General features: G+C 64.9%; 56 protein-coding genes, 1 tRNA gene and 1 pseudogene (1 of these 58 only partly in view). 25 read left to right on the top strand and 33 right to left on the bottom strand.

Annotated features, from left to right (window positions below):
• Positions 1–84: 84 nt before the first annotated feature.
• A complete protein-coding gene (locus tag DX905_RS15640; protein WP_116092165.1) occupies positions 85–588 on the bottom strand; it encodes a DUF4402 domain-containing protein in 504 nt (167 codons plus the stop codon).
• Between the two features lie 513 nt (positions 589–1,101).
• Between DX905_RS15640 and hemB the strand changes: the two genes are divergently transcribed.
• The gene (hemB, locus tag DX905_RS15635) at positions 1,102–2,100 is read left to right on the top strand and encodes a porphobilinogen synthase (protein WP_116092164.1); all 999 of its coding nucleotides are present in this window, start codon (positions 1,102–1,104) and stop codon (positions 2,098–2,100) included.
• A 91-nt stretch (positions 2,101–2,191) separates the two neighbouring features.
• Here hemB and DX905_RS15630 read toward each other — a convergent pair whose 3' ends face one another.
• Positions 2,192–2,683 (bottom strand): hypothetical protein, encoded by a 492-nt coding sequence (locus DX905_RS15630; RefSeq protein ID WP_162875672.1) that lies wholly within the window; start codon positions 2,681–2,683, stop codon positions 2,192–2,194.
• Positions 2,684–2,769: 86 nt separating this feature from the next.
• Here DX905_RS15630 and DX905_RS15625 point away from each other — a divergent pair.
• Together DX905_RS15625 and DX905_RS15620 are read left to right on the top strand one after the other, a co-directional pair.
• Positions 2,770–2,846: transfer RNA gene (locus DX905_RS15625), tRNA-Arg, on the top strand.
• Between the two features lie 165 nt (positions 2,847–3,011).
• Positions 3,012–5,303: an ATP-binding protein gene (locus DX905_RS15620; protein ID WP_116092162.1), complete on the top strand. Its 2,292-nt coding sequence runs from the start codon at positions 3,012–3,014 to the stop codon at positions 5,301–5,303.
• 3 nt (positions 5,304–5,306) lie between these two features.
• On the opposite strand, the gene DX905_RS15615 is transcribed toward DX905_RS15620, so the two are convergent.
• Positions 5,307–5,897, bottom strand: a complete 591-nt coding sequence (locus DX905_RS15615; protein WP_240320900.1) for a YqgE/AlgH family protein — start codon at positions 5,895–5,897, stop codon at positions 5,307–5,309.
• Between the two features lie 74 nt (positions 5,898–5,971).
• Here DX905_RS15615 and DX905_RS15610 point away from each other — a divergent pair, with 74 nt between their 5' ends.
• Positions 5,972–6,454 (top strand): peroxiredoxin, encoded by a 483-nt coding sequence (locus DX905_RS15610; RefSeq protein WP_116092161.1) that lies wholly within the window; start codon positions 5,972–5,974, stop codon positions 6,452–6,454.
• Entirely contained in the window at positions 6,454–7,893 is a 1,440-nt protein-coding gene (locus tag DX905_RS15605) for an AMP nucleosidase (RefSeq protein WP_116092160.1), read from the top strand. Before DX905_RS15610 ends, DX905_RS15605 begins: the two co-directional genes overlap by 1 nt.
• Here DX905_RS15605 and DX905_RS15600 read toward each other — a convergent pair.
• Both DX905_RS15600 and DX905_RS15595 read right to left on the bottom strand, forming a co-directional pair.
• Entirely contained in the window at positions 7,890–8,669 is a 780-nt protein-coding gene (locus tag DX905_RS15600; protein WP_240320899.1) for an alpha/beta fold hydrolase, read from the bottom strand. The genes DX905_RS15605 and DX905_RS15600 overlap by 4 nt on opposite strands.
• Positions 8,650–9,096 carry a GFA family protein gene (locus DX905_RS15595; protein ID WP_116092158.1) on the bottom strand — a complete coding sequence of 149 codons (447 nt, stop codon included), beginning with the start codon at positions 9,094–9,096 and terminating at the stop codon, positions 8,650–8,652. Before DX905_RS15595 ends, DX905_RS15600 begins: the two co-directional genes overlap by 20 nt.
• 64 nt (positions 9,097–9,160) lie before the next feature.
• Here DX905_RS15595 and DX905_RS15590 point away from each other — a divergent pair, with 64 nt between their 5' ends.
• Positions 9,161–10,339 carry a BaiN/RdsA family NAD(P)/FAD-dependent oxidoreductase gene (locus tag DX905_RS15590; protein ID WP_116092631.1) on the top strand — a complete coding sequence of 393 codons (1,179 nt, stop codon included), beginning with the start codon at positions 9,161–9,163 and terminating at the stop codon, positions 10,337–10,339.
• A gap of 96 nt (positions 10,340–10,435) precedes the next feature.
• Here the strand turns inward: DX905_RS15590 and DX905_RS15585 are convergent, their stop codons facing one another.
• Positions 10,436–11,464 (bottom strand): aspartate-semialdehyde dehydrogenase, encoded by a 1,029-nt coding sequence (locus DX905_RS15585; RefSeq protein WP_116092157.1) that lies wholly within the window; start codon positions 11,462–11,464, stop codon positions 10,436–10,438.
• Between the two features lie 83 nt (positions 11,465–11,547).
• Here DX905_RS15585 and DX905_RS15580 point away from each other — a divergent pair, with 83 nt between their 5' ends.
• The 6 genes from DX905_RS15580 (at position 11,548) to DX905_RS15555 (ending at position 17,450) form a co-directional block, all read left to right on the top strand.
• On the top strand, positions 11,548–12,981 hold the full coding sequence (locus DX905_RS15580) for an MFS transporter (protein ID WP_116092156.1): 1,434 nt from the start codon (positions 11,548–11,550) through the stop codon (positions 12,979–12,981).
• An 81-nt stretch (positions 12,982–13,062) separates the two neighbouring features.
• On the top strand, positions 13,063–13,914 hold the full coding sequence (locus DX905_RS15575) for an alpha/beta fold hydrolase (RefSeq protein ID WP_116092155.1): 852 nt from the start codon (positions 13,063–13,065) through the stop codon (positions 13,912–13,914).
• 78 nt (positions 13,915–13,992) lie between these two features.
• A complete protein-coding gene (locus tag DX905_RS15570) occupies positions 13,993–15,270 on the top strand; it encodes an MFS transporter (RefSeq protein WP_116092630.1) in 1,278 nt (425 codons plus the stop codon).
• Positions 15,267–16,181, top strand: a complete 915-nt coding sequence (gene cysK, locus DX905_RS15565) for a cysteine synthase A (RefSeq protein ID WP_116092154.1) — start codon at positions 15,267–15,269, stop codon at positions 16,179–16,181. Before DX905_RS15570 ends, cysK begins: the two co-directional genes overlap by 4 nt.
• Positions 16,182–16,236: 55 nt before the next feature.
• Positions 16,237–17,010, top strand: a complete 774-nt coding sequence (locus tag DX905_RS15560) for an alpha/beta fold hydrolase (RefSeq protein WP_116092153.1) — start codon at positions 16,237–16,239, stop codon at positions 17,008–17,010.
• A gap of 38 nt (positions 17,011–17,048) precedes the next feature.
• Entirely contained in the window at positions 17,049–17,450 is a 402-nt protein-coding gene (locus tag DX905_RS15555) for a cupin domain-containing protein (RefSeq protein WP_116092152.1), read from the top strand.
• Between the two features lie 26 nt (positions 17,451–17,476).
• On the opposite strand, the gene DX905_RS15550 is transcribed toward DX905_RS15555, so the two are convergent.
• The 9 genes from DX905_RS15550 to DX905_RS15510 all read right to left on the bottom strand — a co-directional run bounded on the left by DX905_RS15550 (position 17,477) and on the right by DX905_RS15510 (position 25,587).
• Positions 17,477–18,403, bottom strand: a complete 927-nt coding sequence (locus tag DX905_RS15550; protein WP_116092151.1) for a tyrosine recombinase XerC — start codon at positions 18,401–18,403, stop codon at positions 17,477–17,479.
• Between the two features lie 57 nt (positions 18,404–18,460).
• A complete protein-coding gene (locus DX905_RS15545) occupies positions 18,461–19,435 on the bottom strand; it encodes an SRPBCC domain-containing protein (protein ID WP_162875671.1) in 975 nt (324 codons plus the stop codon).
• 2 nt (positions 19,436–19,437) lie between these two features.
• Entirely contained in the window at positions 19,438–19,743 is a 306-nt protein-coding gene (locus tag DX905_RS15540) for an ArsR/SmtB family transcription factor (protein WP_116092149.1), read from the bottom strand.
• A 146-nt stretch (positions 19,744–19,889) separates the two neighbouring features.
• Entirely contained in the window at positions 19,890–21,233 is a 1,344-nt protein-coding gene (gene gorA, locus DX905_RS15535; protein ID WP_116092629.1) for a glutathione-disulfide reductase, read from the bottom strand.
• Positions 21,234–21,349: 116 nt separating this feature from the next.
• Positions 21,350–21,997: a cysteine hydrolase family protein gene (locus DX905_RS15530; RefSeq protein ID WP_240320898.1), complete on the bottom strand. Its 648-nt coding sequence runs from the start codon at positions 21,995–21,997 to the stop codon at positions 21,350–21,352.
• 36 nt (positions 21,998–22,033) lie between these two features.
• Positions 22,034–22,906: an NAD(P)-dependent oxidoreductase gene (locus tag DX905_RS15525; RefSeq protein ID WP_116092148.1), complete on the bottom strand. Its 873-nt coding sequence runs from the start codon at positions 22,904–22,906 to the stop codon at positions 22,034–22,036.
• Positions 22,907–22,973: 67 nt separating this feature from the next.
• Positions 22,974–23,774 carry an SDR family NAD(P)-dependent oxidoreductase gene (locus DX905_RS15520; RefSeq protein ID WP_116092627.1) on the bottom strand — a complete coding sequence of 267 codons (801 nt, stop codon included), beginning with the start codon at positions 23,772–23,774 and terminating at the stop codon, positions 22,974–22,976.
• Between the two features lie 2 nt (positions 23,775–23,776).
• Positions 23,777–24,988, bottom strand: coding sequence for a zinc-dependent alcohol dehydrogenase (locus tag DX905_RS15515; RefSeq protein WP_116092147.1), 1,212 nt, complete (start codon positions 24,986–24,988; stop codon positions 23,777–23,779).
• A gap of 26 nt (positions 24,989–25,014) precedes the next feature.
• Entirely contained in the window at positions 25,015–25,587 is a 573-nt protein-coding gene (locus DX905_RS15510) for an SRPBCC family protein (protein WP_116092146.1), read from the bottom strand.
• Positions 25,588–25,762: 175 nt separating this feature from the next.
• Here DX905_RS15510 and DX905_RS15505 point away from each other — a divergent pair, with 175 nt between their 5' ends.
• Positions 25,763–27,082 carry a M20/M25/M40 family metallo-hydrolase gene (locus DX905_RS15505; RefSeq protein ID WP_116092145.1) on the top strand — a complete coding sequence of 440 codons (1,320 nt, stop codon included), beginning with the start codon at positions 25,763–25,765 and terminating at the stop codon, positions 27,080–27,082.
• Here DX905_RS15505 and DX905_RS15500 read toward each other — a convergent pair.
• Positions 27,079–28,329, bottom strand: coding sequence for a cysteine desulfurase-like protein (locus tag DX905_RS15500; protein ID WP_116092144.1), 1,251 nt, complete (start codon positions 28,327–28,329; stop codon positions 27,079–27,081). The genes DX905_RS15505 and DX905_RS15500 overlap by 4 nt on opposite strands.
• A gap of 147 nt (positions 28,330–28,476) precedes the next feature.
• On the opposite strand from DX905_RS15500, the gene DX905_RS15495 reads away from it, so the two are divergent.
• The 4 genes from DX905_RS15495 (at position 28,477) to DX905_RS15480 (ending at position 31,793) form a co-directional block, all read left to right on the top strand.
• Complete coding sequence (locus DX905_RS15495) at positions 28,477–29,046, top strand: DNA-3-methyladenine glycosylase (RefSeq protein ID WP_116092143.1); 570 nt, start codon at positions 28,477–28,479, stop codon at positions 29,044–29,046.
• Positions 29,039–29,467: a DUF1810 domain-containing protein gene (locus DX905_RS15490; protein WP_116092142.1), complete on the top strand. Its 429-nt coding sequence runs from the start codon at positions 29,039–29,041 to the stop codon at positions 29,465–29,467. The genes DX905_RS15495 and DX905_RS15490 overlap by 8 nt, the downstream gene beginning before the upstream one ends.
• 17 nt (positions 29,468–29,484) lie before the next feature.
• Positions 29,485–30,108, top strand: a complete 624-nt coding sequence (locus DX905_RS15485; RefSeq protein ID WP_116092141.1) for a peptidylprolyl isomerase — start codon at positions 29,485–29,487, stop codon at positions 30,106–30,108.
• A gap of 68 nt (positions 30,109–30,176) precedes the next feature.
• A complete protein-coding gene (locus DX905_RS15480) occupies positions 30,177–31,793 on the top strand; it encodes an FAD-dependent oxidoreductase (RefSeq protein ID WP_116092626.1) in 1,617 nt (538 codons plus the stop codon).
• Here DX905_RS15480 and DX905_RS15475 read toward each other — a convergent pair.
• Positions 31,744–33,923, bottom strand: a pseudogene (locus DX905_RS15475) (ComEC/Rec2 family competence protein). The gene DX905_RS15480 and the pseudogene DX905_RS15475 overlap by 50 nt on opposite strands.
• Before the next feature lie 12 nt (positions 33,924–33,935).
• Here DX905_RS15475 and gltX point away from each other — a divergent pair.
• On the top strand, positions 33,936–35,396 hold the full coding sequence (gene gltX, locus DX905_RS15470) for a glutamate--tRNA ligase (protein ID WP_116092140.1): 1,461 nt from the start codon (positions 33,936–33,938) through the stop codon (positions 35,394–35,396).
• A gap of 14 nt (positions 35,397–35,410) precedes the next feature.
• Positions 35,411–36,691, top strand: a complete 1,281-nt coding sequence (locus tag DX905_RS15465) for a citrate synthase (protein WP_116092625.1) — start codon at positions 35,411–35,413, stop codon at positions 36,689–36,691.
• An 80-nt stretch (positions 36,692–36,771) separates the two neighbouring features.
• On the opposite strand, the gene tgt is transcribed toward DX905_RS15465, so the two are convergent.
• A complete protein-coding gene (tgt, locus tag DX905_RS15460) occupies positions 36,772–37,917 on the bottom strand; it encodes a tRNA guanosine(34) transglycosylase Tgt (protein WP_116092139.1) in 1,146 nt (381 codons plus the stop codon).
• A gap of 101 nt (positions 37,918–38,018) precedes the next feature.
• Here tgt and DX905_RS15455 point away from each other — a divergent pair, with 101 nt between their 5' ends.
• Positions 38,019–38,636 (top strand): trimeric intracellular cation channel family protein, encoded by a 618-nt coding sequence (locus tag DX905_RS15455; RefSeq protein WP_116092138.1) that lies wholly within the window; start codon positions 38,019–38,021, stop codon positions 38,634–38,636.
• Between the two features lie 63 nt (positions 38,637–38,699).
• Here the strand turns inward: DX905_RS15455 and DX905_RS15450 are convergent, their stop codons facing one another.
• From DX905_RS15450 to DX905_RS15405, 10 genes are all read right to left on the bottom strand, one after another.
• Positions 38,700–39,239: an adenine phosphoribosyltransferase gene (locus DX905_RS15450; RefSeq protein ID WP_116092137.1), complete on the bottom strand. Its 540-nt coding sequence runs from the start codon at positions 39,237–39,239 to the stop codon at positions 38,700–38,702.
• Positions 39,240–39,308: 69 nt separating this feature from the next.
• Complete coding sequence (gene queA / locus DX905_RS15445) at positions 39,309–40,346, bottom strand: tRNA preQ1(34) S-adenosylmethionine ribosyltransferase-isomerase QueA (protein WP_116092136.1); 1,038 nt, start codon at positions 40,344–40,346, stop codon at positions 39,309–39,311.
• Positions 40,347–40,429: 83 nt separating this feature from the next.
• Complete coding sequence (locus DX905_RS15440; protein ID WP_420822145.1) at positions 40,430–41,278, bottom strand: peptidylprolyl isomerase; 849 nt, start codon at positions 41,276–41,278, stop codon at positions 40,430–40,432.
• A gap of 20 nt (positions 41,279–41,298) precedes the next feature.
• Positions 41,299–41,781 (bottom strand): pantetheine-phosphate adenylyltransferase, encoded by a 483-nt coding sequence (gene coaD / locus DX905_RS15435; protein ID WP_116092135.1) that lies wholly within the window; start codon positions 41,779–41,781, stop codon positions 41,299–41,301.
• Complete coding sequence (locus DX905_RS15430; protein WP_420822154.1) at positions 41,778–42,677, bottom strand: polyprenyl synthetase family protein; 900 nt, start codon at positions 42,675–42,677, stop codon at positions 41,778–41,780. Before DX905_RS15430 ends, coaD begins: the two co-directional genes overlap by 4 nt.
• A 7-nt stretch (positions 42,678–42,684) precedes the next feature.
• Complete coding sequence (locus DX905_RS15425; protein WP_116092133.1) at positions 42,685–42,930, bottom strand: exodeoxyribonuclease VII small subunit; 246 nt, start codon at positions 42,928–42,930, stop codon at positions 42,685–42,687.
• A gap of 105 nt (positions 42,931–43,035) precedes the next feature.
• Positions 43,036–44,271 carry a threonine synthase gene (locus DX905_RS15420; RefSeq protein WP_275896083.1) on the bottom strand — a complete coding sequence of 412 codons (1,236 nt, stop codon included), beginning with the start codon at positions 44,269–44,271 and terminating at the stop codon, positions 43,036–43,038.
• A 21-nt stretch (positions 44,272–44,292) separates the two neighbouring features.
• The gene (locus DX905_RS15415; protein ID WP_116092132.1) at positions 44,293–44,952 is read right to left on the bottom strand and encodes a DUF1013 domain-containing protein; all 660 of its coding nucleotides are present in this window, start codon (positions 44,950–44,952) and stop codon (positions 44,293–44,295) included.
• Positions 44,953–45,100: 148 nt separating this feature from the next.
• Positions 45,101–45,718 (bottom strand): glutathione S-transferase family protein, encoded by a 618-nt coding sequence (locus DX905_RS15410; RefSeq protein WP_116092131.1) that lies wholly within the window; start codon positions 45,716–45,718, stop codon positions 45,101–45,103.
• Between the two features lie 2 nt (positions 45,719–45,720).
• A complete protein-coding gene (locus tag DX905_RS15405) occupies positions 45,721–47,193 on the bottom strand; it encodes an MATE family efflux transporter (protein ID WP_240320974.1) in 1,473 nt (490 codons plus the stop codon).
• A 99-nt stretch (positions 47,194–47,292) separates the two neighbouring features.
• Between DX905_RS15405 and DX905_RS15400 the strand changes: the two genes are divergently transcribed.
• The 3 genes from DX905_RS15400 (at position 47,293) to msrA (ending at position 50,143) form a co-directional block, all read left to right on the top strand.
• Positions 47,293–48,402: a Gfo/Idh/MocA family protein gene (locus DX905_RS15400; protein WP_116092130.1), complete on the top strand. Its 1,110-nt coding sequence runs from the start codon at positions 47,293–47,295 to the stop codon at positions 48,400–48,402.
• Positions 48,403–48,510: 108 nt separating this feature from the next.
• The gene (locus DX905_RS15395; RefSeq protein ID WP_338053772.1) at positions 48,511–49,524 is read left to right on the top strand and encodes an SMP-30/gluconolactonase/LRE family protein; all 1,014 of its coding nucleotides are present in this window, start codon (positions 48,511–48,513) and stop codon (positions 49,522–49,524) included.
• Between the two features lie 109 nt (positions 49,525–49,633).
• Positions 49,634–50,143, top strand: a complete 510-nt coding sequence (msrA, locus tag DX905_RS15390; RefSeq protein ID WP_116092129.1) for a peptide-methionine (S)-S-oxide reductase MsrA — start codon at positions 49,634–49,636, stop codon at positions 50,141–50,143.
• 61 nt (positions 50,144–50,204) lie between these two features.
• Here msrA and DX905_RS15385 read toward each other — a convergent pair whose 3' ends face one another.
• A complete protein-coding gene (locus DX905_RS15385) occupies positions 50,205–51,074 on the bottom strand; it encodes a pirin family protein (protein WP_240320895.1) in 870 nt (289 codons plus the stop codon).
• Positions 51,071–52,078, bottom strand: coding sequence for a zinc-dependent alcohol dehydrogenase family protein (locus DX905_RS15380; RefSeq protein WP_116092127.1), 1,008 nt, complete (start codon positions 52,076–52,078; stop codon positions 51,071–51,073). The genes DX905_RS15385 and DX905_RS15380 overlap by 4 nt, the downstream gene beginning before the upstream one ends.
• A gap of 183 nt (positions 52,079–52,261) precedes the next feature.
• On the opposite strand from DX905_RS15380, the gene DX905_RS15375 reads away from it, so the two are divergent.
• Positions 52,262–53,149 (top strand): DMT family transporter, encoded by an 888-nt coding sequence (locus tag DX905_RS15375; protein ID WP_116092126.1) that lies wholly within the window; start codon positions 52,262–52,264, stop codon positions 53,147–53,149.
• A gap of 31 nt (positions 53,150–53,180) precedes the next feature.
• Here the strand turns inward: DX905_RS15375 and DX905_RS15370 are convergent, their stop codons facing one another.
• A complete protein-coding gene (locus DX905_RS15370) occupies positions 53,181–53,711 on the bottom strand; it encodes a hypothetical protein (protein WP_116092125.1) in 531 nt (176 codons plus the stop codon).
• A gap of 89 nt (positions 53,712–53,800) precedes the next feature.
• Between DX905_RS15370 and DX905_RS15365 the strand changes: the two genes are divergently transcribed.
• Positions 53,801–55,687, top strand: coding sequence for a M1 family metallopeptidase (locus tag DX905_RS15365; RefSeq protein ID WP_116092124.1), 1,887 nt, complete (start codon positions 53,801–53,803; stop codon positions 55,685–55,687).
• Between the two features lie 75 nt (positions 55,688–55,762).
• Here DX905_RS15365 and DX905_RS15360 read toward each other — a convergent pair whose 3' ends face one another.
• Positions 55,763–56,233, bottom strand: coding sequence for a hypothetical protein (locus DX905_RS15360; RefSeq protein ID WP_116092123.1), 471 nt, complete (start codon positions 56,231–56,233; stop codon positions 55,763–55,765).
• 101 nt (positions 56,234–56,334) lie between these two features.
• On the bottom strand, positions 56,335–56,703 hold the 3' portion of the coding sequence (locus DX905_RS15355) for an alginate export family protein (RefSeq protein WP_116092620.1). The gene runs 837 nt beyond the window's last position; the window shows 369 of its 1,206 coding nt (coding positions 838–1,206); the start codon falls outside the window, past its right edge; its stop codon occupies positions 56,335–56,337.

The following is a 56,703-nucleotide window of genomic DNA, read 5'->3' as shown; positions in this document are numbered from 1 at the left end:
CTACTTACGCTAATAGCCTGTCGCAATCCGGGCGCCGGCTCGAACGATCACCCGCCCGAGCCGGTCGTCCGGAGCGATTTGCTATCAGTTGTAGGCGGCGGTGACGGTCAGCGTGCCGGTATAGCTGCCGGTCGCGGTCGCGCTGGTCATCGGGAACGAGCCACCGACGTTGATCGTGGCAGTGCCAGGCGAACCAGCGGTGCCGCCGATTGCGGTCGGATAGGTGCCCGCCGTGGTGACCGTGAGCGGGCCCATTGCGAACGTCCCCGGAACGGTGACGCTGATGCTGGCAGCGCCTTCGCCTGCGACGGTGAACTGTGCCTGCTGGCCGGCGGTGCCGACGAGCACGCCGTTGCCGGTGCCGCTGATGGTACGGGCGCCAGCTGCCGACACGGTAACCGTGTTGGGGTTGGCGTCGCCCGGACGAACGACCTTGCCGAACTGCATGTCCAGAACCTTGGTCAGGCTGATCGGCGACAGGATCGTCGTGGTCGACGAAGCATTGGCCGTGGCAGTGGACTGCGCCAGCGCAGGGGCCGACGTGGCAACCAGAAGCGAGGCAATCGCGATCTTCGCATACATGTTCATTACAGCAATCCTCCAAAAACCTTCTTCAGCCACACCGCCCCCCCCCAGGGAGATACAATTAGCGCCGCGGAATGCGCGGCGCAGGAACTCTCGGTGTCGCTAAGTTCAACCCGTATAGCGGGGTTTCGATCCATTGTGAACCATTATTATCGAGCGTTTTGGTTCAACCACGTTGGTGTGAGCGAAGGGCAACCCAGCATTTCGCCCGAAAGGTGATACCGCTACCATCCGGAATGGGGTGCATCGGTCGCTCAGCCAGAAATTATCGTTCACAATCAAATGGTTGGATCACCGCCGGGCGCAGCGACGGCAAGCGCTACAGCGCTGCTCAATGCCAAGCAAAACGGGACCCCGGCGTGCCGCGTGAATATCTCTGATCGGACTTTTGTGTTGAAGCCGGGAAGAATCGTCGCTCCGATTTGCAGGGTTTTTATTGCGCTGCAGCAAAGTTCCGAATCAGTGGTAAAGGTCGCGGGCGTTCACCCACACGGCAATAACGTCTAGGGGGAGGCGATGAGCCAAGCCCCCTTCCCCGCCCTCCGCCTTCGCCGCACACGCTCCGCGCCCTGGAGCCGTGCGATGGTCGCTGAGACGACTTTGTCGCCGGCCAATCTGATCTGGCCATTATTTGTGACCGAAGGATCGCAGGTCGAGGAGCCGATCGCGACGCTTCCCGGTGTGTCGCGCTGGTCGGTCGATCTCATCGCCGCGCGCGCGCGGGAAGCGCTCGCGCTTGGTATCCCATGTATCGCCTTGTTTCCCAATACTCCGCGCGCGTTGCGCACCGAACGTGGCGAGGAAGCGCTCAATGCCGACAATCTGATGTGCCGCGCCACCAGCGCGATCCGCGACGCCGTGCCCGACATCGGCATTCTCACCGATGTCGCGCTCGACCCCTATACCGCGCATGGCCATGACGGCATCGTCGATGACCAAGGGCGCGTGCTCAACGACGAGACGATGCACGTTCTGGTCGAGCAGGCGCTGGTGCTGGCGCGCGCCGGGGCGAACATCATCGCGCCGTCGGATATGATGGACGGACGCGTCGGCGCGATCCGCGCGGCGCTGGAGGCGGAAAACTTCCCCGACGTCCAGATCATGGCCTATGCGGCGAAATATGCCTCGGCTTTCTACGGTCCATTTCGGGACGCGGTCGGCTCGAGTGGCCTGCTAAAGGGGGATAAGCGCGGCTATCAAATGGACCCCGCCAATGCCGAGGAGGCGCTGCGCGAGGTGGCGCTCGATCTGGCCGAGGGCGCCGATACGATAATGGTGAAGCCCGGCCTGCCTTATCTCGACATCATCCGCCGCGTGAAGGAGCGGTTTGAAGTGCCGGTGTTCGCCTATCAGGTATCCGGCGAATATGCGATGATCGAGGCAGCGGCGGCTGCCGGCGCGGGCGACCGGGACGCGCTCGTGCTCGAAACCTTGCTGGCCTTTCGCCGGGCCGGCTGTGCGGGCGTGCTGACCTATCATGCAGCACATGCCGCGCGCTTGCTCAATGCACGATAGAAATGCCTGCCGCCGCACAACTCATATCGCCGGGACGCATCAAGGTGCGAAAGCCGAATAGCCAGCCTCGGGCGGCCGGCGGCGGCGCGGCTTAGCCGAGCTTCGCCGCCAGCGTTGCGAACACATTGCTCTCCGCACGGTCGAGCTGCGTGACCTGCGCGGCGGCCTCGTCGATCGCTGCCCGATTGCCGGGTGCGGCATTGGCCGGGCTCTGGCGCAGGGCGTCGATTGCGGCAGCGGCATCCCGCACCGGCGCGCGCGCCGCGTCCAGCGACGTCAGTGCCTCCTGCGCTACGATCCATGCTTCGCTTCCCTGTGCAGCTCCTGCTGCGCGCCGAACCGCCGCATCCGCGCGCGCGCGCTGATCGGCGAAGGCCCTGTCTCCGGCCTCGGCCGCGGCGACCAGCGACGCGATCTGGTTCATGAGCGCTGTATCGGCGACGCTTTCCACCTCGCTGGCATGCGCCACCGGCATATCGATCGGCTGCTTTTCAACCGCTCGGGGCGCGAGCGATGGCGCCGCGATTTCGGTGCCGCAGCCTGCCAGAACCAATGTGAGGGCAAAGATGAAGGGTGTGCGCACCGACACGCCCCTAATCGCGCATCTCAGCGGAAGCAACGCGCGGGGTTGCGCCGCCCATTCCCCTCGACTAGGGGGAGCGTCCTCACGCGCCCGTAGCTCAGCTGGATAGAGCATCAGACTACGAATCTGAGGGTCGGACGTTCGAATCGTTCCGGGCGCGCCATTTCTTCCCTATCGACACTATGATCGGCCGGTACCGCACTTCTTTGCGGCGCCGGCATCGCCATGTCCGGGCCATCAACGCCTGTGGCGTGCGCGGAAATGCTGGCGTAAGGGCCCGGTCGACGCCCTCTAGGGCGAATAACGGGCGAGGTAAGCGGCTTCCGGAATGCGAGCGACCCTGCCCCATTCGATCCGCGGCCGGTTGATCGCACTCAGCCTGGCGCTGCTGCTGCCCGCCATCATCGTCACATCGGTGCTGCTGTGGCGAGCTTATACGCACGAGCATGATGCAGCCGAACGACGATTGTCCGACACGGCACGCGCACTCTCGCTCGTGGTCGATCGCCAGATCGGGCAGAACGGCATTCTGCTCGACGCGCTGACGACCTCCGTGCCTCTCAAGCAGGGCAAATTCGTCGAATTCACCCGTCAGGCGCGCCAAGCGAACACCGATCCGTCGCGCTGGGTAGTGGTGCTGGACGAGAATGGGCAGCAACTCGCCAATACGGCCGCACCCGATGGGTTGCGGCTGCCGCGGGGCGCGCGCAGCAGCAGTCGACGTGTGACTTATACCAGGCTGGGCCACGGCCTCCGACTATGGAACCTCACCAACGGGGTTTTGACACACCAGCCTGTAATCGTGCTCACCCGCGTTCTTCGGCTCGAAACCGGTCGGGTGGTCGAACTTGCGGTGGCGACGCGGGCCGCCAGTTTTTTGCGCCTGTTTGCTGACCAGCATCTACCCAATCGGTGGACGGGGGTCGTGCTCGACGCGAGCAAGCGCATCGTCGCTCGCAACCGCGGCAATGATCGCTACGTCGGCCGCGAGGCCACGCTCGACATGCAACATAAGATGGCCGCGAAACCCGCCGGCGTGACGCCCACAACTACCCTGGACGGCATTCCTGCGCTGACGGCGTGGAACCGGTCACCCGTCACGGGTTGGACCCTGCTGATCGCCGTGCCGCGGACGGAACTCGCTGCGGGCGCGCGCTCCTCGCTGATCGCTGGCGCCGCGTTCGGCGTCGCAATGCTGGGCATCGGCTTGCTCGTATCCTACCGTGTCGGGCGCAGCGTGGCGCTGCCCGTCACACGGCTTGCGTCGATGGCGGCCGCGCTTGGCCGAGGCGAGGATGGCGTAACCGAAAAATCCCCGCTGATCGAAATCGAAGCCGTTCAACAGGCATTGCGTGAAGCCGGGGAAGCATTGCGCAGCCGCGAACACGATCTTCAGGCGCTCAACAATAGCCTCGAGCTCCGTGTCATGGAGCGAACGCGGGAACTGGCCGAGGCCACGGAAAGCCTGATACAGGCGCAAAAGCTGGAGGCAGTCGGCCGGCTGACGGGTGGTATCGCCCACGATTTCAACAATCTGCTTACTGCCGTGATCGGCAATATCGATCTGCTACAAAGGACCGGCGGCGATGCGCGTTCGGTGCGGCTGCTTGCAGGCGCGCGCCAGGCGGCTGATCGCGGCGCGAAGCTCACCGCGCAGTTGCTCGCATTTTCGCGACGGCAGCAATTGCGCGCCGAAGTAATGGACATCGAGGAAGCTGTCGCAAATACCGTCGAGTTGCTGCGCAGCACGCTTGGCGGCGCGATCGACATCGTGCGGGCGCCAACGTCTGGCCTGTGGCCGGCCAGCGCCGACCCGACCCAATTCGATCTGATCCTGCTCAACCTCGCCATCAATGCGCGCGACGCCATGCCAAGCGGCGGCACGATCGTGATCGAAATGATGAACGCGACGATTGCCGAGCCGGCACGCAGCAGCGAGGAGCCCGGGCCGGGCGACTATGTAGCGATCACGATTTCCGACTGCGGTATCGGCATGAGCGCGGAAGTCATGGCGCGCGCCTTCGACCCGTTCTTCACCACCAAACCGGTCGGCCAGGGAACAGGCCTGGGGCTGCCCCAGGTGTTGGGCGTGCTCAAGCAGCTCGGAGGCGGGATTCGTATCGTCAGTCGCCTCGGTGAAGGCACGAAGGTGACGATTTTTCTGCCACGCTCGCATGCCGAGCGGTCGGCACCGGCCGAAAGCATGGCGCAGGAAGCCGGCGATCTGCGGGGCCGGACCGTCCTGCTGATCGACGATGACCCTGACGTGCGCGGCGTCGCCGTGTCGATCCTGCGCGAGCTTGGCTGCGCCGTCTTCGACGCCGAAAACGGTCGTATCGGGCTCGCCAAACTGAGCGAAACGTCAGACCTGGATATCGCCCTCGTCGATTTCGCCATGCCGGGACAAAACGGCGCCGAGGTGGCAGTGGCGATCCGCGCGGTGCGGCCGGATCTGCCGGTGCTGCTCATGAGTGGTTTTGCCGATATCGAGGCGCTGTCGGCGATCTGGCAAGGCCCGCTCCTTTCCAAGCCTTTTACCGCTGCCTCGCTTCAGGCGCGGATTGCCGAAGTCATTGCCACCCCTCGAACCAGTCACGCGCGCGGAGCAGCGGAGGCCTGAACTTCAGGCATGGCCGCTGGTCGGCGCGAGCAGGCGCACGTCCACCCCCGCGGCGGCGAAGGCGCGGGACCAGCGTTGCTTGACGGGCGTTTCGAAGAGCAGTTCCTCGCCGGCTTGAACCGTTTGCCAACCATGGCGCCGCATCTCATCGTCCAGCTGCTCCTCACCCCATCCGGCATAGCCGAGCGCGACCAGCCAGCGGTCGGGCCCCTCCCCTGCCGCGATCGCGCGCAGCACGTCCAGTGTGGTGGTCAGCGAAAGCGTAGGCGACACGATCAACGTGTCCTCTCCTCGCCAATCGGGTGAATGGAGGACGAAGCCGCGCTGCGTCTCGACGGGCCCGCCCTGATGAACTGGCGCGTCGGGCGCCGAGCCGGGAGCGATGTCCAGCTGTTTGAGCAAGGCATGGAGCCCCAGGCCCGGCACGAGCCGCCCGATGCCGACGCCCATCGCACCGTCGGGCTGATGGAGACAGACCGCGATCACCGCCTGCTCGAAGCGCGGATCGCCGATCCCCGGCAGCGCCAGCAGCAATTCGCCCGCAAGCGAGGTGAAGTCATCCGGTGCCATCGCATTGTTATAGTCATCGCTCATCATTGCTCCAACCGCGCCACTGGCCTTCCGGGTTCCCGATCCGGCTGATAGGAGCAGCGCAAAGGAGATCAGCGATGACGATCAAGGTAGGTGACCCGTTGCCCCCGGCCACCCTCGCGCGGATGACTGAAGACGGCCCCGATAAGGTGGAAACTCAGGATTATTTCGCTGGGCGCCGTGTCGCCTTGTTCTCTGTCCCGGGCGCATTCACGCCCACTTGCTCGGCCAAACATCTCCCGGGCTTCATCGACAAGGCCGATGCACTCAAGGCCAAGGGAATCGGCGAAATCGTCGGCATGGCGGTCAATGACGTGTTCGTGATGGCCGCATGGGGCAAGAGCGCCGGCGCCGACGGCAAGGTCACCCTGCTCGCCGACGGCAACGCCGCCTTCGTCAAGTCGCTCGGCCTTGATTTCGACGGCAGCGCCTTTGGCATGGGCACGCGCGGCCAGCGCTTCGCGATGGTGGTCAACGACAACGTCGTCGAGAAACTGTACGTCGAGGCTCCGGGCGAATTCCGCGTCAGCGCCGCCGATCACATGCTGGCGGAGCTCTGATGCCGTCACAGCAGAGCCTGGCCCATGTCGATGCGCTTGAGGCGCTCTACCGCGAGTCGGTGGCGATGCTGCGCGCGGCCTTGTCGCGGTTCATCGCCAGCGGCGAGCGTCCCGACCCCGCCACCCGCGCCGCCGGGGCGTTTTGCTATCCGGAAATCCGCGTGCGCTATGACGGGACGCCCGCATCGACCGCGCCGGGCCGCGCCTTCGGGCGGCTGCATGTGCCGGGCGATTATGCGATCAGCGTCACCCAGCCGGCGCTGTTCCGTGACTATCTCGCAGAGCAGCTCGATTATCTGATCGAGGATTATGGCGCCGAGGTTTCCGTCGGACGCAGCGACGAGGAAATCGCCTACCCTTATGTGCTCGATTCGGAGATCGATCTGACCGGTGCGGCCGCGGTCGAGCTGGCGCGCATCTTTCCCGCGACCGAGCTCGCCCATATCGGCGACGAGATTGCCGACGGCACCGCCGTCCAGGGCCCCGGACCGCGCCCGCTCGCTTTGTTCGAGGCCGGTCGCACCGATTTCAGCCTCGCCCGGCTGCGCCACTATACTGGCACCCCGCCGGCGCACGTGCAGAAGTACGTGCTGTTCACCAATTACCACCGCTATGTCGACGAATTCGTCGCCTGGGCGATTGCCGAGCTCAATGCCGACAAGGGCTATACGATGCTGAGCGGCGCGGGCGGGCTCGAAATCCGCCCCGGCGACCCCGATCCAGCACGCGCGGTCGCCGATAGCGCCTGGCGGCGGCACCAGATGCCGGCCTACCATCTCGTCGCACCCGATCGCTCCGGCATCAGCCTCGTCAATATCGGCGTCGGCCCGTCCAACGCCAAGACGATCACCGATCACCTAGCCGTCACGCGACCCGAAGCGTGGCTGATGATCGGTCATTGTGGCGGTCTGCGCCCGAGCCAGCGCATCGGCGATTATGTGCTGGCCCATGCTTACCTGCGCGACGATCATGTCCTCGACGACGTGCTGCCACCGGAAATCCCCGTTCCCGCCATCGCCGAGGTCCAGCTCGCGCTCGGCCGCGCCGCCGAGCGCGTCTCCGGTGAGAGCGGCGATCAGTTGAAGGCGCGCCTGCGCACCGGCACCGTCGTCACGACGGACGACCGCAATTGGGAGCTGCGCTACACCAGTTCCGCATTGCGCTTCAGCCAGAGCCGCGCGGTCGCAATCGACATGGAGTCGGCCACGCTCGCCGCCCAGGGCTTCCGCTTCCGCGTCCCCTACGGCACCTTGCTATGCGTGTCGGACAAGCCGATCCACGGCGAGATCAAGCTGCCCGGTCAGGCCAACCGTTTCTACGAGCGCGCCATCGCCGAACATCTGCGCATCGGCATTGCCGCCATCGACGAATTGAAGCTCGCCGGCGATCAGCTCCACAGCCGCAAGCTGCGCGCGTTTAACGAGCCGCCGTTCCGCTAAGCGGCTGGGACGTCCAACAGGAAGTCGGCAATCTCCTGGCCTAGCTCCGGGCGCAGCACGCTCGTCATATGATTGCCCGGAATTTCCGCGAGCCGCCCGTGCGGCAGCAAGGCAGCGAGCTCGGCCGCCGAGCCGTTATCATGATCGTCCACGCCGGACAGGACGAGCACCGGCATCGAAATCGCGGAAACCTCCGCGCGCGAGGTATCAACGAAGCTGTCGAGCAGCGGCAGCATCGCTTGGGGATCGCCGCCGGTCGTCTTGAGGAAGGCTTCGGCCATCCACGCGCCGGATCCGCGCGTGTGCGTCCCAAGGCCCGTGAGCACATGCCGGAAGAAACCACGGCGTTGATGGACGTCCAGGATCCCGGCCAGTCCCATTCCGGACAGGATCGCGCGGCGTGGCCTGGCCCCGCGCACCAGCATCCGCAAGGTCGTTCGCCCGCCCAGCGAATAGCCGCCTAAATCATAGTCGCTCAAGCCGAGATGCCGCACCAAAGCCGCGCCATCCTCAGCCAGCACGTCCGGCGGATAAGCCGCCGCATCGTGGGGCGCTGCGCTTTCGCCATGGCCCCGCAAATCGGGCATAATCACGCGGAAGCCGACATCCGCCAGCAATTGGGCGTGGCCATAGCGGATCCAGTTTACCCAGCCGTTCGAAAACAGGCCGTGGATCAGGATCAGCGGGCGGCCCGCCCCCATCTCGCGATAGGCAAGCTCGAGCCCGTCATCGGCGCGGAAATATTGGACGGGGAAATCAGTCGGGGAGCTTGCCAACGGCTTTGATCCATCGAGCGGCGACATTCGGATTTTCGTCGGAACGTTTGCCGGGGAGGTGCGACGTATCCTGCCATGCCGGCAATATGCTCTCGCTCGCATAATTGTGGACCGGCTTGAACCGCGACGGATCGTCGAACGACCCCAGCGTCACGTCCATATTCCTGGCGTCATCGACAAAGCGGAAGCCGAGCGGCGTTCCGCATGCCGAACAGAAGGGCCGCTCGGCGATCGGCGAGGAGCGATACCAATCGGGCTCCCCGTCCCACGTCATCGCGTCGAGCGAAACGCTCACGAAGGCGATCGAGGCGCCCCCGGTCGCGTGCCGGCACATCGTGCAATGACACAGATAGGCATCGTCGCTGTCGATCCGGGCCGCATAGCGGACCCGCCGGCACTGGCAGCCGCCTGTCATGATCTCGCTCATGGAATGGCGTTGGCATTGCGCGCAGCGGCTGGCAAGACGCGGCAAGCCATGCCACGGCAACAGGATGGCTGGGCCCCACATATATGACGCGATCATTCTCGGCGCGGGCGGTGCCGGGCTGATGTGCGCGGCCGTCGCGGGCCAACGCGGGCGGCGCGTGCTGGTGGTCGACCATGCCGAGGAACCGGGCAAGAAGATCCTGATCTCGGGCGGCGGGCGCTGCAATTTCACCAACCTCGGCACCGCGCCCGATCGCTTCCTGTCCGCCAATCCCCATTTCGCGCGCTCGGCGCTCAGCCGCTACGGCCCACGCGATTTCCTCGACCTGGTCGAACGCCATCATATCGCCTGGCACGAAAAGACGCTCGGCCAACTGTTCTGCGATGGCTCGGCCAGGCAGATCGTGGCGATGCTGCTCGACGAATGTGCCGGCGGCGCCGTCACGCTGCATCTTGGCAGCACCATCCGAGATGTGACCCATGACGGTAGCAGCTTCACGGTCGCTTATGGCGACCGCATCGCCACCGCCGCCGCGTTGGTGGTCGCAACGGGCGGCCCGTCCATCCCCAAGATCGGCGCGACCGGCTTTGCTTACGATCTCGGGCGTCGCTTCGGCCTCAAGATCGTCGAGCCCCGCCCGGCGCTGGTTCCGCTGACCCTGCCGCAAGACGATGCGCTGTTCCATGCACTATCGGGCGTCGCAGCTCCCGTCGTCGCGCATGCGGGCGGTGCGTCCTTTGCCGAGGCGGCCTTGTTCACGCACCGCGGCCTGTCCGGGCCCGCGATCCTGCAAGTCTCGTCTTACTGGCGCCACGGCAACCCGGTCGCGATTGACTTCCTCCCTGGCCACTCAAGCTGGCTGATCGACGCCAAACGCACCCGCCCGCGCGCGACCCTGCAGTCGGTGCTGAGCGGTGCGCTGCCCGACCGGCTGGCGTCAGCGCTGGCTGAGCGGCTCGCCTTGCCGGGCGCGCTTGACGAACAGCGGGATGCCACGCTGCGCGAGATCGAGCGGAAATTGTCCAACTGGGAATTTCACCCCAACGGCACCGAAGGTTTCGCCAAGGCCGAGGTGACGGTCGGCGGCGTGTCGACCGATGGCCTCTCGTCCAAGACGATGGCGGCGCGCCATCTGCCCGGCCTCTATTTCATCGGCGAGGCGGTCGACGTCACCGGCTGGCTCGGCGGCTATAATTTCCAATGGGCCTGGGCCAGCGGCTGGGCGGCTGCGCAGACGATCTGACCAAGCCTACTTAACGTCATTGCGAGAAGCGCAGCGACGAAGCAGTCCAGCGCCGGATCTGGATGCTTCGCTACGCTCGCAATGACGGGCAAGGCCTTAAGCCGCCTTCTTCAAATGCCTCCGACCCAGCAATTCCGCGATCTGCACCGCGTTCAGCGCCGCGCCCTTGCGCAGATTGTCGCTGACGCACCACAGGCTGAGCCCGCTGTCGACGGTCGGATCCTCGCGCACGCGGCTGATATAGGTGGCATATTCGCCGACGCATTCGATCGGGGTGACGTAGCCGCCATCCTCATGCTTATCGACCAGCATGATGCCGGGCGCCTCGCGCAGGATCGATTTGGCCCTGGCGGCCGAAATCTCATTCTCGAACTCGATGTTGATCGCTTCGGAATGGCCGACGAACACCGGCACGCGCACGCACGTGGCAGACACCTTGATCTTGGGATCGAGGATCTTCTTGGTCTCGACCACCATCTTCCATTCTTCCTTGGTCGAACCATCGTCGAGGAAGCTGTCGATGTGCGGGATCACGTTGAATGCGATCTGCTTGGTGAACTTCCTGGGTTCGGCCGGATCGCCGACGAAGATGTTGCGGCTCTGCTCGAACAATTCGTCCATGCCGGCCTTGCCCGCGCCGGAGACCGATTGATAGGTCGCCACCACGACGCGCTTGATCGTCGCGAAATCGTGCAGCGGCTTCAGCGCAACGACCATCTGCGCCGTCGAGCAATTGGGATTGGCGATGATGTTCTTGCGGCGATAGCCGTCGATCGCATGCGCATTCACTTCCGGCACGATCAGCGGCACGTCCGGGTCCATGCGGTAGAGCGACGAATTGTCGATCACCGTGCAGCCGGCTGCGGCTGCGATCGGCGCATATTTCTTGGTGCCTTCGGAGCCGATCGCGAACAGCGCCATGTCCCAGCCGGCCCAGTCGAAATGCTCGATATTGCGCACGGTCAGTTTCTTGCCGGTCTCGCCGAAATCGATGACGTCGCCCGCTGAGCGTGACGAGGCGAGCGCCGCGATCTCGTCGATCGGAAACTCCCGCTCCGCCAGGATGTTCAGCATCTCGCGACCGACATTGCCGGTCGCGCCTGCCACGACGACACGATAACCCATTACTATGCTCCTTTGACGCGGGCGGCTTTAGGCATAACCGCGTTCATGTCCAGCCGCGCCCGCCCGAGGAAATCTTTGCGTCCATGAAACCGAGCAATGCCCAAGCCGCAGGGCCAGGCCTTGAGGGTCGCCGCTTCTATCTCGCCGTCGCCGCCGTCAGCCTGGGCACGATGCTGACCATCATCGACGGCGCAATCGCCACGGTGGCGCTGCCGACGATCGCCCACGATCTGCGGGTCGACAGCTCGTCGGCGGTACTGGTGGTGACCGTCTATCAGCTCGTGCTGGTCATGGCGTTGCTGCCCTTCTCGGCGCTGGGTGACCGCATCGGGCTCAAGCGGCTGTATCAGGGCGGACAATTGGTCTTCACCGTCGCCACCATCCTTTGCTTCTTCGCACACAGCCTCGGCTTTCTGCTGGTCGTGCGCGCGTTGCAGGCCACCGGCGCCGCCGCGGCATTATCGGTGATGGCGGCGATGATCCGGCGTATCTATCCGGCCAAGCATCTCGGCCGCGGCCTCGGCCTCAACAACATCATGGGCTCTGTGTCGGCCGCGCTCGCGCCGACCGCGGGCGGCCTCATCCTCGCGATCGCACCCTGGCCGTGGGTGTTCGCCATGGCAGCCCCGTTCGCCATCCTGTCGCTCGCGCTCGGCCGCTGGGCATTGCCGGACGTGCCGCCCATCGCCGGCAGCTATAACCTCGCCGGCGCGATGCTCAACATGGCGACCTTCGGCCTCGTCATCGCCGGGCTCGAGGCGCTGGTGCACGGCAATTCGCCGGTGGTGAGCGGTGCGATCGTCGCGGTCGGCCTGCTGTTCGGCGTCGTGCTGGTCTTTCACGAACGGCGCGAACCCTTTCCGATCCTGCCGGTCGACCTGCTCGCGCGTCCGGTGCTGGCGCTGTCAGTCGCAGGTGCGTTCATGGCCTTCTTTGCATCGCAGATGCTGATCCTGTCGCTCCCCTTCCGCCTTCAGCACGGCTTCGGCTTTGCGCCAAGCGAGGTGGGCGCCATGATCGCGCCCTGGCCGCTGACGACCATGATCGTGGCGCCGATCGCGGGCAGCCTGTCCGATCGCTACCCCGCCGGCATGCTCGGCGGGATCGGCATGGTCATCGCCACGACCGCACTCGTGCTGCTTTCCTTCCTGCCCGCGCATCCCGAATATTTCGATGTCGCCTGGCGCATGGCGCTATGCGGCGCCGGGTTCGGCCTGTTCCTGTCGCCCAATGCGCGGCTGATCATCGGATCGGCGCCGCGCGAGCGGGCCGCCTCGGCAGGCGGATTGGTCTCGACCACGCGCCTTGTCGGCCAGACGATGGGCGCTACCGGGGTTGCGACGATGCTGGCGCTTGGCTTCGGCACCTCGTTCATCCCGCCGCTGATCGCCTGCGGGCTGACCGTCGCCGCCGGCATTTGCAGCCTTTCGCGGCTGCGCCCGTCCATCCGCAATCCTTCGGGACAAGAGATCAACCGCGTCCAGCCGGGCGGCCATGGCGAGGTCGGCGCGGCCTGATTATCGGCGCATGTCGTCGCGGGCATGCGGCTGATCACGGTCCAGGGCGTTTCCACGGTGGAACCCTCCGGGAGACGACGAATGCCCTATATCAAGACGCGCGATGGTGTGGACCTCTACGTCAAGGATTGGGGCTCCGGCCGCCCGGTGGTGCTTATCCATGGCTGGCCGCTCAATTCGGATAGCTGGGACGATCACGCGCTCGCGCTGGCGGAAGCGGGGCACCGTGTGATCGCCTATGATCGCCGCGGTTTCGGCCGCTCCAGCCAGCCCTGGACCGGCTATGATTATGACACGCTGGCGGACGATCTCGCGCAGGTGCTGGCGGCGACCGGCGCGCAGGACGCAACCCTCGTCGGCTTTTCAATGGGTGGCGGCGAGATCGCCCGCTATATGTCACGCCACGACGGCAAGGGCGTCAACGGCGCCGCTCTGATCGCCTCGGTCGTGCCTTATCTCCTCAAGGACGACAGCAATCCCGACGGGGTGGACGGCAGCGTGTTCGACGAGCAGATGAAGGCGCCGATCCGCAAGGACCGCGCCGCTTTCTTCGCCGCCTTTGCGAAGATGTTCTACGGCGTCGGCTATATCACCAGCCCGGTCAGCGACCAGATCTTGCACCATTTCGAACTGATGGCGTCCCAGGCCGGCCTCAAGGGCGTGCTCGATTGCATCGACGCGTTCGGCAAGACCGATTTCCGGCCCGATCTCGCGGCCTTCACCGTCCCAACCCTGATCATCCACGGCACGAGCGACCAGACCGTCCCGATCGATCCGTCGGCGCGTGCGGCCGCCAGAGGCATCTCGAATGCCGAATTGATCGAATATGACGGCGAACCGCATGGTCTCACCGTCACCGCCAAGGATCGGCTGACGCGCGACCTGCTCGCCTTCATCGGCGGCGGGAGCAGAACGGCGACCTGGCAGCCTTGAGCCGCACGAAGAAAACCTAGTTGAAGACTGGGCTATTCGGGGTTGCGGGCCGGCTCCACCACCGCCAAGAGCATCACCATGGCGAAGACGGTTTCCCCCTTTTCATTTCGTGACTTCCGTTTCTATTGGGTGACCCGCTTCACGACCACCATCGCGCAGAATGCGATGGTCGTCGTGATCGGCTGGCAGGTTTACGACATTGCCCGCCGCACCATGACGCCCAAGGAAGCCGCCTTCCAGCTCGGCATGGTCGGGGTGGCGCAGTTCGTCCCGCTTGCTCTGCTGACGCTGATCACCGGCTGGACGGCGGATCGCATCGACCGACGCTGGATCGCGCGGATCGTGCTGTTCGCGGAGGCGCTGTGCGCCGCGTGGCTGGCCTTGCTGGGCTGGCATGACACGACCACGCTCCCCGCCATCTATGTCGTGGCGGTGCTGCTCGGCATTTGCCGCGCCTTCGCCAATCCCGCGATCGGCGCGCTCGCGCCCAATCTCGTGCCGGCGGCGGTGCTGCCGACCGCGATCGCGGCCTCCGCCATCGCCTGGCAGGTCGGAGCGATTGGCGGGCCCGCACTGGGCGGCTATCTCTACGCCGCGCGCCATTGGCTGCCTTATACCGTCTCCGCCGTGCTGTTCCTGATCGCAGCGACATCGATGATGTTCATCCGCCCGATCCCGAAGACGACCTTGGATCGCAAGGCCAACCCGTGGCGGCAGATGATCGACGGACTTCATTATGTCCGCCACAATCGGGTGGTACTCGGCGCCATCAGCCTGGATCTGTTCGCGGTCCTGCTCGGCGGCGCGACCGCGATGCTGCCGATCTACGCACGCGACATCCTGAAAGTAGGATCGGAAGGGCTTGGCCACCTCCGCGCCGCGCCGGCCGTCGGATCGGCAGCGATGGCGCTGTATTTCTCGATCAAGCCGCTGAGGCACAATGTCGGTGTGAAGATGCTGTTTGCCGTGGCCCTGTTCGGCGCCTGCACGGTGGGCTTCGGGCTGTCGCGTTGGGTGCCGCTGTCGCTCGCCTGCCTCGCGGTGCTGGGTGCGTGCGACATGCTATCGGTTTATGTCCGCCAGTCGCTGATCCAGATTTGGACGCCGAACGACATGCGCGGCCGCGTCGGTGCGGTTTCGACGCTTTTCATCTCCGGCTCGAACGAGCTTGGCGAGGCGGAGAGCGGCTTCCTTGCCGCGTTGATCGGCGCGGTGCCCGCAGTGGTGCTCGGCGGTTTCGGCGCGATCGGCGTCACGATAATTTGGGCGCGGCTGTTTCCTGAACTGGTGCAGGCGCGTACATTCGATCCACCAAAGACTCTTGAGAATATCCCCGGCCAGGAGATGGCAAAATGAAGGTCAACAGCGTTCTCGAAACGATCGGCAATACTCCCCATATCCGCGTCCAGCGGCTGTTCGGCGACGCCGAAGTGTGGATCAAGTCCGAACGGTCCAACCCCGGCGGTTCAATCAAGGACCGCATCGCGCTGGCGATGATCGAAGCCGCGGAGAAATCCGGCGACCTTCAGCCGGGCGGCACGATCGTCGAGCCGACCTCCGGCAACACCGGCGTCGGTCTTGCCATGGTCGCTGCGGTCAAGGGCTACAAATTGATCCTGGTGATGCCGGAGAGCATGTCGCTCGAACGGCGCAGGCTGATGCTGGCATTCGGGGCCAGCTTCGATCTCACGCCGCGCGAGAAGGGCATGAAGGGCGCGATCGAGCGCGCGCTCGAGATTATCGGCCAGACGCCCAATAGCTGGATGCCGCAGCAGTTCGAGAATCCCGCCAATATCGATATCCATGTCCGCACCACCGCGCAGGAAATCCTCAACGATTTCGCCGACGCCCCGCTGGACATGATCATCACCGGGGTGGGCACGGGCGGGCACATCACCGGCGTCGGCGAGACGCTCAAGCAGGTCTGGCCCAACCTGAAGGTGTTCGCAGTCGAACCGACCCTGTCGCCGGTGATCTCCGGCGGCCAGCCCGGTCCCCATCCGATCCAGGGCATCGGCGCCGGCTTCATCCCAGCCAACCTCCATACCGGCGTGCTCGACGGCGTGATCCAGGTCGATCCCAACGACGCCAAGGAATATGCGCGGCGTTCCGCCAGCCAGGAAGGCCTGCTCGTCGGCATCTCGTCCGGCGCGACCCTTTCGGCCATCGCCCAGAAACTCAAGGAAGCCCCCGGCAGCCGGATCCTTGGCTTCAACTATGATACCGGCGAACGTTACCTCTCGGTGCCCGACTTCCTGCCGGAGTAACCGACGAGCGGAGGCGACATGGCGGGCGCCGCGCCGCCGACCGAAGGAGGCTGCTATGGACGTGGACCGCCGGACTTTCGTCGCAGGCTTGCTCATGGGCGCGGCGATTGCCGCGCCGGGTGACGGCCAGGTTGTAGCCGCACCCTCGCGGGCGAATAATGTCGTGCTCGTCCATGGCCTGTTTGCCGACGGGTCGAGCTGGTCGGAGGTCATCCCGCGGCTTCAGGCGAGGGGGCTCAACGTAACCTCTGTCCAGAACCCGCTGACCACTTTGGACGAAGCCGTCGCCGCATGCCGCAAGGTGTTGGACCGGCAGGACGGGCCGACCGTGCTTGCAGGTCATTCTTTCTCCGGCATGATCGTGAGCGAAGCGGGGACCCATCCCAACGTCTCGGCTTTGGTCTATGTCGCCGCCAGGGCCCCCGATGCGGCCGAGGATTATGCGGCGCTCGCCGCCCGCTTCCCGGCCCCGCCGGCATCCGCCGGCATCGTCTATGACGGGGACGAAGGGCGCCTGAGCGAGCAAGCCTTCCTGCGCGATTTCGCCGGCGATCTGCCTCCTGCGAAAGCACGCGCGCTTTACGCCGTGCAGGAGCCATTCCGCAGATCGCTCCTCGCCGGCCGCACCACCCAGGCAGCGTGGCGGACGAGGCCGAGCTTCTATGCCGTCTCGACCGAGGACCGGACGATCAATCCGGAGCTGCAACGCTATATGGCGCACCGCATGGGCGCGACGACAATCGAGCTGCGGTCGAGCCACGTATCGCTGATCTCGCATCCGCGCGAGATTGCCACCTTGATCGAGCGCGCGACATTGAAAGTGCGTTGAGGGCCATGTTCTGGCTCGCGTCTGATGGGAGACGATCTATGAAGCTGATCCCGATCACCACGTTCCTTGCTTTTGCGGCCGGCGGTGGCGTCGCGCTGCAGGCGCAGACTGCGCAATTGGCGGGAACCACGCGCGCCGAACTCCAGCGCCACGATCTCAGCATCCCCGGACGCGAGGTGATCCAGGCGCGGGTGGGCGTCGCACCCGGAGGAGAAGCCGCCCGGCACAAACATCCGGGCGAGGAAATCGTCTACGTCCTACAGGGTTCGCTCGAATATCGTCTCGACGGACGGCCGCCGGTAACGCTGGGCGCCGGCGAGGTCTTGTTCGTGCCCGCAGGCGTACCCCATTCGGTGCGCAATGTCGGTCGCGACGCTGCACTCGAGCTCGCCACCTATGTGGTCGAAAAGGGAAAGCCGCTCCTTGTTCCGGTTCCATAAGCCGGCCGCCAGCCGCCATGTCGCGGTCAGGCGCGCGGATGCGCGTTGCGGTAGACGTCGAGCAGATGCGCGGTATCGACGCCGGTATAGACTTGGGTTGAGGACAGGCTGGCGTGGCCGAGCAGCTCTTGCAGCGAACGCAGGTCGGCTCCCCGTCCCAACAAGTGCGTCGCGAAGCTGTGGCGCAGCGCGTGCGGCGTCGTGCGGTCACTCAGGCCGAGACGGGCGCGAGCGGCACGCACCGCGCGGCGGATGATATCGGCCGACAGCGGGCCGCCCTTGGCGCCCCGGAAGATCGGGAGATCGCGGCTCACGCCCCAGGGGCTGGCGCCGATATAAAGTTCGATCGCTTCGCGCACCGGAGCGAGCAGCGGCACGACCCGCGTTTTGGCGCGCTTGCCGGTGACGATCAGCGTTTCGCCCAGCGGCAGCACCGCGCCGGTCAGCGCCACCGCTTCGCCGACGCGCAATCCCGCACCATAGAGTAGCAGTAATACCGCCTTGTCGCGCAGCCCGATCCACGGCTCGCGCCCCTCATCCTCGGCATCGTCGGCGATCGCGATCGCCTCGCTCGGCGAAACCGGCCGAGGCACGCCTTTCTTCACCCGTGGTCCGCGCAGCCGTGGCGGCGCAGCCACGCTTTCTCCTTTCGCGACGAATGCCAGAAAGCCGCGCACCGCCGACAATTCACGCGCCGCCGAAGCATTGGCGAGCCCCTCGCCTCGCCGCAACGCCAGAAAAGCGCGCAACTCCGCCGCATCGAGCCTCGCCAGGTCGGCGCTGTCGATCGCGGCGGCACGATGCTGCCCGAGAAACTGGATCAGTCGGCGCGCGGTCGCACCATAAGCGCGGATCGTATGTTCCGATCGGCGCCGGTCAGCACGCAAATGGCCCTCCCATTCTGCCGCCTTGGCAAAGGCCGGATGCGTATCGAGGGTAAGCTTGCGCGCCACCGGGCGATCCTATGCCAAAGCGCTTGTTCCAGGAAGCGGCCACCGCGCCGCGCCAAGCTACAGCGTCATGCCGTAGACCTTCCGGAGCATCTGGAAGCGTGTGCCGTCCCACTCCGTTGCGACATTGCGGGCGGCATCGTCCATCCCGTCGAGATGCCAGTGCCAGCCAGCCGCGAAGCCGATCACGGCGACATCGCCCGGCAGATCGTGGATCAGCCGCAAATGCGTTCCGGCAGCGTCCGGCGACAATTCGAACAGCACTTCGCTGTCTTTGCCTGCCGCACCTTCCGGCCAGGTGAAGCCGAAGCGGCGGGGCGGATCATAGCAGGTGATCGCGCCGTTCAGGCGGTGGCCGAACTCGCGGAACAGCAGTTCGAAGCGCCCGCCGACATGAGGATCGACCACTGCGTCGGCCTGCCACCAGCGGCTGATGCCGGCGGGCGTCGTCAACACGTCCCACACGGTCTCCGGCGAATGGTGCAATATCCGGTCGAACGTCAGCGTCTGGCGATCTCCCTGCGGCACGAGCCGCCCGTCGCGCGTCGCCTCGGGGCCGAAGCGGCGGGCATACTCATCGCGCAGCGCACACCAGTCGAGCGTCGCCGGAGCATCGCCGAGCGAGGCGGCGAGCTGCTCCATCAGGACGGTCCAGCCAGCCCCGGTACGCGGTGCCTCCTCGAATACCGGAAGGACATGCGTCAAGGTCAGCCGCGTGCCACCGTCCACCTCCTCCAATGCCCACCGGACGCGCCCGAAGGGCGGGACATTCTCAAACCAGCTATGCTCTAGGAGGTGCGGCGGCTCGTAGCGCAGCACATGCGCACGGCTTTCCATATCCATCGCTCCGAAGCGATAGTCGAAATGCGCGCCTTCGTGCAGCGCCGCGCCTTCGTCTCCCAGCCATTCAACGCCCATCCAGTCGGCGATCCGCGCCGGCGTCGAGACTGCCGCCCACACCTTTGCGATAGGGTGGGGATAGTCGCGCGTCAGTTGGAGCGTGCGGCTGGTGCCGGAATAAGCGACATCGGTCATGATCATTGCTCCCGATCGAGATGCGCGCCGAGCGCGTCGAGCTTTCCTGTCCAGAAAGTGCGGTAAGGCGCGAGCCAGCGGTCGAGCTCGGCCAGCGGCCCCGGCCGCAGCGAATAGATGCGGCGCTGCCTGTCACCGCGTACGTCCACGAGGCCGGCCTCGCGCAGCAGGCGGAGATGTTTGGATACGCCGGGCTGGCCGATCTTCATCGCCCCCACGATTTCGCCAGCGGCAAGTTCGCGCTCGCGCAGCAGGTCTAGGATCGCCCGGCGCCCGGGATCGGCGATGATTTCGAACAGCTTTTGCATGAGTCGTATATCGCCGTTCAGTTATATTTCTGTCAAGCGATATAAGCGGGCACGGCGTTTATCCGTCCGAACGGCCCGCGCTTCATGCCTGCTTGTGCAAACTTCGGCGAACAGTGGATCCGAATTCCCCGTTAGACGGGAAGCCTTCACCGCATCAGGACGAGCTCTTCCGCCATGCTCGGATGCAGCGCGACCGTATTGTCGAAGTCCTGCTTGGTAAGGCCGGCCTTCACCGCCACCGCCGCCGCTTGCAGAATCTCGGGTGCGTCCGGACCGATCATATGCAGGCCGAGCACGACGTCCGTGTCGGGGTGGACGATCATCTTGTAAAGCGCACGCTCGTTGCGACCGGCCAGCACGTTCTTCATCGCGCGAAAATCCGACGTGAACACCTTGATCGCGCCATATTTCTCGCGCGCCTTGCCCTCGGTCAGGCCCACGCCCGCCATCGGCGGATGGCTGAACACCGCCGCCGGCACATTGTCGTAATCCACCCGGTGCGGCTTGTTGCCGAAGATGGTGTCGGAGAAGGCTTGACCCTCGCGGATCGCCACCGGCGTCAGCTGGATGCGATCGGTGACGTCGCCGACCGCGTAGATGCTGTCGCAAGTTGATTTGTTGTCGTCGTCGACCTTGATCGCGCCTTTGACGTTGAGCTCGACGCCGGCATTTTCGAGCCCGAGGTCGGTCAGCGGCTTGCGCCCGGTGGCGAACATGATGGTGTCGCAGGGAATCGGATCGCCCTTGACCAGATGGATCAGCAGCGAACCATCCGCGAGCTTCTCGATCTTCTCCATCTCGACGTGGAACTTGAAGTCGATGCCCTTGCCGCTGGAGATCTGCAGCAGCCGGTCGCGGATCTGCTCGTCATAGCCGCGCAGGATGACATCCGTGCGGTTGATCACCGTTACATGCGAACCGAATTCGTGGAAGATGCCGGCGAATTCGTTGGCGATATAGCCCGCGCCGGCGATCACGATCCGCTTCGGCACGCCTTCCAGATGGAATGCTTCGTTCGACGTGATGCCGAATTCCTTGCCCGGAATGTCTGGTATCGCGGGCGTCGCGCCGGTCGCGACCAGGATATATTTCGCCGTAACGCTCCGTCCGCTGGCGAGCTTCACCTCGTGCGCCCCGGCGATGGTCGCACGCTCGTGGAGGACCTCGACCTTGTTGTTCTCCAGCGTCTCGCCGTAAATGCCGGAAATGCGCGTGACCTCCGCCAGCACATTGTCGCGCAGCGTCTTCCAGTCGAATTCGCACTCGGGCACTTTCCAGCCGAACCGGCGGGCGTCGGCGAGGTCCTCGGCAAAATGCGCGCCGTAGACGAGCAGCTTCTTTGGCACGCAGCCCCGGATGACGCAGGTCCCGCCGACGCGATACTCCTCAGCGATCGCGACCTTGGCGCCATAGCCGGCGGCAACGCGCGCCGCGCGCACCCCGCCTGAGCCTGCGCCGATCACGAACAGGTCTACGTCATATTCAGCCATCATGGTTTCCGGATCATTGATTGCTTGCGATGTAGGAGGCGCACCCCGCAGCGGCAAACATGAAAGCGCGGTCAGTCTGATCGATCGGCCTGCGCCGGCTGCGCGGTGTTCCCTGCCTAATTTTCGGCCGGCGACTGCTTCCGCGCGGCTTTGGCCCATCGCGGAAGCGTCAGTTTGTCGCTCGGCCGCACCTCCGCACCCATACTTTGTTTCATGATTTCAAGTGCCCAGCGACGGCGTTCGCGCGTCTCGGCGGCAACCGCATCTTCCGGAATCCACAGTTTATAGTCGCGCATATGCGCGTCCGCCGCCGTGAACAGCACGCAGATGTCCGCGGCAATGCCGGTGATCACGAGCCGATCGACGCCCAGCTTCGGCAGCAGCACCGGCAGGTTGGTGGAGTAAAAGCCGGAAAATTGCGGCTTGATCACGAAATAATCGCCGTCACGCGGTGCCAGCTTGGCAACGAACTCGCGCACCCCCTCGCCCTCCGTCGCCAGCGCACGCTCGACGAGCCGGTAGCGCTCCGAGTGCCACTCCCCGAAATTGTCGTTGACGTAGATTACCGGCAGCCGCGCTTTGTCCGCCGCCTCGCGCAGTTTGAGGATCGTGGCGGCGGCGGCAACCGTGTCGCGCAGCATCGCGTCCGCGCCGGCGAAATCCATGTTGGTGATCATGTCGAGGATGATCAACGCGGTGTTGCCGCGCGGTGCGTCGCGAAAAGGCGCCGTTGCCCGGCCCTGGTTCATGATGCTCTTCGCCATGCGTCCTCAACGGCGGGCCCGGCATTCGTTTCCCGGTTACAGGCCAGCATCGGCTGCAATGATCCTGCCGATGCCGGACCAGTCGATGTCATCGCCTTCCCGCGCGATCGTGGACAGCAGATGGTCGCGCAGTATCGCCAACACCGGCATCGGCACCCGCGCGTCGGTTGCGGCCTCGCTCACCAGGTTCATGTCTTTGAGACCGAGTGGGGCGGCAAACCCGGCAGGACGAAAGGCCTCGTCCACCAGGATGTTGCCATAGGTGTGATAGACCGGTGCCCCGAACAAGGTACCGGTCAGCACCTCGAGCAACTTAGCCTTGGGCACTCCGCCCTTTTCGGCGAGCGTCATCGCCTCGGCGAGCGTCTCAATCACCGACAGGATGGTGAAATTGCCGCACAATTTGACGAGGTTTGCCGCCGGGGCGTAATCGCCGATCGCAAACGTCTTCTGACCGATCGCATCGAACAAGGGTTGGCAGGTTACCAGCGCAGCGGCAGGGCCCGCTGCGGCGATGAACAATTTGGCCGCTTCCGCCGCTGCCGGGCGCCCAAATACCGGCGCGGAGAGGAGCGTCGAGCCATGGTCGGCATGCCCCTGCGCGAGCCGCTCCGCCAGCGCGAGGCTGATCGTGCTGTGCGAGACATGGATCGCTGTGCCCGGCCCCGACAAAATGCCGTCGACTCCGAACGTCACGGCTTCGACCGCCTTATCGTCGGCGAGCATCGTGTGGACGACCGCGCCTTGCGCTGCCTCCGCGGGCGTGGCTACGTTCTTCGCTCCTTCGGCAACAAGTGCCTGCGCCTTGTCCGGCGAGCGATTCCAGACAGCGACGTCATGCCCCGCCTTGAGCAGGTTGCGCACCATCGCGCTCCCCATATTACCAAGGCCGATGAACCCTATTTGCATGCGGATGCTCCATAGAAAAAGGCCGCCCCGGCTTTCACCGCGGCGGCCTCAAAAGCCAGGATTGCCGTCAGTCCTCGGTGTTGCTGGAATTCTTGGCGGTACCTGGCTCCGCCATCAGCGTATGGCGGTGGGCCAAGACGCGGTCCGGCGTGATGTGGCTCATCGCCGCCTGCAGCTTGTTCATCCACCCCGACACGACATGACCCGCGCCGGAATTCATCGCGTCCCAGCCATTCTTGGCGGTTGCCGACGGATCCTCCTTCTTGTCGACGCCCACCTTCGTGTCCATCATGTCGGCACGCTCGAAGAATTCGGTCTCGGTCGGCCCCGGCATCAGCACCGTGACCGTGATCTCGGTGTCGCGCAGCTCCTCGCGCAGCGCGTAGGAGAAACTGTCGAGATAAGCCTTGGTGCCGTTATACACCGCCTGGTAGGCGCCAGGGATAAGGCCCGCGATCGAGCCGGTGATCAGGATCTTGCCCTCGTTGCGCGCAACCATCTGCTGCGCCACCTTTTGCAGCAGATAGGTGGTGCCAGTGACGTTGGTGTCGATCACGCGGCGCCAGTCGGCGACGTCCTGATCGACGAAAGCGCGTCCCAGGCCACGGCCGGCATTCGCCACCAGCACGTCGATCGGCCGGCCATTCGCCGCGGCGAGCAGCTTGTCATTGCCCTCGAACGTCGCGAGGTCAGCCTCGATCGAGGTCACCTGCGTGCCGTGACGCTTGAAGTCGTCGGCGGCATTGTTGATCAACGGCTCGTCGGCGACGACCAGCAAGTCATAGCCGTCCTGCGCCGCCAGATGGGCGATCTCAAAGCCGATGCCGGTCGAGGCACCGGTAACGATCGCGAGCTTTCCGTTACCCATCATCATTCTCCCGAAGCAGGCATTTCGACCTTGGTCTTCTCAAGTCCCGGCTTGAGAACGATCTTGGTCGTCTCGTTCTGATAGTCGTGGAACAGCTTGTAGCCGTCCGGCGCATTCTCCAGCGGCAAGCGGTGCGAGATCAGGAAGGTGGTATCTACCTTGTCTTCCATGATCGCGTTGAGCAGGCCGGGCAGATAATGCTGCACGTGCGTCTGGCCCGTCTTCATGGTCAGGCCCTTCTCCATGAAAGCGCCCATCGGGAATTTGTCGACAAAACCGCCATAGACGGCCGGAACCGACACGCGCCCGCCCTTGCGGCAGGCGAGAATCACCTGCCGAAGCGCATGGATGCGATCCGTGCCGAGGAACGTCGAGACCTTGAGCTGATCGATCACGTTGTCGACGAACAGGCCGTGCGCCTCCAGGCCAACGCTGTCGATGACCGCGTCGGGGCCGATCCCGCCGGTCATTTCCATCAGCGCGTCATAGACCTTGGTGTCGTTGAAATTGATTGTCTCGGCACCGAACTTCGCCGCCAGCTCCAACCGGCGTGGGAAATGATCGATCGCGATCACGCGCCGCGCGCCCATCAGGAAAGCCGACTGGATCGCGAACAGTCCGACAGGTCCGCAACCCCAAACCGCCACGGTGTCGCCAGGCTCAATGTCAGCGTTCTCAGCCGCCATCCAGCCGGTCGGCAGAATGTCGGAGAGGAACAGCACCTTGTCGTCGTCCACACCGTCGGGAATCACGATCGGGCCGACGTCCGAATAGGGCACGCGTACATATTCGGCCTGACCGCCCGAATAGCCGCCGGTCATGTGGCTGTAGCCAAACAGGCCCGCCATGCGGTTGCCGTAGGCCAATTCCGAAATATCCTGATTATCTGCGGGGTTGGAATTGTCGCAGCAGCTATATTGATGCTTCTGACAGAAATAGCAGGCGCCGCAGGAGATGGTGAACGGCACCACCACGCGTTGGCCTTTCTTCAACGTCGAGCGAGCGCCGACCTCGACCACCTCGCCCATGAACTCATGGCCGAGGATGTCGCCCGTCTGCATCGTTGGGATATAGTGGTCGTACAGGTGAAGATCCGATCCGCAGATCGCGGTCGAGGTGATCTTGATGATGGCGTCGCGCGGGTTGATGATCTCGGGATCATCGACCGTTTCCATGCGGACGTCGTGCTTGCCGTGCCAGGTCAGAGCGCGCATTCGGCTTATCCTTGAATAGAGTTCGGTTAAGCGGCGGTCGGCAGATCGGTCGCCTCGGCGCGGGTTCGCGCGGACGTGCTGATCTCGCCGGTCTCCATGAACTGCTTGAAGCGTCGCAGGTCGCGGCGCGATTGCAGCGCGGGCTCGCGCTGGAACAATTTCGCGAAGAATTGCGCGATCGCACCACCCGGCGGGTCATAGGCAATCACCGCGCGCACTACCGTGCCACGGTCCGCAACCTCGTGAAATTCGATCTTGCCGGAGTTGCGGACTTCCGCCCCTTCGACCGATTCCCATGCGATAAGTTTGCCGGGCTGATCCTCGGTCACGATTGATTCCCATTCGACCGTGCGGCCGCCCGGTGCCTTAACCACCCAGGTTGAACGATTGCGGTCGGCGACGTCGATCCGCTCGATATTCTCCATCACTTGGGTCAGATTGGAGAAGTCGCGCCAAAAATCGTAAAGTTCTTGCGCAGGCTTAGCGATCGTCACGACCGAGGCGATCACGCTCTTTTCATCGCGGGCGGCCTCACTTGTGCGCACGTCGCCATCGCGCGCGGCTGTGGCCGGCACGTCTACTGTATCGGGGGCGCTCATATTCGCTCCTGCTTTACGGTGTCTGATCTGTGGCTCTTCAACCAGCCGACGCGGCGAGGGTTCCCCCGAGGAGGCTCGGCTCATGAGCTCGACCGAAACAAAAGTCGCATAACTAACGTAGGTTAGGAGCAGGCGGCGCTTGCCCGAACCATCGCGCCGCCGCAGGATGTCGCCCATGAAAAAGCTCCCGATCCTGCTGCCCGCTTTTCTCCTCGTTGCAGCCGCTCCGCCCTCGCCAGACCCCCGCGCCCTCCACGCCACGGTCGCCAAGCTGGTGAGTTTCGGCACGCGCCACACATTGTCCAGCACCTCAGATCCAACGCGTGGCATCGGAGCGGCGCGCCGATGGGTGGCGAGCGAGTTCACGATCCTTAGCGGCAAATGTGGCGACTGCCTCGCCGTCGAGACGATAGGCGACAACTTCACGGGCCCTCGCGCTCCTGGCGGCGTGCGCGTTGAGGACGTGATCGCAATCCAGCGGGGTACCACCGACCCGGATCGCGTCGTAATCGTGCAGGGCCATATCGACAGCCGGGTCAATGACGTCATGGACTCAACCGCCGATGCGCCCGGAGCCGATGACGATGCTTCGGGCGTGGCCTTAGTGATGGAGGCGGCGCGCTTGCTGTCGGGCGAGAAATTTCCCGCGACCATCGTCTATGCGGCTTTGTCGGGCGAAGAGCAGGGGTTGTGGGGCGGCAAGCTGCTGGCGACCACCGCCAAGGCTCGGGGGTGGAAGGTCGCCGCCGTGCTCAACAACGATATCGTCGGCAATACCCACGGTATTGGCGGCGAGCACATTACCGATCGCGTACGCGTGTTCAGCGAAGGCATCCGCGCAGCTGCCGATCCCTCCGACGTCACCCAGCAGCGCGGCATCGGTGGCGAGGATGACAGCCCATCCCGCGCACTGGCGAAGGCAGCCCTTCGCACAGCGCAGGCGCATCGCGACATCGGTCTGAAGGTAGTGGCGGTGCGCCGCCCAGATCGCTTTCAGCGGGGTGGCGACCATATCCCGTTCCTCGAGCTCGGCTTCCCTGCGGTGCGCTTCACCGAAGCGACCGAGGATTATGACCGCCAGCATCAATTGGTGCGGACGGAGAATGGCCGCCGTTATGGCGACACGATCGACTGGGTAGATTTCCCCTATCTCGCCCGGGTCACCGCGCTGAATGTCACGCTGTTGCGGGAGCTTGCATCAGCCCCCGCGGCTCCTGGCCGCGTTGTTATTTCCGGTGCCGTGAGCGACGACACCCACGTCGCCTGGGACGCGGTACCTGGCGCGGCGGCCTACCGCATCCGCTGGCGCAGCGCCGACGGCAACGCATGGACCGACAGTCGCGATCTTCCGGCCGGGGCCACCTCGGTCGATTTACCGCACGTCAATATCGACGACCATTTCTTCGGCGTGTCGGCCCTATCGAACGGCGGCGCGGAAAGCCTGGTAACGTTCGGCGGCGTGCCCCCCGCCCCGCCCGTCGGCAGCAAACGCTAAAGCGCGCGTAACGCGTCGATCAGGCGATCGACCTCTGCGGCGGTGCTGTAATGGCACAGGCCGATGCGGACGAGCCCGCCGGATTCCTCCAATCCTAATCGGGCAATAACCTCGACCGCATAGAAATGGCCCGACCAGGCGAAGATCCCCTGCTCGGCCAGCGCACGCGCAACATCGTCGGGATGGTGGCCATCGATCGTGATGGCGAACGTCGGCACGCGGCCGTCCATCGTCGGCCGGCCCCATAATTTAAGCCCCGGAATTGTGGCGAAGCCGGCGAGCAGGCGGTCGCCGAGTTCGCGCTCATAGGTGACGCATGCCTCCATGGCAGAGCGCAATCTTTCGGGCCGGCTATTGGCAGAGCAGAAATGGCCTCCCAGCCAATCGAGATATTCGATCGTACCCAGCACACCACCCTGCGCCTCGAACGAAGCCGTACCGGTTTCGAAGCGGTGCGCAGGCGGGTTGGGGTCGGCGGGGCGCACCTTGTAAGCCTCGATCGACGCGAGCAGATCGGCTCGGCCCCATAATACGCCCTGATGCGGCCCGAAGAATTTATAAGGCGAGCAGACCAGCAGATCGCAGCCGAGCGTGCGCACGTCGGTCGGCACATGCGGCACCGACTGGACCGCATCGACGAACAACAAGGCGTCGGAACCGGTCTTCACCAGCTGCGCGATCCGCGGGATGTCGTTGAGCGTGCCGAGCGCATTGCTCGCACCGCCAACTGCGACCAGCCGCGTCTGCGGCCCGATCAGCCCCGGAAGCGCCTCCAGATCGAGCACGCCGGTTTCGGGATCGAAGTCGATCCAGCGCACCTTCATCTGCTTGTCTCGCGCGATCAGCAGCCACGGCGCGACGTTGGCGTCATGATCGAGGCGTGACAGGACCAGCTCGTCATCGGCCTGCCATCCCTGAGCCAGTGCGCGTGAGGCCGCAAAAGTAAGCGAGGTCATGTTTGCTCCGAACGCGATCTCTCCCGGCTCCGCACCGAGTAGATCGGCCATAGACTGGTGCGCCGCCTCGCTCAGCGCGTCGGTTTCGCGTGAGGTCACGAAGTCCCCGCCGGAATTGGCGGTGCCGGACCGCAGATGCGCTACCATGCCGTCGATCGCGTCCTGGCAGATCTGCGTTCCGCCCGGTGCGTCGAAATAGACGCGTGGCCGGCCGTCGTCCGTCACGCCTAGAGCAGGAAATCGACCGCGTACCGCCTCTATCGGAAAATCCACTCGACACCTCAACTTCATCGAAGCTGTATTGCTTCGCTACGCTCGCAATGATCAATTGAGCCCGCCCCGTCATTGCGAGCCGCGCGGAGCCGAAGCAATCCGGATTCAAGCGTCAAATTGGTCTCGCTATCGATCTCCATCCCCCGATCGGGCAGGAACGGCGTGATGAGCAACCCCGTTCCCAGCGATTTCTGGACGCAACCCGTCGTACCACTAGCCCGGGCTTTGATCGGCGCGAGCTTGCTGGTCGATGATGTCGGCGGAATGATCGTGGAGACGGAGGCCTACGATATCGACGATCCCGCCAGCCACGCCTTCGGTGGTCCTCGCGGTCGCAATCTGGTGATGTTCGGTCCCGTCGCGCACGCTTACGTTTACAAAATCTATGGCATCCACTGGTGCCTCAACTTTGTCGGCGGCGCGCATCCGGGCAGCGCAGTTCTGATCCGTGCGATCGCGCCGACCCATGGCCTTGAGACGATGATCGCCCGCCGAGGCCTGCCGGATCCGCGCGCTTTGTGCAGCGGCCCCGGCAAGCTCGCCCAGGCGATGGGGATCACCAAGGCATTGGATGGCGCTCCCCTCGACCAGCCACCATTCCAGCTGTCGCTGGGCGGGCTGGCGGATGTGGTCGTCGGGCCGCGCATCGGCATCACCAAGGCGATCGATCAGCCGTGGCGGTTCGGCCTGCGCGGATCACCGTTCGTGAGCCGCGCGTTCCCCAAGAATGGCTGACCCTTTCCATCTCGATCGCTTCGTCCGGGCCCAGGCGGAAATATACGATACCGCGCTGGACGAACTGAGGGCCGGCCGCAAGACCAGCCACTGGATCTGGTTCATATTCCCGCAGATCGCTGGCCTGGGCCGCAGTCCAACCGCACGCCATTATGCGATCGGTTCGCTGGAGGAGGCGCAAGCCTATCTTCACCATCCCCTACTGGGAACTCGATTGGCAGAATGTTTGGCAGCATTGCAAGCGCTTGGGCGCACCAGCGCAGATGCCGTGTTCGGTTCGCTGGATGCGATGAAGTTTCGTTCTTCACTGACGCTCTTCCACGCGGCAGACCCAGGCAATATTACCATCCGGGACGCCTTAGACAGTTGGTTCGACGGGCAGGAGGATGAGGCGACGCTTGAGCTTCTCCGCGGCGCATGATCAGCTATGGCTAAGCCATGCTGCAACGAATCGCCTTTCTCCTTTGCCTGCTGGCAGCCCCTGCCCTTGCGCAGTCACCTCCTGCTGCCCCCGCACCTGCTCCAATAGCCAAGCCCGCTACGGTTCGGGTAGCATTGGAAACGGCTGCCGGTACCATCACCGTGGAGATAGAAACCGAGCGCGCGCCGATCACCGCCGCCAACTTCCTGCGCTATGTCGATCAGAAGCGTTATGACGGGACCGCCTTCTATCGCGCCGATCCGGTCGCGCCGAATTTCGGCTTGATCCAGGGCGGCACGCGCAACGATCCCAAGCGCACGCTCAAGCCGATCCCGCACGAGCCGACGACAAAGACCGGGCTCAGCAATACCGATGGCGCCATCTCGATGGCCCGCGGCGCGCCTGGCACCGCCACCAGTGACTTCTTCATCATCATCGGGGACATGAGCGGGCTAGATGCCAAACCGGATCAGCCTGGCGATAATCTCGGCTTCGCTGCCTTCGGCCATGTTGTCGACGGCATGGATGTGGTGCACAAGATCCTGGCGTCGCCGACCTCGCCGACCGCCGGAGAAGGCGTGATGAAGGGGCAGATGCTGGAGCCGAAGATCACCATTCTCCACGCGCGCCGCGTGATTTAGCAACGGTCATGGGGGATTCACCGCCAGAAGTGACCGCGGGGCCGGATTTTGGTGGCCGCGAGGAACAGATGTTCCCGACGCTCACGGCGGCCCAGATCGCGGCCGCCCGTCGCTTCGCCAGCGGTGAGCCGCAGCGTTTCGAACCCGGCGCTGAGATGTTCGCGGTCGGCGCCCGCAATGCGCCGGCCTGGCTGGTGCTCGAAGGATCGATCGATGTCGTACGCCGCGACGGGCTCGGCCATGAATCGGCGATCGTCAGCCATCATGCCGGCCAATTTTCGGGCGAGATCAGCCAGCTGGGTGGCCGCGCCTCGCTCGCCGCCGGGATTGCCGGCAAGGACGGCTGCTTGGCCGTGCCCTTCGATGCGGCACATCTGCGCGCGCTGCTGATCGGGTCGGCGGATCTCGGCGAATTGCTGATGCGCGCCTTCATCCTGCGTCGGGTCGGGCTGATCAATGCCGACAATGTCGGGTCGATCCTGGTTGGACGGCCCGAAGATCCGGATCTCGTCCGGCTGACCGGCTTCCTGACGCGCAACGGTTATCCGCATTCGACCATGGATGTGGAAACCGACGAGGGTCGCGAACTGGTCGAGCGCCTCGCGGTCCAGCCGAGCGACCTGCCGCTGATGATCTGCCCCAACGGCACCGTACTCAAGCATCCGGGCGATGCCGAAGCGGCGCTGTGCCTGGGCATGACCCCGGAACTGGAACCCGACAAAATCTACGACGTGATCGTCACCGGTGCTGGCCCCGCCGGCCTCGCGACTGCGGTCTACGGCGCGTCCGAAGGTTTGTCCGTGCTGGTGCTCGATACGCGCGCCTTCGGCGGCCAGGCCGGCGCCTCGGCGCGGATCGAGAATTACCTCGGCTTTCCGACCGGCATTTCTGGCCAGGCGCTGGCCGGCCGCGCCTTTACCCAGGCAACGAAGTTCGGCGCCGAGCTCGCTATTCCCCTCTCCGCAGACCATCTCCATTGCGACGAGGAAACGGAGGCTGGTTTCCGGCTCGATCTCAATAACGGCACGACCGTGCGGGCGCGTACGGTCGTGATAGCCTCCGGCGCGCGCTATCGCCGCCCGGATGTGCCCAAGCTTGAGGAGCTTGAAGGGGCCGGCATCTCCTATTGGGCGTCCCCGATCGAGGCCAAATTATGCGCCGGGGAGGAAGTCGCACTGGTCGGCGGCGGCAATAGCGCCGGTCAGGCCACCGTCTTCCTCGCGCCACAGGTCGAGAAATTGAACCTGATCGTCCGCCGCCCGCTCGAAGAGACGATGTCCAAATATCTGATCGACCGGATCGCGGCTCTGCCTAACGTCGAACTGCACGTCGGCAAGGAAGTCGTGGCGCTGGAAGGTGACCGCGCCACAGGCCTGAAAGCCGTGACCTTCCGCTGCCGCACTACCGGTGCCGAGCATCATTGCGCGCTCAGCCACCTGTTCCTGTTTATCGGCGCCGATCCCAATACCGCCTGGCTCAACGATTGCGTTGACCTCGATGCCAAGGGCTTCGTGGTGACCGGCCAGGACGGCGCGGCACCGCTGGAGACAAGCCGCCGCGGCGTGTTCGCTGCCGGCGACGTCCGTTGCGGCTCAACCAAGCGCGTCGCCGCCGCGGTTGGCGAAGGCGCCGCCGTCATCGCCCAGATTCACGCCTTTTTGGGCGCGGAGACGACGTCCGCCTGACGATCCATGGATGACGGTCATTACCGTTGACCGTGCGCACGCTCGCTCCGGCAAGATTGATCGCTACGCCCCCGCTCTGTGCCAGCGCCGGTGCGTCAAGCTTGAGCCAGCGCGGGACGCAGGTGCGCGGCAGGCGACGGTCGCTGACGGCAATGTCGGCCCAGGCACAGGCGGTTTTGAATTGCTCGAGATCCAGCATGTAGGGGCTGCGCGTCGCCAGCATATGCCATCGGCGGCCGCCGCGCGGGATCACCGCGAGGCAAACATCACGCGTGCAGCGCGCGCCAGGAAGGGTGTCCAGGTCGAGCGCCGTTGACTGGACGCCGGATCCCTCCCCCAGTTGTTGGCGGACATAATCCTTGGCGAGCGGGCGCAGGAGGTGGAGTGCGCCGTCCGGCGTGCGCACCGCGAGATGCTTGCCATCTCCCGTGATGAGCAGATCGGGCGCCGGCGTGAGCAGCGCCCAGGTCATTCCGATCACCAGCGGGAGCGTCCCCAATCGGCGCATATGCGTGCGCCACAGCGCGATCCACAGGCCACCCGCGACCATCAGCAGGAAGGCGCCGAGCGGCATGGAAGGCAGCGCCGCGACGGCGCCGGGGAACGCTGCGACATGGCGGGCCAGTCCTAGCAACAATGCCAACGCCTTACCGGCCAGCCACCACGCCGGACCACCCAGCCCCACGCAATCGAACAATAAGGCGAGCGCTTCCAGCGGCATGATTATGAAGGTTGTCAGTGGGATGGCGATGATGTTGGCGAAGGCGCCGTAGAGCCGGCGCGATGAAAATGATAAGCGGCGATCGGCATGAGCGCGATCTCGACCAGGAAGCCGGTCGCCAGCAGCGTCGCCAGCTCGCGAAGCAAACGGCGGGGCCAGCCCTCTTCACGCTTCAGCACCCAGGCCCGCACCCGCGGATGTTCGTGAAAGGCGATGATGGCGGTGACGGCGGCAAAGCTCAGCTGGAAGCTGGGGCCGACCAGCGCCTCGGGCCGGAACAACAGGACGACCAGCGCGCCGGTCGCCACCAGCCGCAAGGTCATCGCCTCTCGCCCGAGCGCGATGCCCGCCAGCACCAGCATTGCCGCGACGCACGAGCGAACGGTCGGCACTTCCGCACCGGAGAGTAAAGTATAGCCCAACCCCGCCAGTGCGCCCGCACCGGCCGCGATCAGCAGCAACGGTGCGCGCAATGCGAGCCACTGCGACAGCGCCAGCAGTCGCAATGTCAGCAGCATCGTCGCCGCGATCACTGCCGTTACATGAAGGCCGCTGATCGACAGAAGATGCGCTAGCCCCGATTGTCGGAAGGCATCGGAATCCGCCTGATCGATTGCGCCGACATCGCCCGTGACGAAGGCAGCGGCGACACCACCCGCGCTGCCCTCCAGACGGCCTTGGATATGGGCGGTCAATCGCGCACGCCGATCCGCCAGCCATGCCATGAAGCCGCCCTTCGCCGGCGCCGGCGACACTAGGCTGACCTCGCCCAGCCCCTTTCCGGTCGCGCCGATACGCTGGAACCAGGCCACGCGCGCGAAATCGTAGGCGCCCGGCAATGGCGCGGGCGGCGGCGCCACCAACCGTGCGCGCAGCGTCACTCGTGCGCCCGGCACAACCCCCTCGGGCACCTGCTTGTCGTCAAACGAGACGCGCACCTGCGGTGGAAGCCCCGGCTGCGCTTCGGGCGCAAGCAGCAGCCGAACCTTCTGCTTTGCCGGCAGCTTCGATACGGCGGCGACCTTGGCGGTCATCGTAACAACCGCGGTGCGTGCCAGTACCGGCGCAGACACCTGTTCACTGCGCGCCCATGCCAGTGCGCAGCCCAATGACGCCGTCAGCAACATCCAGGCCAGGGCCCGCGCCGCGCGTCCACGCCACGCCAAGGTCAATGCCAGCAGGGCCCCTACCGCGCTCACCGCCAGGAAGATCCGCCATGCATGCGCATCGGGCAGGCCGAACCAGGCGGCAATTCCGGTCGCCAGTCCGACCGGCAGCCATAAGGGCAGCTGGTCGCGCTCCGCCTCCAACCAGAGCTCGATACGCGCCACGAAGTGGCGCGGACGCGTCAAAATACCCCTCCCGCGCGTTTGTGGGGTCCGAAGCGCTATGCTAGGGGCGCTCACCATTTTTCATCGGCCATGGCCGGCACAGCTTGGGAGACAGGCGCTTTGGGCGCAAGCACCGCTGCGGGCGGCGAGGTCGTGACACGGTTCGCGCCCTCCCCAACCGGCTTTCTGCACATTGGGGGGGCGCGTACCGCCCTGTTCAACTACCTATATGCCAGGCATATGGGCGGGCGGTTCCTGCTGCGGATCGAGGATACCGATCGCGCGCGTTCGACTCAGCCAGCCATCGAAGCGATCCTCGATGGGATGACTTGGCTCGGTCTCGATTGGGATGGCGAGGTCGTTTATCAGTTCGAACGCGCCCAGCGCCATGCCGAGGTCGCGCAGGCCCTGCTCGACAAGGGTGCCGCCTACCGCTGCTACGCGACTGCCGAAGAACTCGAGGCGATGCGCGCCGAGCAGCGCGCCGCCAAGCTGCCAATGCGCTATGACGGGCGCTGGCGCGATTGCGCGCCCGGTCTCGAGCAAGAGGGAAAGCCGTTCGTCGTCCGCCTGCGTGCCGAACGCGAGGGCGAGACTATCATCGATGATCGCGTTCAAGGGCCGGTGACAGTCCAGAATGCTGAATTGGACGATATGGTGCTGCTGCGTTCGGATGGGACGCCCACGTACATGCTCGCGGTTGTGGTCGACGATCACGACATGGGCGTCACGCACGTCATTCGTGGCGACGATCACCTCAACAATGCCTTTCGCCAGATGGGCATCATCCACGCCATGGGCTGGCAGGAGCCGGTCTACGCCCATATCCCGCTGATCCATGGCGCGGATGGCGCGAAGCTGTCCAAGCGGCACGGCGCTCTCGGTGTCGACGCTTATCGGGACGAGATGGGTATGCTGCCCGAGGCGGTGAACAATTATCTGCTGCGTATGGGCTGGGGCCATGGTGACGACGAATTCATCAGCCGCGAGCAGGCAATCGAATGGTTCGATCTGGACGCGGTCGGGCGCGCACCCGCGCGCTTCGATTTGAAGAAGCTCGAGAATCTCAACGGCCATTATCTGCGCGAGGCGGACGATGCCCGCCTCGCCGCTTTGGTGGCGCCAAAAATCCAGGAAAATATAGGTCCGGACGGGCCAGATTTGCTGCGCCGCGCCATGCCGTTTTTGAAGGTGCGCGCCAAATCTATCAATGAGATAGCGGATAGTGCCAGCTTCCTGTTTCGCACCCGCCCGTTGGACGTGGACGAGGGCGCGGCGAAGCTGCTAGAGGACGGCGCTCGCCAGCTTCTGGCGCGCACCCGGGACGCGCTCGCGGCCGTCGGGGACTGGAGCGCACCTGCGCTCGAGGCCGCGATCCGCGAGGTTGCGGAGGAAGCTCAGATCGGCCTTGGCAAGGTCGCGCAGCCGCTGCGCGCCGCCCTGACCGGCCGGACGACCTCACCGGGTATCTTTGACGTATTGGCGCTCCTCGGCCGCGAGGAGAGCCTGGCGCGGCTTTCGGATCAGGTCGATCCGGCGGCGGGACATTGATGGAGTTGAGTGAAATGGCCGACAGCACGATCAGCATCGGTGGCAAGGATTTCGACTATCCGGTTCTTTCGGGCACGACCGGCCCCGACGTCATCGATATTCGCAAGCTGTACGGCCAGACCGGCGCCTTCACCTACGACCCCGGTTTCACCTCCACCGCGAGTTGCGAAAGCGGGCTGACCTATATCGACGGCGATGCCGGCGTCCTTCTTCACCGCGGCTATCCGATCGATCAGCTCGCCGAGCAGTCGAGCTTTCTCGAGGTGGCCTATCTCCTGATCCATGGCGAGTTGCCGAGCCAGGACGAGCTCACGACTTTCACCACCACCATTACGCGCCACACGATGGTGCATGAGCAGCTGGCCAAATTCTTCTCGGGTTTTCGCCGCGATGGCCATCCGATGGCGATCATGTGCGGCGTCGTCGGCGCGCTCTCAGCCTTCTACCCGGATTCGACCAACATCACCGATCCGAAGCAGCGCATGATCTCCATGCACCGCCTGATCGCCAAGATGCCGACGATCGCGGCGATGGCTTACAAATATTCCATTGGTCAACCATTCGTCTATCCGCGCAACGATCTGTCCTACACGGCCAATTTCCTGCGGATGACCTTCTCGGTGCCGGCGGAGCATTACGAGCCTGATCCGGTGATCGTGGATGCGATGGACAAGATCTTCATCCTCCACGCCGATCATGAGCAGAATGCATCGACCTCGACCGTGCGTCTCGCCGGCTCGTCGGGCGCCAATCCGTTCGCCTGTATCGCCGCGGGTATCGCCTGCCTGTGGGGCCCGGCGCATGGCGGCGCCAACGAGGCTGCGCTTAACATGCTGCGTGAGATCGCTACCCCCGACCGCATTCCGGAATATATCGCGCGCGCCAAGAACAAGGACGATCCGTTCCGGCTGATGGGCTTCGGCCACCGCGTCTACAAGAATTTCGATCCGCGCGCGAAGGTGATGCAGAAGACCGCCGCGGACGTGCTGGAGAAGCTCGGCGTCACCGATCCGATCTTCGACGTCGCCCGCGAGCTGGAGCAGATCGCGCTCAAGGATGAATATTTCATCTCCAAGAAGCTCTACCCGAACGTCGATTTCTATTCGGGCGTAATCCTGTCGGCGATCGGCTTCCCGACGACGATGTTCACCGTGCTGTTCGCACTTGCCCGCACCGTCGGCTGGGTCGCGCAATGGAACGAGATGATTTCGGATCCCGAGCAGAAGATCGGCCGCCCGCGCCAGCTCTACACCGGCCCGACGCAGCGCGATTACGTCGAAGCCGGCAAGCGGTAAGGGCGCCCCAGGGCCGGATGCCGTTCCCCGGGGAAGGCGGGGATCGAGCTAATACAGTTCGTGCGCAGCAGTGCCCCGCACTATCGCGGGGATGTCGTCGACGCAGAACGGTTGCCATAATATCGTGCCCGAAATGCATCGGCCCATTCTGTTAACCTTCCGGCTGCGATCGCCTCGCGCAAACCCGCCATAACCTGTTGATAAAACCACAGATTATGTTCGGTCAGCAGCATCGCGCCGAGCATCTCGCCTGCCTTGGTGAGGTGATGGAGATAGGCCATGCTCCAGCCGCCGATCGGTGAGTCCGGATCCAGCGGCGCCAGATCCTCGGCCCATTTGGCGTTGCGCAGATTGACCGGCCCATCCCAGGTGAAGGCCTGGCCATTACGCCCGGAACGCGTCGGCAAGACGCAGTCGAACATATCGATCCCGCGCTCGACCGCGCCGACGATATCGTCCGGCTTACCGACCCCCATCAAATAGCGCGGCTTGGCCGGATCAAGCTGCCCGGGCGCGAAATCAAGGCAGGCGAACATTGCCTCCTGGCCCTCGCCCACTGCCAGCCCGCCGACCGCATAGCCATCGAAACCAATATCCAGCAAAGCATTGGCGGAAGCCTTGCGTAGTCCTTCGTCGAGGGCGCCTTGCTGGATGCCGAAGATCGCCGCCGCCTCAGCATGTGCGCCGCCGGCATCGAACGCGGCGCGGCTGCGCTTCGCCCAGCGCATCGACCGCTCCATTGCCGCCAGCTGGACCTCGCGCGTCGAAGTGGTCGGCACCAGCTCATCGAATGCCATCACGATGTCCGAACCGAGCAGGCGCTGGATTTCGATCGAGCGTTCCGGGCTCAGCATGTGCGCCGAACCATCGAGATGGCTCTTGAACGCCACACCATCCTCACTGCGCTTGGTCAGCGCCGAGAGGCTCATCACCTGGTAACCGCCGCTATCGGTCAGGATCGGGCGTTCCCATCCCGAAAAATTGTGTAGCCCACCCAGCTTGGCGACGCGCTCGGCGCCCGGCCGCAGCATGAGATGATAGGTATTGCCGAGGATGATGTCCGCCCCGGTCGCGCGCACCTCCGCCGGCCGCATCGCCTTGACGGTGCCCGCCGTCCCGACCGGCATGAAGGTAGGTGTGCGGATCACACCGCGTCGCATGGCGATTTCGCCGGTACGCGCTTTTGCGTCGGTGGCATGGATGGTGAACTGGAAGCGGGATGTCATGCGTGCCGCTTAAAGGTTGAGCGTGTGCGGTGGAAGCACCGTGGCCTCCCTGGCCGCAGCTACGGCATGACGGCGCCTTCCCGCCTGCGTATGCAGCCTTTATGGACTGGCCGCTTCATTCGCTCCTCCCATGGCTCGATCTGGCTGGGCTGGCAGTATTCGCCGCGTCGGGAGCGCTTGCTGCAGCTCGCAAGCGCCTCGACTTCGTCGGCGCCTGTTTCTTTGCACTTATCACCGCAACCGGCGGCGGAACGTTGCGCGACATCCTGATCGGCGCGCCGATCTTCTGGATGCGGAATGCCGATCCTGTCGTCTTGTGCGTGGCAGTCGCGCTCGCTGTGTGGATGGTGCCGCTTCGCTGGTGGCCCGAGAAAACCTTGGACTGGATGGATGGCGCCGGCTTGGCGGCATATGCCGTTTACGGAGCCGGAAAGGCGCTGGCCTATGGAATAACGCCGATCTCCGCCGTAGCGGCCGGGGTCATTACTGCCTGCTTAGGAGGCGTGATCCGCGACATCACCGCCGGCGTCCCATCTGTGCTGATGCGGCACGAACTGTATGTCACGGCAGCTTTGGCAGCAGCCGCGGCATTCGTCGGACTTGGCGCGCTTGGACTAGCGACGCCATGGCCGGCCTATATCGCCGTGGTGCTCGGATTCGTCCTGCGCGGCGCTGCCATAAGGTGGCGTCTGGCGCTCCCGCCCCATCCGGGCAAATGAAGGCGAGGGGCGACAAGCGGCATCAGGCAGCCGGGAAAACACTGCGTTGGGAGCGGTTCTAACTCAATCGCCTTCGAAGGCGATCAGGTGATGCACCACAACCCCGGCAGCCCGCAACCTGTCCGCACCGCCCAGCTCAGGCAGGTCGATCACAAAGGCAGCGGCGTCGACCACCGCACCTGTCGACCTGAGCAATTCCACGGCCGCCAGTGCCGTGCCGCCGGTGGCGATCAGGTCGTCGACCAGCACGACCCGCATCCCCTCGCCGCAGGCATCGGCGTGCATTTCCAGCCGGTCCGTGCCATATTCCAGTTCGTAGTCGACACCGACGCGCGCGCCCGGCAGCTTGCCGGGCTTGCGCAGCATCAGCAGCCCGCATTTGAGCTTGTAGGCGAGGGCTGCGGCGAAGACGAAGCCACGCGCCTCGATCCCGGCTACCAGCTGCACGCCCTCGCCGGCAATCGAGGCTGCCATCCGATCGATCGCCTCGGCAAAGCCTGGCCCATCAAGCAGCAACGTGCTGATGTCGCGAAACTGAATGCCCGGCTTGGGGTGATCGGGGATGGTGCGGATCAGCGCCTGAAGATCAGCGTCGAGCGACATTGCAGCACTCCATAAGGGCAGGAACGGTCATCGCGCGGCTGCAGCTGCATAGCCGACGCACCGCGAAAGTCAGCCTGCATGCAGCGGCAAAAGCAAGCTGGCATCGCCATAGGAGTAAAAGCGATAACCCTCGGCGATCGCATGCGCATAAGCCGCCTGCATCCGCTCGCGCCCCATCAGCGCCGAGACCAGCATGAACAGGGTCGATCGCGGCAGATGGAAATTGGTCAGCAGCCCGTTGATGGCACGAAAGCGATAGCCCGGCGTGATGAAGATCGACGTATCGCCCTCGAACGGGCGGATGATTCCGTCCTCCCCGGCCGCGCTTTCGATCAGGCGCAGGCTGGTCGTGCCGACCGCAATCAGACGGCCGCCCCTGGCGCGTACCGCATTGAGCATGTCTGCAGTAGCGGCATCGATCCGGCCCCATTCTGCGTGCATGCGATGCGCGTCGGTATCGTCGGCCTTGACCGGCAGGAATGTCGCCGCGCCGACGTGGAGCGTGAGCATGGCGTGATCGATGCCGGCGGCATCGAGCGAGGCCAGGAGCTGCGGCGTGAAGTGGAGCGCGGCGGTGGGTGCCGCCACCGCCCCCGGTGCGGACGCGAACATCGTCTGATAATCGGACGCATCGCGCGCGTCGGTCGGGCGCTTGCCCGCGATATAGGGCGGCAGCGGCATCCGCCCGGCACGTTCCAGCAGCAACTCGACCGGCTCGTCGCCTTCGAACTCGAGCAATAGCGATCCATCCTCGCCTTTCGGTCCGGCGATCGCGGATACACCCTGGCCGAACTGGATGCGGTCGCCGACCCGCACCCGCCTGGCGTTGCGCACGAACGCGGCCCACGTTCGGGGCCCCTCACGTTTGTGCAGGGTCGCGCCCACGCGCGCTCCGCCACGCGCGCCCTCAAGCTGGGCGGGAATAACGCGTGTATCGTTGAACACCAGGCAATCGCCGCGCCGCAACAGGCCGGGCAGATCGCTTATACCGTGGTCCTCGGTGCGATCTCCATCCAGCAGTAACAGCCGCGCGCTGTCACGCGGGCTCGCGGGCCGCAGCGCGATCCGCTCGGCGGGAAGATCGAAATCGAACAGGTCGACGCGCATTGCGGGTTGGTCCCAATCCTGCCGCTTGTCCCGCACTGGCTCAGCTGGTGTAGCCGCTCAGAACAGCGGTGAACTTATCGCCCTTACCGGGGCCGGCGCTTCTTCTGCGCCTGCTGTGAAGCTGCGGCCGCATCGCCTGCCGCCTGAGCCGCACCCTGGGCGGCGACCTGCGCAGCAGCGGCCCGCTCGGTTGCGACCTTGGCATTGCCTGCCTTGGCGGCCTTGGCCGCATCACCCGCCGCCAGCGAGGCCTGCGCCGCCTGGACTGCCGCGCTGTCGGCTGCGGCCGAGGCGGCCTGGCTGGCGATCGGGGGGGTCGCGGCATCGGCCGGCGGCGCGCCGATCCACGCGCGCACCACCTTGGTCGGATTGGCTGGCGGCTCACCCTTCTCAATCAGGTCGACATAGGCCATGCCGGCATAGACCCGGCCGATTACCGTATATTTGCGATCGAGCGTCAGATTGGGCGCCAGCATGATGTAGAATTGGCTGTTGGCACTATCCTCGCCCTGTGCGCGCGCCATTGCCATCGCACCGCGCACATGGGGCAATTCATTGAATTCAGCCTTGAGGTCGGGAAGGTCGGAGCCACCCTCGCCCGTGCCCTTGGGATCGCCGCCCTGCGCCATGAAACCATCGATGACGCGATGGAAGATGGTGTTGTCGTAGAAGTGCCGGTTGGCGAGCACCTTCACCCGCTCGACCGCATTGGGTGCCTTGTCAGGCCGCAGCAGGATTGAGACGACACCGCCAGTCGAAAGCTGGATATTGAACGTGTTTTCGGGCGTCGGCGTGGGCGCCGCGCCGACTTCCGGAATGGCGATCGCCTTGACCTTGGGCTCGGCATAGCCCTGCGGGCCCGTCGTGGTCGATTGGGCCAGCAAAGGCGTGGCGAGACCAATCAGGCCCAATGCGAACAGCTTCAAAGACAAAGGCTTGAACTCCGTTTCTATCAGCGCGTGTGCGCGCGTATATCGGCCGCGACGGTCGCCGGCACGAAATGCTCAATATCGCCGCCGCCACGCGCAACATCCTTCACCAATGAGGATGCGATGTGCGCGAAAGCGGGTGCCGCCACCAGAAAGATGGTATCGACCTCAGGAGCCATCGTGCCGTTCATCGCCGCCATCGGACTCTCATAGTCGAGATCCGTGCCGCTGCGCAGCCCGCGCACGACGAATTGAGCACCCACCGAGCGTGCGAAGTCGACAGCGAGGCCGGCAAATTCCCTCACCTCAATGTCACCCTGGATCGCCATCACCTCACGCCGTAGCGCGGCGACGCGTTGCTCGAGCGTGAACAAGGGCGACTTCAGTGAATTGGTGGAGACGCCGATCACCAATCGGTCGGTAAGCTTTGCCGCCCGGCGAATGATATCGACATGGCCCAAGGTCAGCGGATCGAACGTGCCGGTATAGGCCGCGACCCGGCTCACCGATCGCGCTCCACCACATAATGCGCGATCGAACGCAGCAGGCTCGCCTCCGCGCCGAAGCCGACGAGATGCCCGATCGCCTGCTCCACCAATATTTCCGCCTGCTGGCGCGCACGTTCGGGGCCGAGCAGCGATACGAACGTCGCCTTGCCCTGCGCCGCATCCTTGCCGACCGCTTTGCCGGTAACGTCGGCCGCGCCCTCGACGTCGAGCAGGTCGTCCGCAATCTGGAAGGCCAGGCCGATATCGCGCGCATAAGCCCGGATCGGCCGGCGGCCTTCCGGTGGGATGTGGCCGAGGATCGCACCCGCTTCCAGGCAGAAGCCGATCAGGGCGCCGGTTTTGAGCTGCTGAAGGCGTGTGACGGCGGCGAGATCGAACGCGGCGCCGTCGGCTACCAGATCCATCATCTGTCCGCCCGCCATACCGGCCGGGCCTGACGCCTTGGCCAATTCGGCGGATAGCTCGATCCGCACGAAGGGGTCGGGGTGCGTCTCTGCGTCCGCGATCACTTCGAATGCGAGCGCATGCAGCGAGTCCCCGGCAAGCACCGCCGTCGCCTCGTCATAGGCCTTGTGCACCGTCGGTCGCCCGCGGCGCAGATCGTCATCGTCCATGCACGGCATATCGTCGTGGATCAGGCTGTAGACGTGGATGCACTCGATCGCGACGCCGACCCGCAAGGCAGGGACACGATCGACATGGAACAGGTCGGCGGCGGCGCGCACCAGCAGCGGCCGCAATCGCTTGCCACCGCCGATCGCGGCATGGCGCATCGCCTCATAGAGGCGCGCGCGCCCGTCCGCGGGCACCGGCAGCAGACGGTCAAACGTCTGGTCGATCTCCACGGCGATCCGGTCCATCGCCGTTCTCAGCGCGAGCGGCACGACGCTCATCTTGGTTTCAGCCGGCATCGAAGGGCTGGGTGCCGCGCGGGCTTCCGTCCGGCCCCAGCGTGATCTTCTCGATGCGCGCCTGGGCCGCCTGGAGCCGCGCCTCGCACTGACCGCGCAACTTGTCGCCCTCGGCATAAAGCTCAATCGATTCATCGAGACTGGCCTCGCCGCTTTCGAGGCGATGGACGATCGCCTCCAGCCGCTTCAGGGCGTCCTCGAAGGAAAGATCGGATATGGTGGGATCGTCGCTCATCGGCGGTGACTCTTGGGACCGGAGCGTTTCAGGGTCAAGGCAGCCGCAACGGTTCATCGGATCGGCGTTTATCGTCATCCCCGCCCGCGCGGGATGACGGAAGAGCTAAAGCGAAGCCCAGTCGATATTGGCCGTATCCAGCGTCACGGAGGTATCGGGTAGCGGGTACTTCAATCCCGTCGCGCAGTTGAACAGCATCACCCGGTCCTCGGCGCTTACCAGTCCATCCGTCCGTGCCTTGCGATAGGCGGCGAGCGTTGCCCCGCCCTCCGGGCACAGCAGCAGTCCGTCCTTCCGGCCGGCTTCATCCACCGCCTGTTCGATGGCTGCGTCCGACACGGCCATAGCGAAGCCGCCGCTCGCGCGCACCGCGTCGAGGATCAGGAAATCGCCGACCGCCTGCGGCACGCGAATCCCCATCGCGATCGTGTGGGAATACTCCCAGCGCCGCGCATGGCGCTCGCCTTCCGCCCACGCGCGCACGATCGGGGCGCAGCCCTCCGCCTGCACCGCCACCATGCGCGGCCGCTTCGAGCTGATCCAGCCGAGCGTCTCCAGCTCGTCGAACGCCTTCCACATGCCGATCAGGCCGGTGCCGCCGCCGGTGGGATAGAAAATCACCTCGGGCAATTCCCAGCCGAGCTGCTCGGCCAGCTCCAGCCCCATCGTCTTCTTGCCTTCGATCCTATAGGGTTCCTTGAGCGTGGAAAGGTCGAACCAGCCCCGTTCCTTCACCCCCTGTCCGACCAACTTTCCGCAATCATCGATCAATCCGTTCACGCGATAGACGCGTGCACCCTGCGCGGCGATTTCGCGAACGTTGATCTCGGGCGTATCGGCCGGGCAGAAGATGACCGCATCGATGCCCGCACGGCTGGCATAGGCCGCCGCCGCCGCGCCGGCATTGCCGTTGGTCGGCATGGCGATCGCAGTGACGCCTAGCTCCTTCGCCATCGAAAGCGCCATGACCAGGCCGCGCGCCTTGAACGATCCGGTCGGCAGCCGCCCCTCGTCTTTCACGAGCAGCGCCGCAGCACCGCACTCCCGCGCAATCGCGTCGAGCGACACGATCGGCGTCATCGTCTCGCCGAGGCTGATGATGTTGGCGGCGCGGCGCACCGGCAGCATTTCGCGATACCGCCACAGATCAGCCGGCCGCGCTGCCAGCGCCTCCTTGGTCAGCGCCGCCCGCACTCCATCCAGGTCATAGCGCACCAGCAACGGCCGCCCGGCGCGCGACAGGCCATGCAGCCTGTCCGCGTCGTAACGCTCCCCCGTCATGCCGCATTCGAGATGCGTGACGAAGGTCGGCCGATCGGCGGTCAGATTGTCGTCGTGCACCGCCGCCCCAAAATTCGTGGATCAGTCGCGCTTGCCGAACAGCTGATCGACGTCCGACAGGACCGCGTCCCCCGCATGCGACGCGGTCTCGCGCTCGGCACGCAGCTGCGTGATCAGCGCCTCGCGGTCGCCATCGAGCCGCGTGTCGACCGGCGCCTCGATGCCGGCCGCCTTGGCTGCCTTGGCGACCACCGCGTCGAGCTCGCGCTGCGAGGTCAGGCCGAGCGTGACCGGATCCTTCGGCGTGATATTGGCGATGTTCCAATGGGTACGGTCGCGGATCGCGGCGATGGTTGTGCGGGTCGTGCCGATCAGCTGGCTGATCTGTCCGTCCGAAACTTCCGGATGGTTGCGGATGATCCAGGCGATGCCGTCCGGCTTGTCCTGGCGCTTCGAGACCGGGGTGTAGCGCGGGCCCTTGGTGCGGCGAACCGGCTCGGGCCCCTTGGAGATTTGCAGCTTGTAGTTTGGATCGGCCTGGCCCTTGTCGATCTCGTCCTGGGTCAGCTCGTGCGCACGCAACGGATCGCGGCCGGTCAGCTTCGTCTGGGCGGTATCGTCGGCAATCGCCTGGATCTCCAGAATGTGCAGCCCGCAGAATTCTGCGATCTGCTGGAAGCTCAGCGAAGTATTGTCGACCAGCCAGGAAGCGGTCGCATGGGGCATGAGCGGCTGAGCCACGAAAAGTCTCCAGATAAAGAAAGGGCCGCCCCTCGCGGAGCGGCCTCGAATATGGGCGGAATGTAGAACGACGCCGCGTGCGGAGCAAGAGGCGTCCGCTCCACCCTCCGTCATCCCCGCGACGCGGGGATCCCGCTTCCTCTTTGCTTCAATCTGCCAGCGCAACATATCCGGGGGTCGCGGCGACCGCAGCGATCCAGCGCTGGACGGCAGGCCAGCGCTTAAGGTCGAAGCCTCCCTCATCCGCCACGTGCGTATAGGCATAGAGGCAGATGTCGGCGAGGCTGACCCGCTCGCCGACGAAGAAGCACCGGTCCGAAAGATGATCGTCCATCAGCGCCAACGCCGCCTCCCCCGCGACCTGCCTGGCAGGGATTTGCGCCCGCTGCGTATCGCTCAGGCGCTCCTCGCCCACCATTGCCTTCCAGAAGCGCAACGTCGCGATATTGGGCTCGTGATTATATTGTTCGAAAAACATCCACCGCAGCATGTCCGCCTGGTCGAACCGATCTCCCGGAATGAGCGCGGTGTCGTGCGCCAGCCACCAGCAGGCGGCATTGCTTTCGGGCAGGAAGCGCTCCCCGATCTGCAGCGTCGGGATCCGGCCATTGGCATTCACTTCCGCCAGGAACGCGGCCGTACGCGTTTCGCCGCGCATGATATCGTAATGTCGCCGCTCGAGCGGAACGCCCAGCAACGCCGCCGTCAGCCTGATCTTGTAGCAATTTCCCGAGGGCGCGTACTCGTGCAGGATCAGCTTTTCCATGTTCATCCCCCTGGATTGAGCCGGCCGCCGGGCTCCCCGTCCGCCTGCGAATGTTCGGCGACTTCCTCTTCGATTACCTGACTGATCATCCCGGGGTGACGCCAATCTCCGAAGCGGTAATATGCCGTCGCCAAACCGAGCGAGATCGCCGATCCCAACGGGAAGCTCCACCACAAGACGTCCGTACCGTAATGCGGCAGCAACGCAGCGGCGAAGCCTAGCCGGCCGACCAGCACGCTTAGGATCAGGATGATCAAAGGCGCATAGACCGCGCCATTGGCGCGCACGGTCGAGAACAAGACCAACGTCGCGCCGAACAGCAGGAAGCTCCAGCTACCGATAAGCTGGATATGGCGGGCGATTGGGATGGCGGGGCTGTTGCCGCCGACGAACAGGGCGAAGATCGGCCGGTCGAACAACAAGATGATCACGATCAGCGCCCCCGTCATCACGACGTTGGTGATCACCCCGGCGCGCGTGATCCGCCCGACCCGCTCCCAGCGTCCGGCCCCGATATTCTGCGCAACCATCGCCGATACGGCCGCCCCGATCGCCAGGGCGGGCATCTGCACATAGGTCCACAATTGCTGGGCAATGCCATAGGCGGCGGTCACGTCCACACCCGCCCGATTGACCAGCCCGATCATGACCAGGCCGGAGAAGCTGAACACCAGCATCTGCAGTCCCATCGGCAGGCCCTTGACGAGGATCACCTTCAGCAAGGCCGGGTTGGGCAGCAGGAAGCGCAACTCGCTCCCGCGCAACCGGATCGGCAAATCCTTAAGGTAGATGTAGGCGACGCCCACCACCAGCACGACATAATTGGCGATCAGGGTGGCGGTTGCCGATCCCGCAATCCCCATCCGTGGGAATGGCCCGATACCGCGGATCAGCAGCGGGTTGAGCCCGGCGTCGAGGATGACGGACAGGATCATCAGCTGCAGCGGCGTCACGCTGTCACCGGTGCCGCGCATTCCCATCGTCAGCAGCACGCCGATGAACATCGGCGGCATCGCCAGGAAGATGACCCGCAAATAGGCCAGCGCCAGCGCCTGCGAATCCGCCGGCGTCGACAATATCCGCAGCAGGTGGGGCGCGAACAGCCAGCCCAACAGCGCGATCACCACGGATATGATCGCGAACAACCCAAGTGCCGTTCCCATCGCCCGGCGTGCGCCGATCACGTCGCGCGCACCCATGCTCTGGCCAACCAGGATCGTCGCCGCCATGCCGAAGCCGAAGCCCAGCGCGAACATCAGGAACATGACAAGGTTGGCGTTGGTCGTCGCGGCCAGCGCACCTTCGCCCAGAAAGCGCCCGACCCAGATCGAATTGATCGATCCATTGAGAGACTGCAGTACGTTGGAGCCCAGCGTCGGCAGCGCGAACAGGAGCAGGGTCTTGGCGATCGGTCCCTGAGTCAGGTCGCGCCGGGCCGGCCGCGCTGGCGGCTGCGGCGTATCGGTGTTGGCTATTGCCCCCTCCTTTGGTCGTACGCCGCGCGCTATAGCATTTGCGTGCTTCACGCATATCGCTAACGTTTGCCTTCGGCACAGAAGACCGGGGAGAGCGAAATGACGGGCATCAACAGGCGCGAAATGGTGGCCGCGGCCGGCGGCATCGCTGCCGCAGCGGCGCTCTCCACCGGCGCGAACGCTGCCGACCCGAACCGCAAGCTCGGCTACGCCATCGTCGGGCTCGGAACGTACGGACTGAAGGTCATCATTCCGCAATTCGTCAATTGCGCCAACAGCCGGCTGGCGGCCGTGGTCAGCGGCGATGCGGACAAGGCGAAGCGCGTCGCCGCGCAATATGGCCTGCCCGATCGCTCGATCTACAATTACCAGAATTTCGACTCGATCCGTGACAATCCGGACGTCGACATCGTCTATGTCTGCCTGCCCAATTCAATGCACGCCGACTATGTCATCCGCGCCGCCAAGGCCGGCAAGCATGTCATGTGCGAGAAGCCGATGGCGGTCTCGGTGGCCGAATGCGAGGCAATGATCGCCGCCTGCAAGAAAGCCGGCAAGAAGCTGATGATCGGCTACCGCGTCCATTTCGAAGCGACCAACCTGGAGGCAATGCGCCTCGCCTCGTCGGGCGCGATCGGCACGCGCAAATATCTTCGGAGCGAGCACGGCTTCGTCCAACCCAACCCCAGTATGTGGCGCCTCAAACGGGCGCTGTCGGGCGGTGGTTCGCTGATGGACATGGGCGTCTATAGCCTCCAGGCGGCGCGCTACATGACGGGTGAAGAGCCGATCGCCGTCTATGCCCACGAAAGCACCGATAAGAGCGATCCGCGCTTCCAGGAGGTAGAGGACCGGATCGAGTGGGAACTCGAATTTCCCTCCGGCGTGATCGCCTCCTGCCTGTCAATGTACAGCGCCAACCAGAACCACATCCTGCTGATGGGCGACAAAGGCCGCATCGAGCTCGAGCCGGCGACGCGCTACAGCGGCAATCATATGTGGACCGGCCGCGACGGCCGCGAGACCGAGATCACCGACATTCCCCCCGGCCCGCGCCCGACGCAATTTGCCGGCCAGCTCGATCATTTCGTCGACTGCATCGTCAACAACAAGGAGCCGATCGTCTCCGGCGAAGAAGGTCTGCGCGACCTGCGCATCGTCGAGGCAATTTATCGCTCCGCCCGCGAGAAGAAGCGCATCACTTTGTAATCACGACGCTGGATTGCTTCGCTCCGCTCGCAACGACGTCCCGAGATCAGCTCGTCATTGCGCGCAGGGCAGCGGCGAAGCGATCCAGCCCCCAAGGAGAATGAGCCAGTGATCCTGAACCGCCGCACCCTCCTCGCCTCCGCCGCCGCACTCGCCGCCGCGCCCGCTTTCGCCGACGCCCCGGCCGAAGTCGCGCCGACCGTGCGCCGCCTCTCGCCCGCGCTCGACCGCATCATCGCGCCGGGCGCCGAGGTCGAGGTCATCGCCACCAACATCAAATGGGCCGAAGGCCCGATATGGGTGAAGGATGGCGGCTACCTGCTCTTCTCCGATCCGCCCGCCAACATCATCCGCCGCTGGAGCCGCAAGGATGGCGTATCGATCTTCCTTGAGCCGTCCGGCACCGCGGGCCTCGATCCAAAACTGGTACGCGAAGCCGGTTCGAACGGACTTGCTCTGGATCGCCACGGCAACCTGCTGATCGCCAATAGCGGCGGCCGTTCGATCGATAGGCTCGATCTGCGCACTAAGTCGCGCACGACTTTGGCCGATCGCTATCAGGGCAAGCGCTTCAACAGCTGCAACGATCTTGCCGTCGCCCAATCGGGCGCGATCTATTTCACCGATCCGCCCTACGGCTTCACGCAAGGCGACGACTCCCCGCTCAAGCAGCTCGCGCAAAACGGCGTCTACCGCTGGAGCGAGCGCGGCGAGACCGTCCTCATCGAGGGCGGCCTGACCCGCCCCAACGGCATCGCGCTTGCGCCCGGGGAGAAGCGGCTGTTCGTGTCGAACTCGGATCCCAAAAGCTTCAAGATCATGGTCTATGATCTCGACCGCGCCGGCCTGCCGACCGGCAGCCGCGTCTTCGTCGACAGCTGGCCGACAGCCAGCCGCCCCGGCTCCCCCGACGGCATGAAGATCGCCGCCGACGGCACGATGTTCTGCTCGGGCCCCGGCGGCATGTGGATCATGACGCCGGAAGGCGAGAAGCTCGGCCTGATCGAGGACGGTGCCCCGATAGCCAATTGCTGCTTCGGGGATGATGGGACGACCTTGTACATGACGTCCAACACGCGCGTGTTACGGCTCAAGCTGGGGATCAACGGCTGGCGGGCATGAAACTCGTTATGACTGTCATTACAGATTAGCGGCGGCGGGCCGGCGCTGGCGCCATGGAAATACATCCCGGGCCCTCCTATCTTCCCCTCCTCAACCAGGAGGATTGCACATGACCACCGAACGCGCCGTTCTTGCCGGAGGCTGTTTCTGGGGCGTCCAGGATCTTGTTCGCAAGCTGCCCGGCGTGGTCTCCACCCGCGTCGGCTATTCCGGCGGCGAGGTTCCGAACGCCACCTATCGCAACCACGGCAACCATGCCGAGGCCATCGAGATCGTGTTCGATCCCGCGGTCATCAGCTTCCGTTCGCTATTGGAATTCTTCTTCCAGATCCACGATCCTTCGACCGTCAACCGCCAGGGTAACGATGTCGGCGCGAGCTATCGCTCTGCCATCTTCTACACCAGCCCCGAGCAGAAGGCCGTCGCCGAGGACACGATCGCCGATGTCGATGCGTCGGGTCTTTGGCCAGGCAAGGTCGTGACCGAAGTGTCGCCGGTCGGCGACTTCTGGGAGGCCGAGCCTGAGCATCAGGATTATCTGGAGCGGATTCCCAACGGCTATACTTGTCACTTCGTGCGCCCCGGCTGGAAACTGCCGCGCCGGGCCGACGCCGCCTAACCCTGAAGCGCCGCTGACTTGTGTCGGCGGCGCTCCTGGCGTGGCAGACGCATCAGGCTTACTACCGCGCTGCCAATGGGCTGTTGAACTTGCCCGCCTGATAATCCCCGATCGCCAGCGCGATCTCTTCGCGGGTGTTCATGACGAACGGCCCCTGCGCCACCACCGGCTCGCCGATCGGGTCCGCATGGCCATAAAGCAAGACCGCGTCCGCCCGCGCCGTGATCGCGATCACATCCCCGTCATCGGCGAGCGTCACCAGCCGCCAGCGTTCCACGTCCAGCCCTCCGAGGCTGATCTGCCCGCTCACCACATATAGGAAGATGCTGCGGCCGCGCGGGGCGGGCAATTCAACCGCGGCGCCCGCCCGCAGTCGCACTGTTGCCATGAACACGCCAGTTAGCGATTGAATCGGGCCGCTCGTGCCGCCGAACTCGCCCGCGATCAGGTTGAGCACGCCGCCGTCGTCGGACAGTGGAATGGCCGGGATCGCTTCGGCCTGCACGCCGGTATAGCGTGGCGCGGTCATCTTCAGCCGCGCCGGCAGGTTGACCCATAATTGCAGGATGTCGAGCGGCCCACCCGCCCGCTTGAACGCCGGCGGCGACACTTCGGCGTGGATCAGGCCGGAGCCGGCGGTCATCCACTGCACCCCGCCTGCTTCGATCACGCTCTCATGCCCGCCCGTATCATGATGGGCGAGGCTGCCTTCCAGGATGAAGGTCACCGTCTCGAACCCGCGATGCGGATGCGGGCCGAACGGCAGGCCGCGATTGCTGGGCGGATAGGTTTGCGGCCCGTGATGGTTGAGGAACAGGAACGGGTCCACCTGCGCCAGCCCCGGTGCCGGCAGCGGCCGTCGCGTCACCAGATCGCCGATATCGTCACGCACCGCCTCATGGACGCCGGCGACGCTGCGCAGGGCGCTCACCATTCGATCCCGATCTTGCCGAAATGGCCGCCGCTAGCCTCATGGCGGAAGGCGTCGGCGAGTTGTCCGAGCGGGAAGCGCCGATCGACAATCGGGCGGATTCCGCCCGCGTCGAGCGCCCGTACCATGTCCTGCTGCATCCGCCTGCTACCGACGATCAGGCCCTGCAACCGCGCCTGCCGGGCCATCAGCAACGCTGTCGGAACTTCACCGCCAAGCCCGGTCAGCACACCGATCAGCGAGATATGGCCGCCGACGCGCACCGCCTCGATCGATTGCGCGAGCGTACCGGGCCCGCCCACTTCCACGACATGGTCGACGCCGCAGCCGCCAGTCCAGTCGCGCACCGCCCGGCCCCAATCCTCGCGTCGGCGATAATTGACGGTAAACTCAGCACCGAGCCCGCGAGCGCGCTCCAGCTTTTCTTCGGACGAGGAGGTGATCGCCACCCGCGCGCCCATCAGCCGGGCCAATTGCAACGCCCAGATCGAGACTCCGCCGGTCCCGAGCAGCAGCACCGTGTCGCCTGCCTTGAGCTTGCCGTCGACGACCAGCGCGCGCCAGGCGGTAAGTCCGGCTGTAGTGATCGTCGCCGCCTCAACCGCATCATAATCCTGCGGCGCCCGGGTGAAGGCAGTCGCGGGCAGCACCACCACCCCCTGCGCGAAACCGTCAATTCCGTCGCCTGGCGTGCGGCTGAAATCCCCGATCGTAGGCTTGCCATCCCGCCAATCGGGAAAGAAGCAGGACACGACCATATCGCCGGCCCCGAATTCAGTGACTCCCTCGCCGACCGCCTCGATCAGCCCGGCTCCGTCGGCAAGCGGCACGCGCCCTGCAGCGGTCGGCATGCGTCCGGTGGCGACGCCCAGATCGTGATAGTTGAGCGAGCTACCGTGCAGCCGCACCCGGATTTCCCCGGGTCCGGGCGCGCCGGGATCGGGCCGCTCTTCCGATACGAGCTGATCCAGGCCCGCCGGAGCGCGCAAAACCATCGCCTTCATCACTGTCTCCCCGGTATCTCATCACGCTCGCGGCATTCCCATGAACGAGAAGATACAGCGTCGGTTGCGCGATTAGGGGCAAGCGAATTTCGCTTGCCTGCTGAATGTCCAAATGCCGCAAAGCGAGCCGGTGAAACATTTAGCGCCTCGACACGCCGGAACGCCGTCGTCAAGGGCCGCAAGATGCTTGCCATCGCTCCGATCCTGTTTGTGCTGACGTGGTCGACCGGCTTCATCGTCGCGCGCGCGATGGTGCCGCATGCCGCGCCCGAGCTGATCCTCACCTCACGGATGCTGTTGTCCGCCGCATTGTTGGGCGGCCTTGCCGCGATCGCCCGCGAAAGTCTGCCGCGCGGTCGGAGGTTGGCGCTGCACCTTTTGGCCGGGGCGCTGCTCAATGGCGTCTATCTGTGCACCAGCTGGTGGGCGATCCAGCGCGGGATGCCCGCCGGCATCATGTCGCTGCTCGGCGCGCTCCAGCCGCTCGTCGTGGCGATCGCCTCGTTCGGCTTACTGGGCGAGCGGTTGGCGGGGCGAGCCTGGGCGGGGCTCGGCATCGGCCTGTTGGGGGTGGTGCTGGTGCTGGCGCCCTTGCTGATGCGCGGCGGTCATATTTCGGTGCCGCTATTTGTCGCCGTCGGCGCGGTGGCGTCGATCCTCGCCATGGCGGCGGGCACCATGATCCAGCGTGGATCGATCAGCGGTGATCCGATGCGCGTTTCGGGTGCGGTGCAGAATATCGGCGGCGCGGGGGTGGCGGCTCTCGCAACCGTTCTTCTGGGCGATTATCGCTGGGATGGCGCCCTGGCGTTGTGGCTGGGTCTCGGTTGGTCGGTGCTGGGGCTCTCGGTCGGCGCCCTATCCCTGCTGGTGTGGATGACGCGGCACCAGGGCGCGACCCGGGTCAGTGCGCTGCTGCTGCTGGTACCCCCATTGGCGGCCGTTGAAGCTTGGATCCTGTTCGGCGAACGGCTGGTGCCGATGCAACTCGCGGGCTTCGCGCTGGCATTAGGTGGGGTGCTGCTCGCGCGCTTGAAGACGACGCCTCAGCCATCGAGTAGCTGCACATAAGCCGGATGCCATCGCCGCCGCCGGCCGACCCTCACTCTTTCTCTACCGCGCTGCGGCCATAACCCCGCCCGCGCAGACGGCGGTGGCGTTCCTCCTCGGGCGTGCCGCCCTCGCGCTGCTGCAACCGCTCGATCTTGCGCACCAGGTAGGCCGTCGACCAGCCGATCATCAGCAAGCCCAGCAAAGCCTCGGCCTGGCCGATCACCCGCCAGCCGTCCGGCAGGCTATCGGGCCCCGCCCCCGTCGTCGTATAATAAGAAGCGGACAATACCATCGCCTGCTCCACCGATCGGGTGGCGCCGCCCAATTCGTAGAGCGTGCCGACCAGTGCGATCTCGATCGCGTGTAGGGCGAACAGCAGCACTGCCATGAACGCGACCAGGAAAATCGATTTTGGGCTGAGCCGTTGATGGAGCAGCGCCTCGTCGGTCAGGTTGAACATGTGCGACATGCCCATCAGCCCCCAGCCATGCGTCAAAGCGAGCACCGGCACCATCAGCGCCGCGACGAGCAGTTCCAGCCAGAGCGACAGCAGCGGTCTCCTTTCGCGCTGAACGCACACATGAGTTAATCTATCCGCCAACCGCGCACCGCTTGCGGCCGGGCGATGGCGCGGTCACAAGACGGCATCGTCTTCCCGAAAGATCTTTCATGCGCATCTTAGCCGCCGCTCCCGCCGCTGCCTTCCTGACCGCCGCGCTGACCATTGCTCCGGTGTTAGCTCGCCCCGACGCACCCTCCCCGATCCTGACCACGGCCGAAGCGCGCGATACCTTGTCCTATGCCCGGCCCGAGATCGCGCGGGTGACGCATGTCGATCTCAATCTCACCGCCGACTTCCGAACGAAGACGATGCGCGGGACCGCCGTGCTCGAAATTCTCGCCGCGCCCGGCGCGCACGAGATCGTGCTGGACGACAACAAGCTCATCATTGCCAAAATCACCGATGTCGCCGGCCGCCCGCTCAAATATTCCGTTGGCGCCTACGACGACTACAAGGGCGCACCCCTGACCGTCGAAATCGGTGCGGCGCGGCGGATTATCGTCACGTATCGCTCCAGCCCGGATGCCAGCGCGCTCGGCTGGCTCGCGCCCGCGCTCACCGCCGGCAAGAAGAAGCCATATCTCTATAGCCAGGGCCAATCGATCAACAATCGCAGCTGGATCCCGACCCAGGACAGCCCGGGCATCCGCCAGAGCTGGAGCGCCAAGATCACCGTACCGTCAGATCTGGTCGCGGTCATGAGTGCCGAGCGGCTGACGCCCAAAGGCGTGCCCGCAGCCAAAGGCTGGCACAGCTATCGCTTCCGCATGGACCATAATGTCCCGCCCTACTTGATCGCGCTTGCCGTGGGCGACCTCGCCTTCCGTCCGCTCGGGCCCCGTACCGGCGTATACACCGAGCCATCGATGCTCGATCGTGCCGCGCGCGAGCTGAGCGACACCGAGAAGATGGTCGACACTGCCGAGAAGTTGTACGGCCCGTACCGCTGGGGCCGCTACGATATTCTCGTTCTGCCGCCATCCTTCCCGTTTGGCGGGATGGAGAATCCTACCCTTACATTCGCCACCCCGACGATCATCACCGGTGACAAATCCAATGTCGACGTGATCGCGCACGAACTGGCGCACAGCTGGTCGGGCAATCTCGTCACCAATGCCACCTGGTCCGACATCTGGCTCAACGAGGGATTCACCACCTATTTCGAAAACCGCATCGACGAGGCGGTCTACGGTCAGGCGCGCAGCGCGACGCTGGCCGATCTGTCGTGGGACAATCTCCAGCGCGATCTCAAGGCGGCGAAGCCGGACGAGACGCGGCTCCACGGCGCACCCGAAGGCACCTATGGCGAGCTCGACTACAATAAGGGCGCGACCTTCCTGCGCACGATCGAGGTCGCGGTCGGACGCCCACGGTGGGACGCCTATCTCACCTCCTATTTTGCGCGCCACGCCTTCCAGCCGCAGACCACCGCCGCTTTCCTCGCCGATCTGCGTGCGAATTTGATCCGTGGCGACGCGGCGCTCGAGGCACGGCTCGATCTCGATAAATGGGCGTATCGCCCCGGCCTCCCCGGCAATGCGATCCACATCCGCTCAGCCACTTTGGCAAAGATCGACGAAACTCTGGAGCAGGTGAATGCGGGCGCATCGGCCGCCTCGCTCGACACCTTCCGTTGGTCGACTCAGGAATGGCTGCGCTTCCTCAACGGCCTGCCGCGCAAGCAGGCGCCGGCGCGCCTCGCCGAGCTCGACCGCGGTCTCGGCCTGTCCGCCTCGGCCAATCCCTACATCCGCTCGGCCTGGCTCGTGCTTGCGGCGCAGAACCGCTACGAGCCGGCGGTCGCTTCAATGGCAGAATTCCTGCCCCGCATCGGCCGCGGGCTGCTGATCTTCCCGGTCTATCGCGCACTCAAGGCCGAAGGCGACTGGGGCCTGCCGATCGCGCGGCGCATCTATGCCGGCGCGCGCGGCAACTACCACCCGACCGTGGCCGTGACGCTGGATAAGCTGCTAGCCGCGCCGGCTGCACGCTAGTCCGCAGCTTCGGACGAAGAGCGGTGCTTGCCAAGCACGTTTCTTGGCTGATGCTGGGAAGCGCCCAATCCGCTTTCAGCCGCCGGTGGCCTTCGCCATCAGCGCGTCGAAATTGGCCTTGGTGGTGTCAAGCACCAGGCCTTTGCTGCTCACGCCGAAGGAGTTGACCGGAACACGCACCTGGCCATTCGCGGTGGCGACCACCACGCCTTCTGCATCGACCGCTTTGACATACCCGATCTCGACGCCTTTGTTATCGAAGATGGTCGCGTTGGCGACGATCTCCTCCAACTTAGCAGGGTGGGATTTGCTCTTGCCGCCGCGGGTCGTCCGCGCATTGTCGCGTCCATTCTGCGCCGCCTCCGCACGCGCCTGCGCGTCGGCCGTGGCGCGGTCGTTCGCCTCCATGCTGAGCGGTGTGCCGATCAACTGGCCGCTCGGCGTGCCGGCTGGCGGCGCCACCGATCCGGGCTGCGCGGTCGCGGCGCCGGCAGCCAGCAGGGCGGCGGCCAGGCCAAACGGAATCTTGAGGATGTGCTGGGTCATGCTTGGCTATCCCTCCTTCTGCCATGCATCACGCATAGCCCGGGAACCCACCACAATATAGCTCGTGCTGGGGACGGCGCAGGGCGGGCTTACGAACAAACCTAAAATGTCCAATCCGCCTCTAGCCAGGCCTTGTTGGTGTTGGTCGCAAACCGGTCTGCCTCGTACCGGGCATAGCGGACCGACATTGTCGCCCGCCCCCGCTTGGCACTCGCCAGCAAATCCCATTCATCGCCATAATGCTGGCTCAACCGGTCGCTGTCGAAGCGATGGTAGGATGCGGTAAGCGTGATCGAGTCGGCCGGCCCGACCTTCTTCCAGCCATACCTCAGCGTGCCATACAGGTCGCGCACGCCATTCGGCGGTGTGGTGGTGAACTTGTCGGCCCAGCCTTGCCACGGAAACAAGGACGCCAGCGGCGTCTGCACGCTGGTCAAAGCGAGGCCTCTGTCGGCGCCCAGTACCTCATA

This window comes from Sphingomonas crusticola (genome assembly GCF_003391115.1).
Lineage (GTDB): Bacteria > Pseudomonadota > Alphaproteobacteria > Sphingomonadales > Sphingomonadaceae > Sphingomonas_I > Sphingomonas_I crusticola.
This window is presented reverse-complemented; position numbering and strand designations above follow the sequence as displayed.

Coding starts and splice junctions, on each gene's coding strand:
- DX905_RS15585 (WP_116092157.1), bottom strand. CDS start 11,464: ATGGGTTATCGTGTCGTCGTGGCAGGCGCGACCGGCAATGTCGGTCGC.
- DX905_RS15505 (WP_116092145.1), top strand. CDS start 25,763: ATGAAAAAGCTCCCGATCCTGCTGCCCGCTTTTCTCCTCGTTGCAGCC.
- DX905_RS15400 (WP_116092130.1), top strand. CDS start 47,293: ATGACGGGCATCAACAGGCGCGAAATGGTGGCCGCGGCCGGCGGCATC.
- DX905_RS15375 (WP_116092126.1), top strand. CDS start 52,262: ATGCTTGCCATCGCTCCGATCCTGTTTGTGCTGACGTGGTCGACCGGC.
- DX905_RS15515 (WP_116092147.1), bottom strand. CDS start 24,988: ATGCGCGCTCTGACCTGGCACGGCAAGCACGACGTCCGCATGGAAACG.
- DX905_RS15510 (WP_116092146.1), bottom strand. CDS start 25,587: ATGAGCGCCCCCGATACAGTAGACGTGCCGGCCACAGCCGCGCGCGAT.
- DX905_RS15360 (WP_116092123.1), bottom strand. CDS start 56,233: ATGACCCAGCACATCCTCAAGATTCCGTTTGGCCTGGCCGCCGCCCTG.
- DX905_RS15450 (WP_116092137.1), bottom strand. CDS start 39,239: ATGTCGCTCGACGCTGATCTTCAGGCGCTGATCCGCACCATCCCCGAT.
- DX905_RS15480 (WP_116092626.1), top strand. CDS start 30,177: ATGTTCCCGACGCTCACGGCGGCCCAGATCGCGGCCGCCCGTCGCTTC.
- gltX (WP_116092140.1), top strand. CDS start 33,936: ATGGCCGGCACAGCTTGGGAGACAGGCGCTTTGGGCGCAAGCACCGCT.
- DX905_RS15380 (WP_116092127.1), bottom strand. CDS start 52,078: ATGAAGGCGATGGTTTTGCGCGCTCCGGCGGGCCTGGATCAGCTCGTA.
- DX905_RS15640 (WP_116092165.1), bottom strand. CDS start 588: ATGAACATGTATGCGAAGATCGCGATTGCCTCGCTTCTGGTTGCCACG.
- DX905_RS15495 (WP_116092143.1), top strand. CDS start 28,477: ATGAGCAACCCCGTTCCCAGCGATTTCTGGACGCAACCCGTCGTACCA.
- DX905_RS15500 (WP_116092144.1), bottom strand. CDS start 28,329: ATGAAGTTGAGGTGTCGAGTGGATTTTCCGATAGAGGCGGTACGCGGT.
- DX905_RS15575 (WP_116092155.1), top strand. CDS start 13,063: ATGCCCTATATCAAGACGCGCGATGGTGTGGACCTCTACGTCAAGGAT.
- msrA (WP_116092129.1), top strand. CDS start 49,634: ATGACCACCGAACGCGCCGTTCTTGCCGGAGGCTGTTTCTGGGGCGTC.
- DX905_RS15425 (WP_116092133.1), bottom strand. CDS start 42,930: ATGAGCGACGATCCCACCATATCCGATCTTTCCTTCGAGGACGCCCTG.
- DX905_RS15555 (WP_116092152.1), top strand. CDS start 17,049: ATGAAGCTGATCCCGATCACCACGTTCCTTGCTTTTGCGGCCGGCGGT.
- DX905_RS15540 (WP_116092149.1), bottom strand. CDS start 19,743: ATGCAAAAGCTGTTCGAAATCATCGCCGATCCCGGGCGCCGGGCGATC.
- DX905_RS15530 (WP_240320898.1), bottom strand. CDS start 21,997: ATGGCGAAGAGCATCATGAACCAGGGCCGGGCAACGGCGCCTTTTCGC.
- DX905_RS15365 (WP_116092124.1), top strand. CDS start 53,801: ATGCGCATCTTAGCCGCCGCTCCCGCCGCTGCCTTCCTGACCGCCGCG.
- DX905_RS15485 (WP_116092141.1), top strand. CDS start 29,485: ATGCTGCAACGAATCGCCTTTCTCCTTTGCCTGCTGGCAGCCCCTGCC.
- DX905_RS15410 (WP_116092131.1), bottom strand. CDS start 45,718: ATGGAAAAGCTGATCCTGCACGAGTACGCGCCCTCGGGAAATTGCTAC.
- DX905_RS15610 (WP_116092161.1), top strand. CDS start 5,972: ATGACGATCAAGGTAGGTGACCCGTTGCCCCCGGCCACCCTCGCGCGG.
- DX905_RS15595 (WP_116092158.1), bottom strand. CDS start 9,096: ATGAGCGAGATCATGACAGGCGGCTGCCAGTGCCGGCGGGTCCGCTAT.
- DX905_RS15465 (WP_116092625.1), top strand. CDS start 35,411: ATGGCCGACAGCACGATCAGCATCGGTGGCAAGGATTTCGACTATCCG.
- queA (WP_116092136.1), bottom strand. CDS start 40,346: ATGCGCGTCGACCTGTTCGATTTCGATCTTCCCGCCGAGCGGATCGCG.
- hemB (WP_116092164.1), top strand. CDS start 1,102: ATGAGCCAAGCCCCCTTCCCCGCCCTCCGCCTTCGCCGCACACGCTCC.
- DX905_RS15620 (WP_116092162.1), top strand. CDS start 3,012: ATGCGAGCGACCCTGCCCCATTCGATCCGCGGCCGGTTGATCGCACTC.
- DX905_RS15455 (WP_116092138.1), top strand. CDS start 38,019: ATGGACTGGCCGCTTCATTCGCTCCTCCCATGGCTCGATCTGGCTGGG.
- DX905_RS15430 (WP_420822154.1), bottom strand. CDS start 42,677: ATGAGCGTCGTGCCGCTCGCGCTGAGAACGGCGATGGACCGGATCGCC.
- gorA (WP_116092629.1), bottom strand. CDS start 21,233: ATGGCTGAATATGACGTAGACCTGTTCGTGATCGGCGCAGGCTCAGGC.
- DX905_RS15490 (WP_116092142.1), top strand. CDS start 29,039: ATGGCTGACCCTTTCCATCTCGATCGCTTCGTCCGGGCCCAGGCGGAA.
- DX905_RS15605 (WP_116092160.1), top strand. CDS start 6,454: ATGCCGTCACAGCAGAGCCTGGCCCATGTCGATGCGCTTGAGGCGCTC.
- DX905_RS15525 (WP_116092148.1), bottom strand. CDS start 22,906: ATGCAAATAGGGTTCATCGGCCTTGGTAATATGGGGAGCGCGATGGTG.
- DX905_RS15615 (WP_240320900.1), bottom strand. CDS start 5,897: ATGAGCGATGACTATAACAATGCGATGGCACCGGATGACTTCACCTCG.
- DX905_RS15570 (WP_116092630.1), top strand. CDS start 13,993: ATGGCGAAGACGGTTTCCCCCTTTTCATTTCGTGACTTCCGTTTCTAT.
- DX905_RS15545 (WP_162875671.1), bottom strand. CDS start 19,435: ATGACCGATGTCGCTTATTCCGGCACCAGCCGCACGCTCCAACTGACG.
- cysK (WP_116092154.1), top strand. CDS start 15,267: ATGAAGGTCAACAGCGTTCTCGAAACGATCGGCAATACTCCCCATATC.
- DX905_RS15560 (WP_116092153.1), top strand. CDS start 16,237: ATGGACGTGGACCGCCGGACTTTCGTCGCAGGCTTGCTCATGGGCGCG.
- DX905_RS15590 (WP_116092631.1), top strand. CDS start 9,161: ATGGCTGGGCCCCACATATATGACGCGATCATTCTCGGCGCGGGCGGT.
- DX905_RS15520 (WP_116092627.1), bottom strand. CDS start 23,774: ATGGGTAACGGAAAGCTCGCGATCGTTACCGGTGCCTCGACCGGCATC.
- DX905_RS15580 (WP_116092156.1), top strand. CDS start 11,548: ATGAAACCGAGCAATGCCCAAGCCGCAGGGCCAGGCCTTGAGGGTCGC.
- tgt (WP_116092139.1), bottom strand. CDS start 37,917: ATGACATCCCGCTTCCAGTTCACCATCCATGCCACCGACGCAAAAGCG.